Origin of the sequence: Paenibacillus sp. S28 (assembly GCF_016624415.1) — a bacterium.
Taxonomy (GTDB): Bacteria; Bacillota; Bacilli; order Paenibacillales; family Paenibacillaceae; genus Paenibacillus_AQ; species Paenibacillus_AQ favisporus.
The window spans coordinates 173,014-230,684 of sequence record NZ_JACVTM010000007.1 but is presented as its reverse complement, the minus strand read 5'-3'; the positions used below and the strand labels follow the sequence as shown (position 1 = coordinate 230,684).

General features: G+C 47.3%; 50 protein-coding genes (1 of these 50 running past the window's edge). 39 read left to right on the top strand and 11 right to left on the bottom strand.

Annotated features, from left to right (window positions below; genetic code table 11):
• From IAE55_RS18775 to IAE55_RS18765, 3 genes are all read left to right on the top strand, one after another.
• Positions 1–422, top strand: the end of a protein-coding gene (locus tag IAE55_RS18775) for an extracellular solute-binding protein (protein WP_325168662.1). It extends 1,291 nt beyond the left edge of the window; only the last 422 of its 1,713 coding nucleotides appear in the window; its start codon lies beyond the left edge, outside the window; its stop codon occupies positions 420–422.
• Positions 423–539: 117 nt separating this feature from the next.
• Positions 540–1,523: a Gfo/Idh/MocA family protein gene (locus tag IAE55_RS18770; protein ID WP_200633525.1), complete on the top strand. Its 984-nt coding sequence runs from the start codon at positions 540–542 to the stop codon at positions 1,521–1,523.
• Between the two features lie 19 nt (positions 1,524–1,542).
• A complete protein-coding gene (locus IAE55_RS18765; protein ID WP_200633524.1) occupies positions 1,543–2,625 on the top strand; it encodes a Gfo/Idh/MocA family protein in 1,083 nt (360 codons plus the stop codon).
• A gap of 103 nt (positions 2,626–2,728) precedes the next feature.
• Here IAE55_RS18765 and IAE55_RS18760 read toward each other — a convergent pair whose 3' ends face one another.
• Positions 2,729–3,769: an NAD(P)-dependent alcohol dehydrogenase gene (locus IAE55_RS18760; RefSeq protein WP_200633523.1), complete on the bottom strand. Its 1,041-nt coding sequence runs from the start codon at positions 3,767–3,769 to the stop codon at positions 2,729–2,731.
• Between the two features lie 147 nt (positions 3,770–3,916).
• Here IAE55_RS18760 and IAE55_RS18755 point away from each other — a divergent pair, with 147 nt between their 5' ends.
• The gene (locus IAE55_RS18755; RefSeq protein WP_200633522.1) at positions 3,917–4,339 is read left to right on the top strand and encodes a MerR family transcriptional regulator; all 423 of its coding nucleotides are present in this window, start codon (positions 3,917–3,919) and stop codon (positions 4,337–4,339) included.
• Between the two features lie 63 nt (positions 4,340–4,402).
• Here the strand turns inward: IAE55_RS18755 and IAE55_RS18750 are convergent, their stop codons facing one another.
• Complete coding sequence (locus IAE55_RS18750) at positions 4,403–4,948, bottom strand: TetR/AcrR family transcriptional regulator (RefSeq protein WP_116230216.1); 546 nt, start codon at positions 4,946–4,948, stop codon at positions 4,403–4,405.
• Between the two features lie 209 nt (positions 4,949–5,157).
• Here IAE55_RS18750 and IAE55_RS18745 point away from each other — a divergent pair, with 209 nt between their 5' ends.
• The 7 genes from IAE55_RS18745 to IAE55_RS33865 all read left to right on the top strand — a co-directional run bounded on the left by IAE55_RS18745 (position 5,158) and on the right by IAE55_RS33865 (position 10,793).
• On the top strand, positions 5,158–5,538 hold the full coding sequence (locus IAE55_RS18745; RefSeq protein WP_200633521.1) for a DUF2255 family protein: 381 nt from the start codon (positions 5,158–5,160) through the stop codon (positions 5,536–5,538).
• Between the two features lie 43 nt (positions 5,539–5,581).
• Entirely contained in the window at positions 5,582–6,337 is a 756-nt protein-coding gene (locus IAE55_RS18740) for a carboxymuconolactone decarboxylase family protein (RefSeq protein WP_234489671.1), read from the top strand.
• A gap of 17 nt (positions 6,338–6,354) precedes the next feature.
• Entirely contained in the window at positions 6,355–7,218 is an 864-nt protein-coding gene (locus tag IAE55_RS18735) for an aldo/keto reductase (RefSeq protein WP_200633520.1), read from the top strand.
• Positions 7,219–7,266: 48 nt separating this feature from the next.
• Positions 7,267–7,674 carry a cupin domain-containing protein gene (locus IAE55_RS18730; RefSeq protein ID WP_200633519.1) on the top strand — a complete coding sequence of 136 codons (408 nt, stop codon included), beginning with the start codon at positions 7,267–7,269 and terminating at the stop codon, positions 7,672–7,674.
• 228 nt (positions 7,675–7,902) lie between these two features.
• On the top strand, positions 7,903–8,661 hold the full coding sequence (locus IAE55_RS18725; protein ID WP_145163681.1) for a cyclase family protein: 759 nt from the start codon (positions 7,903–7,905) through the stop codon (positions 8,659–8,661).
• Between the two features lie 246 nt (positions 8,662–8,907).
• Positions 8,908–10,116 (top strand): hypothetical protein, encoded by a 1,209-nt coding sequence (locus IAE55_RS18720; RefSeq protein WP_200633518.1) that lies wholly within the window; start codon positions 8,908–8,910, stop codon positions 10,114–10,116.
• Positions 10,117–10,169: 53 nt separating this feature from the next.
• The gene (locus tag IAE55_RS33865; RefSeq protein WP_234489670.1) at positions 10,170–10,793 is read left to right on the top strand and encodes a hypothetical protein; all 624 of its coding nucleotides are present in this window, start codon (positions 10,170–10,172) and stop codon (positions 10,791–10,793) included.
• 35 nt (positions 10,794–10,828) lie between these two features.
• On the opposite strand, the gene IAE55_RS18710 is transcribed toward IAE55_RS33865, so the two are convergent.
• Positions 10,829–11,188 (bottom strand): DUF6220 domain-containing protein, encoded by a 360-nt coding sequence (locus IAE55_RS18710; RefSeq protein ID WP_200633517.1) that lies wholly within the window; start codon positions 11,186–11,188, stop codon positions 10,829–10,831.
• Positions 11,189–11,421: 233 nt separating this feature from the next.
• Between IAE55_RS18710 and IAE55_RS18705 the strand changes: the two genes are divergently transcribed.
• Positions 11,422–12,513, top strand: a complete 1,092-nt coding sequence (locus IAE55_RS18705; protein WP_200633516.1) for a hypothetical protein — start codon at positions 11,422–11,424, stop codon at positions 12,511–12,513.
• A 180-nt stretch (positions 12,514–12,693) separates the two neighbouring features.
• Here the strand turns inward: IAE55_RS18705 and IAE55_RS18700 are convergent, their stop codons facing one another.
• Positions 12,694–14,952, bottom strand: a complete 2,259-nt coding sequence (locus tag IAE55_RS18700; protein ID WP_200633515.1) for a beta-L-arabinofuranosidase domain-containing protein — start codon at positions 14,950–14,952, stop codon at positions 12,694–12,696.
• Between the two features lie 250 nt (positions 14,953–15,202).
• Between IAE55_RS18700 and IAE55_RS18695 the strand changes: the two genes are divergently transcribed.
• Positions 15,203–16,054: an AraC family transcriptional regulator gene (locus IAE55_RS18695; protein ID WP_200633514.1), complete on the top strand. Its 852-nt coding sequence runs from the start codon at positions 15,203–15,205 to the stop codon at positions 16,052–16,054.
• A 172-nt stretch (positions 16,055–16,226) separates the two neighbouring features.
• Here the strand turns inward: IAE55_RS18695 and IAE55_RS18690 are convergent, their stop codons facing one another.
• Together IAE55_RS18690 and IAE55_RS18685 are read right to left on the bottom strand one after the other, a co-directional pair.
• The gene (locus IAE55_RS18690) at positions 16,227–16,994 is read right to left on the bottom strand and encodes a MerR family transcriptional regulator (protein WP_200633513.1); all 768 of its coding nucleotides are present in this window, start codon (positions 16,992–16,994) and stop codon (positions 16,227–16,229) included.
• Positions 16,969–17,895 (bottom strand): DUF2268 domain-containing protein, encoded by a 927-nt coding sequence (locus IAE55_RS18685; protein WP_200633512.1) that lies wholly within the window; start codon positions 17,893–17,895, stop codon positions 16,969–16,971. Before IAE55_RS18685 ends, IAE55_RS18690 begins: the two co-directional genes overlap by 26 nt.
• 194 nt (positions 17,896–18,089) lie before the next feature.
• Between IAE55_RS18685 and IAE55_RS18680 the strand changes: the two genes are divergently transcribed.
• The 6 genes from IAE55_RS18680 to IAE55_RS18655 all read left to right on the top strand — a co-directional run bounded on the left by IAE55_RS18680 (position 18,090) and on the right by IAE55_RS18655 (position 24,158).
• Positions 18,090–19,124, top strand: a complete 1,035-nt coding sequence (locus IAE55_RS18680) for an aminoglycoside phosphotransferase family protein (protein ID WP_442793337.1) — start codon at positions 18,090–18,092, stop codon at positions 19,122–19,124.
• Between the two features lie 253 nt (positions 19,125–19,377).
• On the top strand, positions 19,378–19,827 hold the full coding sequence (locus IAE55_RS18675; RefSeq protein ID WP_200633511.1) for a nuclear transport factor 2 family protein: 450 nt from the start codon (positions 19,378–19,380) through the stop codon (positions 19,825–19,827).
• Positions 19,828–20,571: 744 nt separating this feature from the next.
• Complete coding sequence (locus tag IAE55_RS18670; protein WP_116230231.1) at positions 20,572–21,015, top strand: MarR family winged helix-turn-helix transcriptional regulator; 444 nt, start codon at positions 20,572–20,574, stop codon at positions 21,013–21,015.
• A 3-nt stretch (positions 21,016–21,018) separates the two neighbouring features.
• Complete coding sequence (locus tag IAE55_RS18665) at positions 21,019–22,824, top strand: DHA2 family efflux MFS transporter permease subunit (protein ID WP_200633510.1); 1,806 nt, start codon at positions 21,019–21,021, stop codon at positions 22,822–22,824.
• Positions 22,825–22,865: 41 nt separating this feature from the next.
• Positions 22,866–23,429, top strand: a complete 564-nt coding sequence (locus IAE55_RS18660; protein WP_145163699.1) for an NAD(P)H-dependent oxidoreductase — start codon at positions 22,866–22,868, stop codon at positions 23,427–23,429.
• A gap of 249 nt (positions 23,430–23,678) precedes the next feature.
• Complete coding sequence (locus IAE55_RS18655; protein ID WP_234489669.1) at positions 23,679–24,158, top strand: NUDIX hydrolase; 480 nt, start codon at positions 23,679–23,681, stop codon at positions 24,156–24,158.
• A 125-nt stretch (positions 24,159–24,283) separates the two neighbouring features.
• Here the strand turns inward: IAE55_RS18655 and IAE55_RS18650 are convergent, their stop codons facing one another.
• Positions 24,284–24,517 (bottom strand): hypothetical protein, encoded by a 234-nt coding sequence (locus IAE55_RS18650; RefSeq protein WP_200633509.1) that lies wholly within the window; start codon positions 24,515–24,517, stop codon positions 24,284–24,286.
• Positions 24,518–24,868: 351 nt separating this feature from the next.
• Here IAE55_RS18650 and IAE55_RS18645 point away from each other — a divergent pair, with 351 nt between their 5' ends.
• From IAE55_RS18645 to IAE55_RS18575, 15 genes are all read left to right on the top strand, one after another.
• A complete protein-coding gene (locus tag IAE55_RS18645; protein WP_200633508.1) occupies positions 24,869–26,128 on the top strand; it encodes an FAD-binding protein in 1,260 nt (419 codons plus the stop codon).
• Positions 26,129–26,394: 266 nt separating this feature from the next.
• Complete coding sequence (locus IAE55_RS18640) at positions 26,395–26,844, top strand: DUF1569 domain-containing protein (protein ID WP_200633507.1); 450 nt, start codon at positions 26,395–26,397, stop codon at positions 26,842–26,844.
• Between the two features lie 281 nt (positions 26,845–27,125).
• Complete coding sequence (locus tag IAE55_RS18635; RefSeq protein ID WP_105442704.1) at positions 27,126–27,689, top strand: sigma-70 family RNA polymerase sigma factor; 564 nt, start codon at positions 27,126–27,128, stop codon at positions 27,687–27,689.
• Entirely contained in the window at positions 27,679–28,182 is a 504-nt protein-coding gene (locus tag IAE55_RS18630) for a DUF3600 domain-containing protein (RefSeq protein ID WP_200633506.1), read from the top strand. The genes IAE55_RS18635 and IAE55_RS18630 overlap by 11 nt, the downstream gene beginning before the upstream one ends.
• A gap of 488 nt (positions 28,183–28,670) precedes the next feature.
• A complete protein-coding gene (locus tag IAE55_RS18625) occupies positions 28,671–32,822 on the top strand; it encodes a carbohydrate-binding protein (protein ID WP_325168661.1) in 4,152 nt (1,383 codons plus the stop codon).
• 284 nt (positions 32,823–33,106) lie between these two features.
• Positions 33,107–33,826, top strand: a complete 720-nt coding sequence (locus IAE55_RS18620) for an endonuclease/exonuclease/phosphatase family protein (RefSeq protein ID WP_200633505.1) — start codon at positions 33,107–33,109, stop codon at positions 33,824–33,826.
• Positions 33,827–34,248: 422 nt separating this feature from the next.
• Complete coding sequence (locus tag IAE55_RS18615; protein WP_200633504.1) at positions 34,249–35,736, top strand: Lsa family ABC-F type ribosomal protection protein; 1,488 nt, start codon at positions 34,249–34,251, stop codon at positions 35,734–35,736.
• A 346-nt stretch (positions 35,737–36,082) separates the two neighbouring features.
• Positions 36,083–37,024, top strand: coding sequence for an aldo/keto reductase (locus IAE55_RS18610; protein ID WP_200633503.1), 942 nt, complete (start codon positions 36,083–36,085; stop codon positions 37,022–37,024).
• A gap of 333 nt (positions 37,025–37,357) precedes the next feature.
• Complete coding sequence (locus tag IAE55_RS18605; protein WP_325168660.1) at positions 37,358–39,022, top strand: extracellular solute-binding protein; 1,665 nt, start codon at positions 37,358–37,360, stop codon at positions 39,020–39,022.
• 113 nt (positions 39,023–39,135) lie between these two features.
• On the top strand, positions 39,136–40,041 hold the full coding sequence (locus IAE55_RS18600) for an ABC transporter permease (protein ID WP_186382081.1): 906 nt from the start codon (positions 39,136–39,138) through the stop codon (positions 40,039–40,041).
• 45 nt (positions 40,042–40,086) lie between these two features.
• On the top strand, positions 40,087–40,965 hold the full coding sequence (locus IAE55_RS18595) for a carbohydrate ABC transporter permease (RefSeq protein WP_145163714.1): 879 nt from the start codon (positions 40,087–40,089) through the stop codon (positions 40,963–40,965).
• Between the two features lie 39 nt (positions 40,966–41,004).
• Positions 41,005–42,735 carry a sensor histidine kinase gene (locus IAE55_RS18590; protein ID WP_200633502.1) on the top strand — a complete coding sequence of 577 codons (1,731 nt, stop codon included), beginning with the start codon at positions 41,005–41,007 and terminating at the stop codon, positions 42,733–42,735.
• Positions 42,736–42,747: 12 nt separating this feature from the next.
• The gene (locus IAE55_RS18585) at positions 42,748–44,430 is read left to right on the top strand and encodes a response regulator (protein WP_200633501.1); all 1,683 of its coding nucleotides are present in this window, start codon (positions 42,748–42,750) and stop codon (positions 44,428–44,430) included.
• A 94-nt stretch (positions 44,431–44,524) separates the two neighbouring features.
• Entirely contained in the window at positions 44,525–45,799 is a 1,275-nt protein-coding gene (locus tag IAE55_RS18580; protein ID WP_200633500.1) for a Gfo/Idh/MocA family protein, read from the top strand.
• Positions 45,800–46,080: 281 nt separating this feature from the next.
• Positions 46,081–49,602: a discoidin domain-containing protein gene (locus IAE55_RS18575; RefSeq protein WP_200633499.1), complete on the top strand. Its 3,522-nt coding sequence runs from the start codon at positions 46,081–46,083 to the stop codon at positions 49,600–49,602.
• 72 nt (positions 49,603–49,674) lie between these two features.
• Here the strand turns inward: IAE55_RS18575 and IAE55_RS18570 are convergent, their stop codons facing one another.
• On the bottom strand, positions 49,675–50,235 hold the full coding sequence (locus IAE55_RS18570; RefSeq protein WP_200633498.1) for a DUF3221 domain-containing protein: 561 nt from the start codon (positions 50,233–50,235) through the stop codon (positions 49,675–49,677).
• Positions 50,236–50,344: 109 nt separating this feature from the next.
• Here IAE55_RS18570 and IAE55_RS34375 point away from each other — a divergent pair, with 109 nt between their 5' ends.
• Positions 50,345–50,527, top strand: coding sequence for an ArsR family transcriptional regulator (locus IAE55_RS34375; protein WP_200633497.1), 183 nt, complete (start codon positions 50,345–50,347; stop codon positions 50,525–50,527).
• 143 nt (positions 50,528–50,670) lie between these two features.
• Here the strand turns inward: IAE55_RS34375 and IAE55_RS18560 are convergent, their stop codons facing one another.
• Both IAE55_RS18560 and IAE55_RS18555 read right to left on the bottom strand, forming a co-directional pair.
• Positions 50,671–51,486, bottom strand: a complete 816-nt coding sequence (locus IAE55_RS18560; protein ID WP_200633496.1) for an alpha/beta fold hydrolase — start codon at positions 51,484–51,486, stop codon at positions 50,671–50,673.
• Between the two features lie 224 nt (positions 51,487–51,710).
• On the bottom strand, positions 51,711–52,292 hold the full coding sequence (locus IAE55_RS18555) for a DUF6241 domain-containing protein (RefSeq protein ID WP_200633495.1): 582 nt from the start codon (positions 52,290–52,292) through the stop codon (positions 51,711–51,713).
• A 288-nt stretch (positions 52,293–52,580) separates the two neighbouring features.
• Here IAE55_RS18555 and IAE55_RS18550 point away from each other — a divergent pair, with 288 nt between their 5' ends.
• The 3 genes from IAE55_RS18550 to IAE55_RS18540 all read left to right on the top strand — a co-directional run bounded on the left by IAE55_RS18550 (position 52,581) and on the right by IAE55_RS18540 (position 54,130).
• Positions 52,581–53,060: a GyrI-like domain-containing protein gene (locus IAE55_RS18550; protein ID WP_200633602.1), complete on the top strand. Its 480-nt coding sequence runs from the start codon at positions 52,581–52,583 to the stop codon at positions 53,058–53,060.
• A 33-nt stretch (positions 53,061–53,093) separates the two neighbouring features.
• Complete coding sequence (locus IAE55_RS18545; protein ID WP_200633494.1) at positions 53,094–53,516, top strand: DoxX family protein; 423 nt, start codon at positions 53,094–53,096, stop codon at positions 53,514–53,516.
• Between the two features lie 194 nt (positions 53,517–53,710).
• Positions 53,711–54,130: a GyrI-like domain-containing protein gene (locus tag IAE55_RS18540; RefSeq protein WP_200633601.1), complete on the top strand. Its 420-nt coding sequence runs from the start codon at positions 53,711–53,713 to the stop codon at positions 54,128–54,130.
• Positions 54,131–54,322: 192 nt separating this feature from the next.
• On the opposite strand, the gene IAE55_RS18535 is transcribed toward IAE55_RS18540, so the two are convergent.
• Positions 54,323–56,602, bottom strand: coding sequence for a penicillin-binding transpeptidase domain-containing protein (locus IAE55_RS18535; protein ID WP_200633493.1), 2,280 nt, complete (start codon positions 56,600–56,602; stop codon positions 54,323–54,325).
• Positions 56,603–57,022: 420 nt separating this feature from the next.
• Between IAE55_RS18535 and IAE55_RS18530 the strand changes: the two genes are divergently transcribed.
• Positions 57,023–57,580, top strand: coding sequence for a DUF4362 domain-containing protein (locus IAE55_RS18530; protein WP_105442742.1), 558 nt, complete (start codon positions 57,023–57,025; stop codon positions 57,578–57,580).
• The last annotated feature ends 91 nt before the right edge of the window (positions 57,581–57,671 follow it).

The following is a 57,671-nucleotide window of genomic DNA, read 5'->3' as shown; positions in this document are numbered from 1 at the left end:
CGGATGTGAAAAAACAATTCGATGAAAACCCGGATCTGAAGAGAGATGCAGGGCTCAATTTCCTACCAGGAAGGTTCATCGGGGCATTCTCCAATGAAGTCACTTGGCCTACGCCCGAAGATCAAAAAACGCAGTGGCAGAAGTTGGAGGAGAGCTTCTCGGCAAAAATGCCTATCAAAATTATAGACAAAGTAAGCGCCAGCTACCTAGCAAGAGAATGGCCCAAGTATCAGGATTTTATCAGTAAAACCAGCAGCTTGAATTTCGATGACGAATTTAAGAAAGCGCTGTTTGCGTCGTCAGATGAAGAAGCCCTAAATCTTCTTCATAGTGTTCAGGAAAAGTATAAGGCCGCGGGCGTGGATGAAATGGCGGAGTTCGTAGCTCAAAAAGCTGCGGAAAGAGATGATGTAGGGTTCTAGATCGTTCAATCTATATCGTGAACAATTTTGGGGTGGCGTTACTGCCATCCCAATTCACTTTCTAACGAATGCTCAAACGCATACGACGAACATTAACCGATTACGGAGGGGAAAAGCATGTTGAACGTTGCGATGTTAAGCAAGTGGCATGTGCATGCAGCTGATTACGCCAGAAAGCTGCAAAATCATGGAAACGTTAAGATCACGGCCGTCTGGGACGAACAGCCTGAACGCGGAAGCGAATGGGCTGCTGAGTTGGGAGCGGATTTTGAAGCAGATTTGGACACTCTGCTGAAACGGGAAGACGTCGATGGCGTCGTCGTGGACGCTCCTACAAGTATGCACGCAGACGTCATGGTAGCAGCCGCTGAGGCCGGCAAACACATTTTTACCGAAAAAGCCATGGCTCTTACCACCCAGGAATGCGATCGGATCTCTGCAGCGGTACGCAAAGCAGACGTCAAGTTTTGCATTTCATTTCCTGCTCTTACAAGACCACACCAATTGTTCGCTAAACAATTGATCGACGACCATATATTAGGGGACATAACGCTTCTACGCATTCGTAACGGACACGACGGTGCTTTAAACAATTGGCTGCCGGAATACTGGTATGATGAGAAACAAACAGGGGGCGGAGCCATGATGGATTTGGGCTGTCATCCGATGTACATCGTAAGTATGCTGCTCGGTAAGCCCAAAAGAATCACCTCCATGTTTCATTACTTCACCCATCGTGCAGTGGAAGATAATGCGCAGTGCTCGATTGAGTTCGTAAACAACGCTGTCGCACTTGTCGAAACAAGCCTTGTGACGTATAGAACTCCTTCCGCCCTTGAGATTTACGGCACGGAGGGCACCTTGATGGTCTCAGATGATAACGTTAGAGTCATCTCGAAGAAGCTCGATTTGCCTTTCTCCGGATGGATTTCACCGAACCAACTCCCTAAAGAGCAGCCGCTTCCGATCATCCAATGGGCAGATGCATTGCTTCATAACAAGCCGATGCCCTTCGGTCTGGAAGAGGGGACAAAATTGACGGAGCTATTGGAGGCGGCATACACCGCTCATAAGGAAAACCGGACGGTAGAGTTCAAATAGCGTGGGGGAGGGAATTCAGATGAGAACTGTAAAAGTAGGAATCATCGGCTGCGGTATGATCGCGGGCGGGAAGCATATGCCGTGTTTGTCCAAGTTAGATCATGTACAGATGGTGGCCTTCTGCGACTTGAAGCCGGAAAGGGCCGAGGAAGCGGCGCAAAAATACGGCACGCCAGATGCAAAGGTGTTTACAAATTACAAAGATCTGCTTGCGATAGAGGATATTGAGGTCGTTCATGTATTGACACCGAACAGCTCTCACGCGTCGATATCCATTGATGCTCTCGAAAGCGGCAAACATGTCATGTGCGAAAAACCGATGGCAGTCACAGGCGCGGAGGCCAAAGCGATGTACGAAGCCCACTTGCGAACAGGCAAGAAGCTAACCGTCGGGTACCAGAATCGCTCCAACGCCAGAAGCCAGCTGTTAAAAAAGATGATCACCAATGGGGAACTTGGAGATATCTATTTTGCCAAAGCGGTTGCGACCCGGAGGAGAGGAGTACCTACATGGGGCGTGTTCCTGGATAAAGAGAAGCAGGGGGGCGGTCCTATGATTGATATTGGAACCCATTCCCTTGATCTGATCCTGTGGTTGATGGATAACTATGAACCGGTTAGTGTCGTCGGCAGCGTCTTCCATAAACTGAAGTATACCGAAAATGCCGCAAACGAATGGGGATCCTGGGATCCAAACGAATTCGAGGTAGAAGATTCGGCGTTCGGGTATGTGAAATTTAAAAATGGAGCGACGGTCATCATTGAAACCAGCTGGGCCCTTAACATTGCAGAAGGTGGCGGCAACCTGCTGTGCGGAACGAAGGGAGGAGCGGATTTTGCTAAAAATGAACTGCGGATCAATGGCGAGAGGGATGGGAGCCTGTTCCTGAATAAAATCGATGTGAATCCGAATGCAAGAGAACGATTCAGCGGAGAAGAAATGACCGATTTCGAGTATGAAGCCAAGCAATGGATTGACAGTATCGTGAACGATACCGAACCTTTGGTTAAACCGAGGGAAGCGATGGTTGTATCGCAAATATTAGAGGCGGTATATATATCCGCAGAAACGGGGAAAACCGTTTATTTTGATGAGGAATAAGGACGTGGAATGAAGACCATAGAATAAAGCGAAGGTGCCCAAAAGCTTGCTTTTGAGGCACCTTCAGCATGTAATCACTTATGGAACAAATGATGTACGCGGCTTACATCGTGCTAATATCAATGACGAATCTGTATTTCACATCCGAGGCTAATACACGTTTGTAGGCTTCGTCAATTTGGTCGGCCGAGATCACTTCGATCTTAGGAACGATGCTGTGCTGTGCGCAGAAGTCCAGCATTTCCTGTGTCTCGCGGATGCCTCCAATCATGGAGCCCGCAAATGAACGCCGATGTCCGATGAGGGACATGACATTCAGCGACAACGGCTCCCCAGGGGCACCGACGTTTACCAAAGTTCCGTCAAGCGTAAGTAGTGAGAAATAAGCATCCATATTGATGCTGGCACTCACCGTGTTAATAATCAGATCAAAGCGGCCGGCGAGTTTTTCGAAGGTTTCCGGATCGCTAGTGGCGTAGTAGTTGTCTGCACCCAATTGCAGGCCATCTTCTTTTTTACTTAAGGTTTGGGACAAAACCGTGACCTCGGCACCCATCGCATGCGCAATTTGAACAGCCATATGCCCGAGGCCGCCCATACCGACTACAGCTACTTTTTTGCCTGGGCCGGCCTTCCAGTGATTAAGCGGGGAATAGGTTGTAATACCCGCGCAAAGCAACGGTGCCGCGGCATCAAGCTCGATGTTGTCGGGGATTCTAACTACGAAATCCTCAGTGACGACAATGTGGGTTGAATAACCACCTTGAGTTGGCTCGCCGTATTTGTCAACACCAGCGTAGGTCGGAACATTTCCTTTGAGGCAGTATTGTTCTTCCCCTTTACGGCAGTTCTCGCATTCGCCACAGGAATCAACCATACAGCCAACCCCTACACGGTCACCGACTTTGTATTTTGTGACATTAGGGCCAACAGCCGTAACAATTCCCGCAATCTCGTGTCCAGGCACAAGCGGATAGTTGACAGGTCCCCATTCGCCGTGAGCCGTATGGATGTCAGAATGGCATATTCCCGCAAATTTGATTTCAATTAAAATATCCTGCGAATCCAGATCGCGCCGTTTAATTTCAGTTGCTCGAAACGGTTTGTCAGGACCGTCGACAGCTCTTGCTTTAGCAGTAATCATCTCGAAATCCTCCTATCCATGGTTGTTCATATGTTGCAAAATCAATTTTATTCCCTAGAGTTAACTCTAGGTCAAGCACTGATTTTATGATAATATCAAAAAAGGTATAAACGACAGAGCCATATCGCAAAGAAAGGAAGATCCCTGTTGAAGACATTTTCAATCAGTGAAGCTGCCAAGCAATTGAACCTTACGATATATACCTTGCGTTACTACGATAAAGAGGGACTTTTGCCCTTTGTAGAACGGACAGCCAGCGGAACACGCTTGTTTAAAGAATCCGATATCGAGGCCTTAAAAGTAATCGAATGTTTGAAAACCACGGGGATGCCGATTAAGGAAATTAAAAATTTTATTAGTTGGTGTTCAGAAGGGGATACGACTCTGAAACAAAGATATGATATGTTTCTGGAACGGAAAGCTGCTGTAGAGGCGCAGATGGAAGAACTTAAAAAAGCGATGGAAGTCATCGAACATAAATGCTTTTATTACAAGACCGCGCTGGATGCCGGGACGGAAGATGTTCATAAGAAAAACAAAATTGGGAGTAACTTCGCCTCGTCTTATTAATAGAAAACCACCTGTAATCCATATATTTCTATATGAGCTACAGGTGTTTTTGTTATTCAGAGGTTAAAAATTTCGATCCAGCAAGATCCCTGTCTGTTCTGCCATGACACGAGGAGGAACAGGCATTCCATTCCTGAACCACCATTCCACGGCCCCCACAACGGCTGCCCCGAAAAATTGCAGGATAACTTCTTGATTTAAGCCTTGATTTTTCCCTTCGGTTACATCGACTTCAACTTTATACTCTTGAACGACTAAATCAAGGAAACGGCTGCGGAAATGAGCCGCGCTTTTGGTGTTCAGCATGATTGAAAAAAACAAATGATGCTCTGCAAAATATTCGAACCAGACATAATTTCCTTCCTGGAAGCTCATTTCGGATGCAGATCGGCAAAGTTCGCTGAGATTACTGATGTGTTCTTCGATAATTTTATCCAGCAGGTCGTATTTATCCAAATAGTGCAGATATACCGTACCTCGATTCACATTGGCCCTGTCGGAAATATCACGGATGGTAATGTCATCAAAGTTTTTTTCTGCCATCAGTTCAAGAATAGCCTTCTTGATAGCTTCTTGGGATTTGACGACCCTTCGATCCACTTTAGTCATTTTTATAACGTCCTCCATCTTAAGATAATCGGCAATTTTGGATCATTTGTTGAGTAACGCACACATTGTGAGGAAATGACCATTGTAAGCATGGGGTTTCTGTATAAAATTATAAACACGAGTTGATTAAACAATCAATGTTCATTTTAAGCTGCAGTAGTTCATTCTGTGTGCATGCTTAATATCAAGTGTTAAGGAGGACCCCATTCATGAGTACGTGGTCGAAAGAAGAATTGAACAGGATCGCAGAGTCCGATGATCTTCACATCTCACCTTTCCGGGAAGACGGTGTTACCTATGGTACCCCGACCTGGATTTGGTCTGTTGTGGTTGACGGCTCACTCTATGTACGCGCCTATTATGGGCAGAACTCCCGTTGGTATCAGGCAGCAGTACAGCAGAAGGCGGGGCGGATCACGGTGGCGGGTATGACAAAGGAGGTCGCTTTTGAACTAGTTGAAGGGGAGATCGGCGACCTCATCGACCATGCATATCGTGCGAAATACAAGGGAAGTCCTTATCTGAACTCGATGATCAGTACGCGGGCCCGTTCAGCCACAGTGAAGGTTGTGCCGCTTACCGTACATTAATCATAACGGCTTGTTTGAATTTGTCCCATGAACAGGAGGCTGCATGATGAATCGAATTGAGAAGAGCCAAGAAACGTACAAGCAGCTATTCCGCGATGGAGTGCCTGCTGCATATGCCACGGATCCTGATTTTCAGGATATTTTGAGGCGGTTTATTTTCGGGGAGGTCTTTCATCAAGGCAGCCTGGATGACAAAATGAGGGAGCTCATCACCTTGGTGGTGCTAACCACAAACCAAACCTTGCCTCAGCTCAAGGCACATGTCCATGCCGCCCTGAACGTCCGACTTACGCCGATCGAAATCAAGGAAGCCGTGTACCAATGCGCGCCTTACGTCGGTTTTCCCAAAACGCTGAATGCCATGACGGAGGTCAACGACGTTTTCAAAGCAAGAAATATCGCATTGCCGCTGGAGAGCCAACAACAGGTTGAAGAAGAGACTCGGTTTGACAAGGGACTTGCCGTGCAGATGGACATTTTCGGGGATGTCATATCCAAAAACCGGGAAAATGCCCCGATCAATCAAAAGCATATTCAGGATTATCTTTCTGCCTTTTGTTTTGGCGACTTTTATACCAGAGGAGGCCTGGATTTGAAAACGCGGGAGCTGTTGACGCTCAGCATCATCAGCGCACTCGGTGGAGCCGAAAATCAGGTCAAGGCACATGTGCAGGGCAATTTAAATGTCGGCAATGACAAGGAAACGATGATCACGGCCATCACGCATTGCCTTCCTTATATGGGATTCCCTAGAACGTTAAATGCTTTGAGCTGCATCAATGAAATCATTCCGGAATAGTAAAGGAGACAAAACCAATGTTTAACGAAACATTCAAATTATCGAATGGTATTGAAATTCCCAAATTAGGTTTGGGTACCTGGCTCCTTGACGATGAACAGGCGGCACAAGCCGTGCGAGATGCGGTATCTCTAGGATATCGCCATATGGATACGGCTCAGGCCTATATGAATGAGGCTGGAGTAGGTGAAGCAATCCGTACCTGCGGTGTCGCGAGAGAAGAACTTTTCATTACGACAAAGGTTGCTGCAGAAGCAAAGAGCTATGATGCAGTTACGCAGTCCATTCATGAGTCCTTAGCCAAATTGGGACTGGAATACATTGACCTTCTGATTATTCACAGTCCACAACCCTGGACGGAGTTCCGTGAGGAGAAGCGCTACTTCGAGGAAAACAAAGAAGTATGGAAAGCGATGGAGGATGCTTATAGAACAGGCAAAGTAAAGGCCATCGGTCTGTCTAACTTTCTTCAGGATGATATTGAGAATATACTTGCAGGCTGTGAGATCAAGCCTATGATCAATCAGATCTTGGCACATGTGAGCAATACGCCTTTGGAGCTCATTGAATTCTGCCAAAAGAATGACATCCTGGTGGAGGCCTATTCGCCCATTGCGCACGGTGCAATCCTTGATAATACTAAGGTTAAGGCAATAGCAGATAAGTATGGGGTATCCGTTGCCCAGCTTTGCCTGCGTTATGATATCCAGCTTGGTCTTGTCGTACTTCCGAAGACGGCAAATCCTGATCACATGAGAAACAATGCCGAGCTTGATTTTGTTATCAGCGATGCAGATATGGAGACATTGAAGAACGCAGAGCAGATCCAAGATTATGGTGAGCATAGCTTCTTTCCGGTATTTGGCGGGAAATTAAAGTAACAGAGCCAGAAGATACGAAGCATACTAATGTTTAATGGAGGAACCCGAATGGCAAAACATGAAGAAGTAAAAAACGGTGTGATTTTCCCTGTGGGAGAGAAGAATGAAGCATTTGCCAAATATTTTGTCGGACAAAGTTACCTGCAGACGTTGGTTGCCGATCCCAACGTTCATGTTGGCGTTGGCAACGTAACCTTTGAACCGGGTTGCCGGAATAACTGGCATATCCATCGTGATGGGTATCAGATTCTATTGGTAACCGGCGGCGAAGGCTGGTACCAGGAAGAAGGAAAGGCCGCCCAGTTCCTGAAAGCCGGTGATGTTGTTGTTACTCATGATGGTGTAAAACACTGGCATGGTGCAGCAAAAGACAGCTGGTTTGAACATATTGCCATCACTGCAGGTAAGCCGGAATGGTTGGAACCCGTTATGGATGAGCATTACGACAAATTGTAATACATGATGAAGGCTAGGACCACTTGTTCAGGTATAAAAACGGGAACGTTCAATTTGGACGCTCCCGTTTTTATTTTATTGAAGCACTGTGATGAAATAACAGCTGTCTATAACCGTTTCGGTTATCCTAAAATAGGGGTGGCACAGAACGCGACATTGGCCTATCGGCTTTAGGTACAATTTAGTATAATGTGGATGATTCGAGATGAGAGGAGAGAGAAAATCATCATGAAGCTTATTGACTTGAGCGTGCCGATTAGCCCGCGTATCCGCGAGCCGCTGCCGGCGAAGATCGAATATGCGACCCATGAAGATGGTGCGCGGCAAGCGGCCGAGATACTTGGACTGAAGCAGGAGGATTTTCCAGAGAGCAAGGCGTGGGCAACGGAAATGGTGACGCTGAATACGCATTCGGGTACCCATATCGACGCGCCATGGCATTATTGGCCGGTCTCGGAAGGGAAGCAAGCAAGGACGATTGACGAAATGCCGCTTGAATGGTTTTATTCCGACGGTGTAGTGCTCGATTTCAGCGCGAAGCCGCCGGGATATGAGATAACGACAGACGACCTGATCGCTGAGCTGAAACGGATCGAGTATACCCTGAAACCTTTTGATATCGTTCTCATTCGGAGCGATGCGGACAAACGGCTGTATCACGAGCATTATGCATTTCTTCATGCCGGGGTATCGGCTGAAGCTACGCTGTGGCTTCTGGACCAAGAAATCAAGGTAGTCGGCACTGACGGCTGGGGCTGGGATATTCCGCTCAACCTACAGGCTGAAGCGTATAAAAAGCAGCCGCGGGAAGGCGTGCTGTGGGCAGCGCATTACGTAGGCAAAGATAAGGAATATTGCCAAATTGAGAAGCTGGCTAACTTGGACAAAATACCGAAACCGTATGGCTTCAAAGTATGCTGCTTTCCGATTAAGGTCGAAAAGGCAAGCGGCGGCTGGGCCCGGCCGGTCGCCATCGTGGAGGAATGAGACAAGAAAATAAAGAACGTTGTTGTAATGAGATTGGAATGGACAAAGCCACCCCTGACAAAGGAGTGGTTTTCTTTTGTGCAATCGCGCCCTTGATTCGATCTGCCGGCTAGCATTACTGATCCTTCGAGCTGAACCGTACCATAAATAATGGCTGGGGGAATTTGGATCGAAGTGATACAATTTGGAGAGCCAACTCCAAACCGTTTATGCAAGTACTAGGGTTTATGAGAAAGGATGATAGAGATGCCGAATGATAACCAAGCTCGTCTTCCCGTTGGTTCAATGAGACAAGATGGCCGCTATCCCATCGACCTGACAGGTCTTCGCAGCCATACGCTTGTGATGCGACCCGGGGTGGGGAGCCTATCCATTGGCCCGTCGTACTTGGGGAAAAAGGCGGATCTTCACGTCGAGCCCGACGCTCATATCAGTTGGACCGTATTCGATGCCTTTGCTACGCCAGCCGGCTCACCTTGGCCGCGTTTTCTGCACTATACAGGCAGTGACGCAGGCTTCTTGGATTGGGCACAGAAGCGTCCCATTGAAGAAATGACGTGGGCCCCAATCCTGTCGGCAGACACGGTGGCGGATGCCAGCCAGTCCATTTTGCATGGCTTGCACATCGAGTTGGGTCCGTCCGGAGGGTGTCTGAACCTAAAACTTCCGATAACGCCTTGCCGCTTGAATGTGTCCGGAAATCTATCACGCCTCTTGACCACTGGAAACATGCCGTCTTCTCTGACACTAGCGCCGCTCACAAGTAGACGCAAGAATGATCCCCCCTTCTTAATGCCTGACCTAGGTAAGCTGCACCAGGTGACGAGCCTGGCGTTACAGAATACGCCGATGGGACAGCCGGTCTCGCTGGAGTGTCTGAACCGCTTTCCGAACCTAAATTCACTGAGTTTATGGGGCAATTTCTGCGATATAGACGTGTTGGCCCGTCAGGCCCGGTTAACGAATCTGGAGCTGCGTTTCATGCCGGATCTGGAAGATTTGCCCCCGTTAGACACGTGGCCGTTGCTTGATAGAATTATCGCATACAACGTAGACGAGGTTACGGGTAAACGTCTGAAGCAGCAAATGAAAGCCCGCACGAAAACCCGGCCGTGGAGCGGTCATGCTTCAGTGAGCCAATTGCGAAAGCCCGAGTGGTGGTCGATCGAGTTCGGGCGCCCATTCTCGTCCTGGCCTAAACGTCTGGCCAAGGTGGCTAACGAAGCTTACAACGTTGCACAGGCAAGCTTATCGCAGGCCCACAGCTTCGCCGATGCCGAGGCAGCCGTTACCGCCTTCACCGTGCGCTTCAATACCTTCAAAGGTATAGAAACGACTGAGAGAGAGGACCTCGGCAAAGCAGTATGGCAGCTCAGCCAGTCCGATCACCTAATTGGCCAGCCTATCACGGAAGAAATGGCTCAACGCTGGTTCGATGCTGCGCGCAATTACTGAAGCATCAACTCAAGATTTTGCTGTGCAAAGTTTATAAAAGGAGTGATGGCGCCATGTCTTTAAATCAACAGCATTGTCATGAATCGATTAGGTACTTAGCGACTTCCTCCTTTCGCGAAAATGATCCGAAGTTTATCGGCACAATAAATGAAGTAAACTATGAGTTGTTAACAGCAAATGAAGCAGAATTCATCGAGCTGCTGTATTTTAAATTGAAAAATATCGCCCTTCGCAATAGAATTCTGTATGGTTTAATCCGGTGCAAGGAATTGGAGCTGAAGAATTTTTTTCAGAAAGCCTATAAGAAGGAACGATATTTGGACATGAGACTGCTCGCCATCCACGGATTAGCGCATTATGCCACAGAAGAAGAGATCGACAAGGTCATCGATCATTTCCTTAAGATTTTGATGAAGAGACCGGAGACTACACCCTATAACTACCAGGAATATGAGTTTTTAAGATCCACCTTCGGGCTGCCTCTCCTCATTAAAAAATACGGGTATCCCTGTTTTGAAAAAGCACTTCAACAAGTCGAGAAACAGTATGATGCTATGCCGGAAGCATTTAAGGGGCATTTTACTTTTGATGCAAATGGAAAGGCAGTCCAGTTGAGAAGTCCCCACGAAACGAAACAAATGATTGAACGTTTTTTTGCGGCACAGAGCGGTCACTAATCAGCTTATCCGCAGTGTCGTGAAGCGGCTTCAATTTATTTTCGCCTCATTAAAAATGGGTAAGAACCTCGAACCAAGGCAAGAGCCCCCCAAAACAAGGCGAGCGCCAGAACGGGATGCAGCGCGCCTGCAATATGGAGAGCCGTAATATATTGAAGACTGATCAGGACGAACAGACCAAGACTCCCCCAGATCATTGTCCGGTTGAGTTTGGCGACGATGCCGAGGATGAACAGGATGAGCGAGATCGATCCAAACATGGGAACGAACAACCGATGATATTTCCAAAGTTCCGAATCCCCGAACAAAGCCATTCCGGCCAGAAATACTTGCACAATGATACAGATCAAAAATACGAACGCAAGGATGGAATACGCCAATCTGCAATATTTCACTCGGGAAGGCTCCTTTTTTATCGCATCAACGTTCAATGTTCCAGTTCCTTTCAAATCGTGCATCTTATTCTCCAACTCCCTTAACGTTTTGTACATATGACGATGTAAGGGTCTGATTTGTGACATCCGAAACGAATGAATAACTTTTGCTGCAACCTATTTGAAGCCGCTTCCGTCTGATGGATTGTTAGCAGGTAGACGTCATCCATCTCAGGATCGGAAGGAGCTTTTTTATGAACAAGAAACGAACTAAACTAACGGTATTATTCACTTTAGCAGGGGTACTCGGCACAACGGCCGCAGTCGAAGCTGACGCTTTAGTTGAAAAGGTTACAGGTTACCTTCAAAAAGATACAAAGGTTCTTATTAATGGACAAGACAGCATGCTTACGCCTGTTTCTATTGATGGTAAACTGTATATCCCAGTTCGTGATGCTGCGGCCAAGCTTGGATATACATTAAATTACGATGAAGCGAGCAAAGAAATTGAGCTCGGCGAAGCGGTTGACCTGATGCGTGCTTCCGGTGTAATCGTAAACGTACAGGCGAATGACGACGGGAAGTACCGGATCGAGCTGCTCGGCAGCACATGGGTTATATTGACTGTGGACAAATCGACGGTTATTAAAAGTCTGGACGGCAAAATGCTAACCCCAGCCGATTTGAAAGCCGGCACACAAATCGATGCAGAATTCGGACCAGCTATGGCGACAAGCTTTCCGGGCCAAGCGCAGGCCGTGAGTGTTAAAGTTCACGCAGATCGCGTCGTCAAAGAAGATACCATCAAAGCTGTGAAGCATACGGATGACGGCTGGCAGGTTCAATTAGGCGACAATTTGGTATTAAACGCGGGTAAGGAAACGCGTGTCATGACATCTCAAGGGGAGTCCTTGAATTGGGAGGACCTGAAAGCAGGTATGAAAGTTAAAGCCTACTACGGTCCGCTTATGACGAAAAGCATTCCTCCACAAAGCCCGCTATTCCTCCTAGTTGTGCAGGCTCAAGCACCTGTTGCAGGCGGAGTAAAAATGTCGCCGGAGACAGCACAGGAATACCGCAACTTGGCCTGGGCGCAGGTGAGTTCGCAAGTTTCCCATATTACGACAAAGCAAGACGAGGCACCTGTTCAAATTGTCTCCTCTAAAGAGGTTGGTGTATTAGCTACTACGTCCGAGCAGAAGAAATTGCTTGAAGACGTCCAGGCTGCGAACGGAAGCGTGGTGACGGTGACTTACAACACGGACCAAGACGAGCTGCTTGGGCCGCTGACCGCCGTGTTCGATTTCAACACAAAAGCTTTTATCGGATTCAACGCTAGAAGATAAATGATTTCTAAGCTGCCATGATATTCAAGCGCCTTGAATTTCATGGCTTTTTTATTTGCCGGAGGAAGTTGTTAAATGAGATGATCTTCTTCATATGTTGCTGATATGTATGAAAAGCCTCCCGACAGGAAGGCTTTTCAGGTCATTCGGTGTTAAGCATTAGCAGGTAAATTAAGCATGTCACAGCTTCACAGACCGTAGCATGCCATAGATGCCGTTTAAATTCTGGATCGGGGAGAACTTTACCTCAACCGCTGCTTTGCCTGCGGTCATTTCGGCAGGGATTTCAAACATTTTGTCATAAAAAGCCCGTTTTCTTTCCAACGGAATTGATTCGGTAGCAAGCATTTTTCCGTCCACCCAAATCTCGATGCTCCCGGCTCTGGACCCATAGCTGAAAGTAACAGAGAGACCGTTCTTGGCTTCCGGGTCTACCTTTAATTCATAGCTGAACCAACCGCCTGGTTCCGCTCTTCTCCCATTCAGGCCTTCCCAAGTTCCGGCATGGGTCCATTCGCCTTTGACTTGATGCTGCAGCTCATATTGGTCGTTTCCAATCTGGATACCGTCGATCGTGGCTTCCCTGATCAGCTGTTCTTGCAGAGATTTCTCTAAGTGTTCGTGCAGGCTGTTCGAATCGGCTTCAACGAACCTCCAATAGATGCCGTATCTCTCGCTATGCTGCTTGAAGTGTGGGGTAAAGACCAATCGATTGTCTTCATCCGTATTTCGGAGCACAAAGGAAAGCTCGCCGTCTTTTTGGATGAAATGCCGGTCGAAGCCTGCAAACCATTCCTGAACGCTCATGCCTTGCGGGATGATGAAATCTTTTATGAGCATTCGCCGGGTAGGGATACTTACGTTAACCCCTGTTTTCGATTCAACCCAATCATCTTGGCCCAATCCGGCACTGAGAACGACCGGACCATAACGAAATCCCACCACATTTGGTGCATCAGGCAAACTGGAGTAATTGGCTTTCATCGGGATGCGGATATGTAACGAGTCGCCATCTTTCCATAACCGATCAATGATTGCATAACCATCCCTGACTTCCGGTTGAATGTTTGCTCCGTTCAGGGATAGGGTTGGTTCGCCTGCGGTCCAATAAGGGATGCGAATACGAACGGACAAACGTCGCTCCTTCTTGCAGGTATCGGTCAGCTCAAAAGACAATTGAACCGTATCGCTGAATGGAAGGTCAGAGTTTTGCGTGATCTTCACCTGCTGCTCCGCCCAATCCAGTGTACTGCTTATAAATTGATTGACATACAACCGCTCACCTGAGTGAAAATAAAGGCTGTCGTTCAATTTGGTGAAGCTCTCCATGCCAGTGCCGGTACAGCACCAGAAATGCTCAAACGGGGAGCTGTACACCTTGAAATAACCAGTCGCCATCGGCTGAAAATACATCGTCATACCTGTGTCCGGGTTTTGGGAGGAAAGGATAGCGTTGATATATGTTGTCTCGTAAAAATCAGCGTATTTCACATCTTGGGTGAGTTTGAATAATTCCCGCGTCAGCTTTAACATATTGTAGCTATTGCAGGTTTCGCAAGTGATATCGGACCGTCTAGCATCGAGCAGATCAGGCTCTCCGAAATGCTCGGATTCGCTGTTGCCTCCTGTTATGTAGCTGTGGTGGTATACGACCATGTCCCAGAATCTTTCGGCAGCCTCTCGATAAAAAACTTCGCTTTCTCCCAGTGTTAAATATCGGTTCAGGGCTCCTATAAATTTGGGGATCATTGTATTGGCGTGCTTGCCCTTCAATATATCTTTGCCTTCCCAAATGGGCTCGAACAGGCTGATTTCGTCAAATTGATGGGCGGCTTCCGCATGTCGGGGATTCCCGGTCAATTGATATAAGTTGTACAGGCAATCGTTCATCCCACCGTATTCCACAGCCAGCACGGTTGATTGCAGTTCTTTGGACCACCGTAAAGTCCGATCCGCTACCCAATCGCCCAGTTTATTGACGAGGTCATAAGCGGCTTGTATTCGGGTCGATTGATAAACGTCGATGAGTCCGGCGATGATCTTGTGCATCGTGTACCACGGCACCCAAGCCGGTATCCGATTTTCCACGTTATCGAACAGCGTTTCGGGGAATGCCGACAAATACCCGTGGTGCAACTGGCAACCGGCCAATTCGGATACAAGATACTCTAAATTAGCGAGGATCCTGTCGTTCCGGCTCTGGGCATAGGCTTGCGCGCATGCTGACAGATAGTGGCCCATGGTATGGCCGCGAATCTCTGTTTTTTCCCAGCCAGGGTAAGTCTCTGCTGTGGACGGCAGTCCCGCAACTTCACGGAATCCGGCCAGCAGGCGATTTGGATCGTAGCTTAGTAAATAAGCGACCTCTTTGGTAAAGGCATTCACAAGATAATCTCCAGTCAGCACGACCTGATTCAAACCAAAATCGTGTAATCTCATTTCCCCGATCGGTCCTTTCTGTACCAAGTTTCTCCTTCAGCGGAGAGTACATCAAGTGTACCTTTTCCTCACTTTTCGTTAAATAATAGAAGGTCGGTTTTTGTGTCAAAATGTCAGCAGTTTAAGCTTACATCTGCTTCAGCATGATTTTTAGATTTACTTGAAAATATCATGGATAAACCTCACCAAGTTTGGTATCTTATTCATACGTTTAGTGTATAAAGGTTTGATCGCAAGGGAGAGACCGACGATGAATTATTTTCGCTTCCGGGTGGATGGCCCGGTGAAAATGGTGATGACCGGGAAATTTATGTCTCCGTCTCCGGAGTGGCAGCATATGAACCGGATCTTAAGGGAGTATGAGTTGTTTATCCAGACTCGCGGAACGTTGTACATTTCATGCAATACGAAGAAATTTGCCTTGAGAGAAGGGGAATTCCTGCTGATGCCGCCTCGATCGCATCAATACGGCTATCAGGCGTCGGACTGCAGTTTTTACTGGCTGCATTTCTCGGCGCGCGGGGAAACGGAAAGCATCACTGCCGATGAACTTGAGCAAGACTGTGATCCTGAGGTCATCGCGATTCCAGAGTATGGCACCTTGCGCAGCCCCAACAAACTGACCGTCATGCTCAAGCAATTGCAGGATTCCGTCAGGAGCTACCGAGAACCAAACTTGAACAATTACTTGACAACAGGTGTCTTGTGTGAGATTTACAATCAGATGTTTTTCGTTCAGAATCAACCCGCCAAGCCAGAGAAGCAGCAGCTGTACAATGACATTGTGGATTACATCAAGTGGTACAAGGAAGAAAATTTGAAGGTTGAACATCTGGCCAAGCATTTCGGGTATAACGCCAAATACTTGACGGGCTTGTTTTCTTCCATAGCAGGCATTTCCTTGAAGCAGTACATCATGCAGGAAAAGATGGAGGCGGCCAAGTTTCTGCTAACGGATACGAATCGGAAGATTACCGAAATCGCCAACCAATTGGGATTTTCAAACAGCCATTCGTTCATGAAAGCATTCAAGAAAAAAACAGGTCTGACCCCATCGGAATACCGTAATGCTTACGCTACCCGCTTGCTTTATTATAAGTAGAAAAAATCCGATCCAGAGCCCTGATGGCTTACTCTATATCAGCAGCAGAGGCGAATTTTATAAAAGAAACCGCAAGATATGACATTGATGTCATGCATCCTGCGGTTTCCGTAATGGACTTATTTACTTGTCTGTTTCAGCATCCTCCGTGTCAAGTACCGTCTTTCGATCATTAGGACATTCGAGAGTCGCTCAACCGATTGATATGGTACATGATTGCACGGTAAAGAAAATCTTCTAAATCTTCAGTACTATATTGATTAAAGTAGCTTGTGAATCGTGTATCGAATTTATAAGTATTGGCAATGCAAGCCAGTAACTCTGCATCACAAGGCATGAATTGCATTAAAATTTTTTTCCACTCCTCGATTAATTGCTGCACTTCTTCGGAGGAAGGATCCTGATGGATAAAAGTCGCCATTTGTTTGAATATTTCCTCCATGGCTGAAAAACGTTCCTCTTTTTCTTCGGGTGAACATGCTTCCAACGTTTCATTATACGCTTGATACGCCTCTGTCTCACCATAAATGAATCTTGCCTCATTTGCATATTGCTCTCTTAATGGCAGAGCGGAAGTATTGTTGAAGATTTCCAAATGGCTAATATCATTTCCCGACACATATTCTTCGAGAGCCGCCATGATGGTTTCCAGTCTTTGCTTTTTCGATAATAAGGTTTGTCCTTGCTTCTTTAATATTTGTTTCTGTTCTTGCTTAGTCAACTTTAAAATGTCGGCAATTTCTTTCAAGGAAAAATCCAATTCCTTTAAGAACAAAATCGTTTGTAGTTTTTCCAAACTGCTTCGATCGTATAGTCGGTACCCTTTTTCCGTAAGATGTGTCGGTTTAAACAAATGAATTCTATCGTAATAATGCAGGGTCCGAGCTGTAATGCCTGTAATCTGAACAATATCATTAACCGTTAATAATGGTTTCTTCATCCCAAAATCCTTCGACTTCATCTAGTATTTGAGCAGCGGGCGTTATGGTTGCCTCAAAGATCGTTTTTCCTGTTTTCCTTAAATAATATTGGATTAAATAATATCCGCAAGCGTACCCGGCGCTATAAGGCATATTGACCGGTTTAAAGTTTTGAAGTTTGGCGATCTCGTCGCCGTAAAGATACGGGGCGATTTGATCAAACCCTGTTACGTGCAATTGCTCGCTAATCACAGGCTTAATGTGCCTGTTAAGTGTGTCTGCGTTTGTTTTCGTTACCCAAGGGCCGAGCCATTCTTCGCCAAACATGAACGCAGCATAGTTTTCAGCTAATCCTTCACTGACAATGAGCTCGCCTAAATTAACGGTGTGATCCCACTGGATAAATTGATAACGCACATTATGATTGCATTCGTGTGCCAGCGCAACCTTCATGCGAGGAATGGTGTAATCATTTGGCAAGAGCGTACCCCAGATAAACCCCGGAATGCCCCCAAAGCCGCTATATCCTTCGTTTATTGTTAGAGCACGGCTTTCCGGATTTCCTAACTGCAGGGTAAACAAATATTCGGATACAGGGAGGTGAATTCCATGCTCTGCAAATAGATCCAGGCTTTTCTTTACAGCATGCTCACACTCTAACCAAAAGGATTCGGACGAAATCTGCTCGATCTCTGCCGATATCTGAGGGGTAATCTGATCAGGGGATCGATGCATCATGCTATTAAACGTAATAACGTCAAACCCATTCGCTTCTTCAGCTCTAAAAGGGATCTGTTGAATTTGCCATTGTTTCATAAAGGGAGCCATCATTTCGTTTCTGAATAATTCGAGTTTGTCCTCAGGTAAAGCCTGGGCAACTTTTTGATAAATACGATCTGAGCGCAGCGTTTTTATATTCATTTCTCTCACCTCAGGTAATTGATAGTGAGAATTATGCACTATGACCTTACGTCATAGTCAAGTACATCGGATCAAAAATAAACCATTCAGGGGAAGTTTTTTTAAAATTACTTTTTCCCTTCATTTGTACAGCATGACAACCTAAACTTGAAGTACGACAAAGTGTTACCATGTTAAAACGATTGGAGGACTTCATGATGAGCGAAATCAAAGCCGAAACGCTGACGCAGGTTTTAAGCCAAATGCTTGGTACTGAAACTATCTGTACCGATATCCAGACCAAACCTTTACATGGCGGTACAGTAGGTAATGTACAGCTTGTAACGGGCATTGCCCAAACCACAGATGGCAGGGAAATCACCTATAACATCGTTGTAAAAACGCAGAAGAAATGGGAACGTTACAGGGATCCCGATTCATGGCGCAGAGAATATGATTTTTATAAGTCCAATTTCGGCGCCTTGTTTTCTGAATCATTCCGTTGGCCAGAATGTTATCACGTCGAAATGAACGAAGAAGAGAACGAAACACAGATATGGATGGAATATACCGACGGCATATCGGGTTTGGACCTCACCGGCGATATGTATGAACGCGCAGCCGAGGAATTAGGACGGTTCCAGGGCAAGTTATATGCCGAAGAGCCAGCTTTTTTACAAAATATGACCAATCTGAGCAGAGCGGAGTATATGAAGGATATCTATCTTCATTACCGGTTATGGAATCGAGTGTATGATTATATCCGTTCCGACGATTGCGGTATTCCGAAACATCTACGTAAAATGCTCATCGACATAGATGAAAGCGCGGACGAAATTTTCAGCCGTATTGAAAAGCTGCCCATCGTGCTGTGCCATAGGGATTTTTGGGTGACAAACATCATTGATTCAGACGGTAACATTATACTCATCGACTGGGATACCACGGGTTGGGGCTATTTAGGTGAAGATATGGCAAGCCTTATCGCGGATGAAGCCGATATTGAACACATGGTTGAATACTACCATAGATGTATCCCGGCGTATTACAAGGGCTTTTCGGAACAAGTGGATGTTTCGCACATATCGGATAACTGCGTTTATGAGATGATTCTCCTTTTGTTCGGTTATAGGCTGGTAGAGTGGTTTATGAACGCAGGATCGGGAGACAAACTCCAGGAAACAGATAATGAAAGTACGCTGCACATCCGTACTCTGCAAAAAATCTTTGAGATCAAAAACGAACAATAGTCTCGCAACAAAGCGGGAGAATGACCGTCTATATGATCAGATACATAAAGGGGACATAACCTCTATAACCCGCCAAATTCACTGCCGAAGACGGATATGGCGGCGATCGTAACATTTGTTATTTTGTGAAAAGTTAGCTTCTATTTGCTGCACCTTTTTCAATTAGGCGAGGATATCACAGCAACAAATCGAAAGATCCTTTGTTCTATAATCGAGATGAAGCGGAGGTTAATATGAACGGAGGATAATATGAATGGATAATACATGGAGTGATAACAGCACAAAGGCAATGGAAATATTGGATCGAATGTTTTCAGCCGAAATGGAATTTATGCGCTCGGATGGAAATGACTTTAGCTCTATAAGATCTGCCTTTCACCCCGATATCGTTGTTCATGAGCCTGCATCCCTGCCTTATCCGGGCGATTGGTGTGGTTATGAAGAACTTGGAAAACTCTTTAATACGATGCATAATACTTGGAGTTCCATGAACGTTGAAAACATGGTTGCTACATTAGATGGTGACACCCTTTTTATGGGGGGGACTTTAGTGGCAAAGGCTAGACAATCTGAGAAAGAAGTTCAATTACCTTTCGCTCAAATCTTAAAAATTAAGGACGATTTAGTCGTAGAAGCATTTCCTTATTATTTTGATACTTCTTTAATTAACGCAGCACTTGGCCATTCAGAAATTAATAAATAAGCTTTAAGCTAACGGAGGACAACAGACGATACAGCACAACAGCAGCCGGCAAATCTTAGGCTGCTTTTTTTGTTAATAAAAGGGCAGGATGGTTCTGATTGCTGGTGAATGGGAGTTGACATGCTGATTGAACAGCAGTCAAACTAACGGGTGCTTTGGTTTTGCCCAAGAATGCTGCAGGCACGATTAGATTTAGTCCTTTTTATCCATGTCGATGGAGCGATACCCAGGCACATTATAGTGTCAGGTTACATGGGATCATTTTGAAATTTCTCAAGAGTATGCAGTAACCTTTTTGCATAGATTTTCCTGATGAAAATGCTCACATTATAATGATCATTGGTGTTTTATTTTTTGGCAGATTAGAGATATTAATTCCGTTAAGGGAAATATTAGGATGAATGGAGAGGTGGAAGTGCCTGTATAATAATGTTAGACGACAAGAACGTACTCGCTGGGTAGCCGCGTAGCTGCGGTTTTTTTTATAACCATAAAACCATGTAGAGCCTTACTTGAACGTGTCATCCTAAGGGTTCATTACTCCCGTTGATTAAGCCCTTATCATATCGATTGATACCCCATTAAAGTCTGATTTGTCCTATCCCGAAGGTGTAACCTGTACAATGGCGCTCCTTGTTGAACAGAACGTTCGTGACTACATTTACTACTATGAACTTATTGACATATCGATTGAATGGTTAGATAATAGTTCGCATGCGAAATATTTGCGAAGGGAGCTTAACGTTGCAAGAACAACGGATCCTGGAAATATTCCAAAGCTACCGTGAGGTCCATCAGGCGTTCTTCCAGCTGATGACCAAAGCGGCGAGCAAGCATAAACTCACTGCGCTGCAGCTGATCGTGCTGAGGGTGCTGCGGGAGCACCCCGAGATCCGCCTTTCGGACCTTGCCGAAAAGGTGAAACTCGGCAACAGCACGACCAGCGGCATCGTCGATCGGATGGTCAAGGCCGGTCTCGTGGACCGGGAGAGGACTGAAACCGACAGGCGAGCGATGACGCTGACCCTTTCCGAGAAAGGGATGGCGCTCTGGCGCGAGACGGAAGCCACCCGCTTGCACATGATGCGGTCCCTGCTCGAGCTGCCTGAGGAAGACCAGCGGGAGCTTGACCGCATCCAGCAAAAAGTACTGCATCTTTTAAGAAATTATAGAGAGGAAGAAGCTTAAGCCATGACCACTATGGTATCCAATCACTTGCGCAAGGGGCCGATCATGGCCTCCTTGCTCATCGCCGCGTTTGTGGCGCTGTTAAGCCAAACGGTGCTTAACGTCGCGCTACCGAAAATGATGGCGGATCTCAATGTAACGGAAAGCACGATCCAGTGGCTGTCTAACGGTTATATGCTGGTGAACGGCGTACTCGTGCCCGTCAGTGCCTTCCTGATTAACCGGTTTACAACCCGGAAATTGTTTCTGGTGGCCTCATCCATGTTTGCACTGGGCACGGTTGTCTGTGCGTTATCCGGCGATTTCAGCTGGCTGCTGGCCGGCCGTCTCGTGCAGGCTTGCGGTGCCGGCATTCTAATGCCGCTTATGACGGTCGTTACGCTGACCATCTTCCCGGTCGAGGAACGCGGTAAAGCAATGGGCCTGATGGGGGTCGCAATGATTTTCGCGCCGGCCATCGGACCAACACTCTCCGGCTGGATCGTCGAGAATTATGACTGGCACGTGCTGTTCTACATCGTGCTGCCGCTTGCGATCATCGCCGTGATTTTCGGCGCCTTCTCGATGAAGGACGTCATCAAGACGTCCCGTCCGAAGCTCGACGTCCTGAGTGTGATCCTGTCGACACTCGGCTTCGGCGGACTGCTGTACGGCTTCAGTGAAGCCGGTACGAAAGGCTGGGACTCGGAGGAAGTTATCATCTGCCTGGCTGTCGGCGCGGTCGCGCTCATTCTGTTCATTGTGCGCTCGATCATGGTGAAGAATCCGCTGCTCGAAATGCGCGTGTTCAAATATTCCATGTTCTCGCTCACGTCCCTGATTAACGCCATCATCACTATGGCGATGTTTTCCGGCATGATCCTGCTGCCAATCTTCTTACAGAACATCCGCCACTTTTCGCCGCTTGATTCCGGTCTCCTGCTGCTGCCGGGGGCCATTCTGATGGGTATCATGTCCCCGATCACGGGCATGGTGTTCGACAAAATCGGCGCGCGCTGGCTGGCTGTCGCCGGTCTTATCATCACAACCATCACGACGTACGAGTTCAGCCATCTGGAAGCCGATTCATCATACAACCATATGATGCTCATTTATACGGCGCGGATGTTCGGGATGTCCATGCTGATGATGCCGATCCAGACAGCAGGCCTCAATCAGCTGCCGCGCCGCCTGAACGCGCACGGCTCGGCGATGTCCCAGACGCTCCGGAACGTATCAGGCGCGCTCGGAACCGCCTTGCTCGTCACGGTCATGACGAACAGAGCGGCCTCGCACGGGAAAGAGCTCGTCATCGCAGGCCATATCAACCCGAAAGACGCGGCCAAGATGGCCGAGGTTACGCAGCAGGCGACCATTTACGGCATCAACCAGTCCTTCGTCGTGGCCACCTGGCTGACTGTCGCTGCGCTTGTTCTGGCGTTCTTCATCCGCAAGGTGAAGCCGCAAGAGGATACGTTGCAGGTACCGGTTAAAGCGCCCGAGGCGAGTGAGTTGGCGGCTCAACCGGCGCCAGCTGCAGCTGTAGCCCAACCGGTAGACCAACCGGCACTCGCGGAGGTAGCGGCTCACTCGGACATGCAAAATAAGGATAGCGAATTCCGAAATGCCATTCGAGGGTTTTTAACCCCGTCTCAGCCTGAGAAAGACGAAGGGCAATTCACCGATAAAGAATACCGGAAGGCGCTGCTGAAACTGAAGGATGCCACTAACCAGGAAGCGGTAGCGGAACCGAATGAAGAAATGTCCCCCGACCAAGCTTACCGGGAAACGCTCAAGAAATTGAACGGGCTCCTAAAGGAAAACAAATAAAGAAGCGCGTTTGAACAGCGATCAAGAGAGGAGATCAATCGATGAAAATCTATATTGTGTATGATAGTGAAGCGGGGCATACAGAACAGCTGGCCCGTTCCATTGCCAAAGGCGCTCAAAGTGTGGAAGGCACGGAGGTGTTCATCAATCACGTGAGTAAGGCAAACGTCAAAGATCTTGCCGATATGGATGCGATAATTTGGGGATGCCCCGGACACTTCGGCACGATTAGCTCCGGCTTAAAGGAGTGGATCGATAAGCTCGGGTATTTGTGGGCAAACGGGACGTTGGTTGATAAAATCGGCGCAGTATTTTGTACGACGGCAACCATTCATGGCGGGATCGAGGCGACCTTGCTAAACCTGGTTACACCGATGCTGCATCAAGGCATGATGGTTGTCGGCTTGCCGGCTAATATTCCGGAGAATGCACTGTACGGCAGTTATTATGGGGTCGGAGTGACATCCCCTGTCGAGGATACCCGCGATGACCTGATCCAATCGTTATTTACGAAGGGTCTCGGGCTGGGAGAAGCCCTAGGAAAGCGTGTGGCCAAAACAGCAAACACCATTGCGGCAGGCAAGAAATTGCTGAGCAACCCTTAAGTGACCTAATGCAAGTACCGTTGAGGACATCCTCAGCGGACTTATATCAACAAGAGCGCAGTCCCATTGTTATGGACGGCGCTCTTCTTTTTGATTGAACAGGATCGTGCTGTTCGGATAATCTATCCATACTTGTATTCTACGGCTCAGATAAACATTAATCCTCGACAATGAACAATGTTAGGCCGAAAATAAAATGGCAAGCATAAATACAGTTAGCTTGGGGGAATGGTAGGGTGACTGATATCAATGACAATTTTCATCGGCATATGGGGGTCTATGGAAATTTGTACAGCTGATAACTGTATATTAGTTATTCGAAAAGTTTTAGGTCCTTACACAGGGAAATATGATCTACCTGGTGGTCGATTAGAGAAGATGGAGTCTTTAGAGCAAGGGATCATAAGAGAACTCCGAGAAGAAACGGGATACACAGTTCGAAAGCTTAAAAATATTGGGGTTTGTGATTTTTCTGTGATGTGGACCGTACAAGATCATACAATAGAAAATTTACATCATATTGCCATTCTATATGAAGTTGATGTTGATTCAGAAGAGATCACTAATGCCATTGAATCGTTTGAAGGACAAGATTCAGAAGGGGCTATTTGGCTGGACTTTGATGAAGTCAATGGTAACAATTCATCGCCTTTGGTATTGCAGGCAATTAAATGGGTACGTACTGGGACTATTGCAGTTGCTGGTGGTTCATTTGATTATAGAATCTAAGTTTAACACGCAGTACATATTTACCAAAAATTACATTATTAAGGGAACTGGAGGAACCAGCAGCAGTCGCGGGCAGATTTTATCGTCCGCAGCTGTTACGGTTTGTGTTTCTCAGGATCCATTCATCAAATAGCGTCAAAAGCCGGCTTTAGAACCGTTTCGGCCCAATGGCGGAAGCTGGTGGGCGAGGTGTTTTCCGGCGTACGTTGGAGTGCGTTGAAGATCCCGTCTGCACCGGCTATGTCCATGTCCACCATGCTATAACGGACGAGCGCGTCGGCAGCCGGGATACTGAACCGAACGTAGGCGTCATAGACGCTCTCCGCATTCTTGTCTGCTGCCTGCACGAGCCAGAACACGCATCAGCTCCCTCGAACGCACGGTTAAGAATATCGGAAGCAAGTTTATCGACTATTATGAAAGAACTCGCAAAATAGCAGCAGTTTTGCAGTATCGAATTGCGTGTAGCGGAATTCAATGAAGATGTGATCGGATTCTATGATGCAAAAGGATTCAAACTAAGAAGCAGGACGCTGGAATTGCCTATCGTATAATAACGCGACAGAACAAGTACATGGTTCGAGCTTAAACATGACTACTACATTTTAAGGTTAATTAAGCCACTGGGCAGGATTGTGGAACGCTATGCCGAATACCTCAATAATCAAGTTGATTCAGACAAAAATTAGCATGTTAAATAGGAGAGTCGTATGGGAGATCAGTTGAACTGGGCCGGGAACTATCGCTACAGCTCGTTGGAGCTGCTTGAGCCTAAAAATATTGAAGAGGTTAAGGATCTGGTAGTTAACCGCAGAAGCATACGCGTGCTTGGCTCGCGTCACTCTTTTAACGGGATTGCCGACACCGATGGCAGCCATCTCTCGCTTCGAAAGATGAATCGGGTCATCGATCTCGACAGAGAACACAACATCGTAACAGTCGAAGGTGGCATTCGGTATGGCGATCTGTGCCGCTATTTAAATGATCATGGCTGCGCGTTGCATAATTTAGCGTCGCTTCCGCACATTAGCGTGGCTGGCGCCGTGGCGACAGCTACCCACGGCTCGGGCGTCCATAATGCAAGCCTGGCGTCTTCTGTAAGTGCTATTGAGCTATTGAAGTCGGATGGAGAAGTTACGGTACTCACGCGCGGGGTTGACCCCGAGTTTGATGGGGCGGTCGTCGGACTTGGCGGACTGGGAGTCGTCACTAAGCTCACACTGGATTTAGTCCCCTCGTTTCAGGTAAGTCAGACCGTATATGAACGTCTTCCTTTTTCTGCACTGGATAGCGACATCGAAGATATTTTATCTGCCGCATACAGTGTCAGCTTGTTTACGAATTGGGCAGAGCCCATATTCAATCAAGTGTGGGTAAAACGAAAGCTGGGAACAAACGGGGAGGATGAGGCACCATCCCATTTTTTCGGGGCTTTACCCGCTCCGGAAAAACGGCATATGGTTTCTGGTCAATCTGTCGTAAACTGTAGCGAGCAATTAGGCGCTCCGGGACCATGGTACGAACGGTTGCCTCATTTCCGCATGGATTTTACCCCCAGCGCGGGCAACGAACTGCAAAGTGAATATTTCATTCCGAGGCGGCATGCACTTGAAGCGATACATGCGCTAGGTAAACTGCGAGATCGAATTGCGCCTCTGCTCTTCATTTCCGAGATACGCACAATTGCTTCGGACACATTCTGGATGAGCCCATGCTACCATCAAGATAGCGTCGGTTTGCATTTTACATGGAAGCCGGAATGGGAGCGTGTGCGCGAGTTACTTCCGCTTATCGAACATGAACTGGAACCGTTTGGAGTACGCCCGCATTGGGCGAAGCTGTTTACGATGGAGCCGGAAAGATTACAAGCGCGGTATGAGCGATTAGCGGAATTCCGTCAGTTGCTGCTTCGATACGATCCAACCGGGAAGTTTCGGAATTCGTTCCTGGATCATTACATAATACATTGATGTAAAGTTAGTATGAATTACCCTTTTATTGTATAGTGACAAGAATATATTCGCTTCATAGCCGCCTGGTAGCGGCTTTTTTGTTTAACGATATATGTTCCTTAGGTTAAACGCCGATTACAACCCATGCAATATAGGTTTCACCATTAATCAATTCGCTAACTCTATAGCAATCCCGAAGAAATTGAGTATTCGAGTTTAAGGTATGATGATCTTGGTAACTGTCTACCTATAATTTGTCAGACATTAAATTAAAGGAGTCTGTTATGAAAAACCTTTTTAATCAAACCGATGCAGTGGAGATTTTGAACCGAATAGACAAATTGAGTCCAAATTCACGACCTCAATGGGGTAAGATGGATGTTGCCCAAATGCTAGCTCATTGCTCATCATTCCATGACATTGCAATGGGAAACAGCTTTCCCCCAAGAGGTTGGTTAGGCGTGTTCATTGGAACATTTGTGAAACCAATGTTTTTTAATGACAAGCCACCTGCCCGCAACATGTCTACGATTCCTACAATTTTGATAGTAGAAGAAAAAGACTTTCAAACAGAGAAAGAAATACTAAAACAAAAAATTATAACATTCCAGAATAATGGCCCGGAAAAATGTACGTCTCACCCGCATCCGTTTTTTGGAAAATTGACTCCTGAGCAATGGGGAAAAGGTTTATATAAGCATCTAGATCATCACTTAAATCAGTTTGGTGTTTAGTATTAACAGAGGTGGTAGCCGCGCAACTGCGGCTATTTTTGTTGTCACGATTTATATTCTTATCCAAACACGCGGACAAGAACATATATCATTAGCCGAAAAAGACAAATACATAGATGGTTAGCCGTAATTAATATGGGTAGTCAAGTACAGGTGAGCTCTATACTTAGGGTCATCCTGAAGTATTTCCTATAATATCTCCAAAAAAATTTATTCTCGTACTGAACCTTTTTCCCCATGAGAGCGAATTAATGGTTGTAACACGTTCAGGAGGGGCCCCTATGAATGATAATGAGTTACTATCGTGGCTTGAAAAGGCGAAGTTGGGCGACGAGTCCGCCTTTCAGCTAGTCTATCAGGCGACTCACCAAGACGTCTATCGGACGGTTGCTTTTCTCGTCTACAACAAACAGGACATTGAAGATATCGTGAATGAAGTTTACATGAGCATGTGGCGTACGTTTCATACCTACGACCCGAACCGGCCGTTCCGGTTTTGGTTGCACGGGATTACAGTCCGTCTAGTCCAAGACTGGAAAAGAAAGACATGGCGGCGAATTCGCCTCTTTGAACGAAACCGCCGGATGACATGTGAACATTTCGATTGGACGGACAAAGCTGTGCAGCAGTTCGAGATGCAGCATGAACTTTTCAGCCTTGTCCGCCAATTATCGTACAAATTACGTGTGGTCGTCATCCTTCGCTATTTTCACGACTACGCTCTGGAAGAAATTGCAGACATTCTACAGATCCCCGTTGGCACAGTGAAATCCAGGCATCACCTGGCAATGAAAGAACTCCGTAAGCGGATCGAAATGACGGGAGGAGACGCGTATGTCCATTGAGAAGGAATTGCGTGAAGAGCTTCGCCAGGTGGCGGATTCGATGCAGTGCCCACCCGAATTGTATGGTCGTGTCCGAAAGTCCTATCATCAGTATGCAAACGATAAGAGAGGTAGATCTCCCATGAAAAAACGAGTGCTCGCAGGTATTGCCGCAATAGCCATCCTGATTCCGTCCGCGGTATTTGCTTCTTCCTATCTAGCCGATGATCTATTCGGTTCTGTTTCAACTATTGAACAGCACGGCGGCACACAGGAAGATTATCAAGAGATTGAGGAAATGCTGCAAGCAGCAAAAGGCAAGCTCAACGAAGATGAATTTAAGGAGTATCAGGTGCTGATAAAGCAGCTGATCCAATTAAAGCTGAAGATCACCGATGAAAAAGGGGTCAAACATGAGGAGAAGCTGACCCAAGAAGAACAGCAGCGGTTTGAGCAGCTAGCCTCTAAGCTGGCACCATACTTCGAGAAGATAAACGAAAATGCCAAGCCGTAAAAGGAATGAAGTAGGGACCGATCCAATGTGGATGGGTCCTTTTTTTGTCAGAGTGACCGAACTAAGATAGAACCATTCGAGATTATTCTGCGAAATTCCATTCTGAAAAGATATTTATTTTGGTATATATTTCTTGTTCATCGAATTGATGCCTCAATGCTGGATCTGATTTCCTACACCAAATGTATCTGACGGAGGTTTAACAAACCTACGAGTACAAAGTTACCGCTCATGGTGACAGCGGGCTATGAGTCATGCCTATAGTGATCTCATTTATTACATTAATATTGTATGATAAGCTAAAAAAACAGATATTTCTTTGAATATTACAAGATAATTGAAATAAACCGTTGACTTTGCCTGGATAATGCCGATATACTCACGATGTATTACAAATATATTGGATGAATTGAGGTGGTGGGATATCGGTGCAGGTAAAGATCGATACGATCATTTTACTATGAAAGCGTTTTAATAAAATCGGTGAGGTGATAAGTTTGATATTAAAACGAAGTATTGCGGTCGTGATGTGTGTGCTGCTCTTGTTTGCCCCTCAGGCGGCATTCGCCTATAAGAACCCGGCATCGCTGCCGGACGAATGGGGGCAATATGGACTTGGCGACCCTTACGTGCTGAAGTTTAACGGTACATATTATTTGTATGTGAGCACAAGAGATACCGATGTCGGGGTCAAAGTGTGGAGCTCTCCTGACCTTGTCAACTGGAGCTATGGAGGATTGGCCGCAACCGATCCGGTTACGAAGGGAGCCTACGCTCCTGAAGTCGTTTATTGGAACGGATATTTTTATATGTATACCTCTCCTGCCGGCAATGGTCATTACGTGCTGCGCAGTGAAAGCCCGACGGGTCCGTTCACGGTGCAGACGGGCAATTTGGGCCATTCGATTGATGGCAACGTCTTCATTGACGATGATGGCAAGTGGTATTTCTATCATGCGAACGGAGAAGGAATTCTCGCAGCTGAAATGCCTACGCCGACGACGATCGGTAACAGCGTTAATACGGGTGCAAGCATGAACGGTTGGACGGAAGGTTCTACGCTGTTCAAACGCAACGGCAAATACTATATGACGTATACCGGCAACCATGTATTCAGCAAAGGCTATCGAGTCGACTACGCGGTCAGCGCAAACCCGCTCAAGGGATTCGTGCGTGATACGGACAACCCGCTTCTGATCAGTACGGAAGGTCCGACCGTCGGTCTCGGCCATAATACGGTCGTCGTTGGCCCGAACCTGGATGCCCGCTATATTATTTACCACAATCTCGAAGGAAAAGGCATTGTCGGACCTCTTCGCCATATGGGGATGGACCGGATCGTGTTCAACGGTGACAAAATGTCCGTGCTCGGACCGACGGCAACCGAACAGCCGGATCCGGAGATGCCGGATTTTGAGGACCGGTTCAAAGGTTCGGAACTCAGCACGGCGTGGACGAATGCGGACGGTGGCAACTGGAGCATGGATTCGGGACTTCTGCATCAGCAAGCTGCCGGTACAAGCAGGCTGTTGACCACTGCTGAGGCCGGAAGCAGCTATACGGCAGAATTTAACCTGCAGCTGGCTGAGTCAAGCAAAGCCGAAGGCCAGCGGCTCGGGGCCGTTTTCTCCTACAAGGGGGATAACGATTTCGGAACAGCGCTGTTAGATCCGGCGAGCAATTCGCTGAAGACGCAGTTCCGGGTGAACGGCGCCGATCTGGGATGGGAGGAGAGCACGCTTCCGGAAGGGTACGATTATACAAAACTGCATAATATCCGGGTTGAGAAAGCAGGGGACACGTTCAAGATCTACGTTGACGGCATGCTGAAGCAGACGCGTAGCGCGAAGCTTGGCGGCGGCAGTATCGGTTACGTCACGGAGAACGCGAAGGCTAATTTCGGTTATGTTGCTTTCAGCAACGACGTTAACGGAAGCAGCGATTTTGATGCCGCGAAACCGGTTCCGGGTCAAGTTGAAGCCGTTCATTACCTGCCAGGCGGCGAAGAAGTCGGCTATCACGACCAGACGCCGGATACTATCGGCGATTACCGTGGAGATGGCGTGGATACGGCCACAGCAGATGACAGCACCTCACATGTCACTGCTTTCGAGAAAGGCGAATGGCTGCAATACCGGCTGAACATTGCGGAGGCAGGCAAATACGATATTGATCTCTCTTATGCAGATGCAGCTCTGGGCAGCAAAGTACAGCTCACTTTGGATAGTGGACGGCCGCTGGGTGAGTTTGAGCTGGCAGCTGACAGCAACACTGCTGATGCAGGATGGCAAACCGCACAGCTGAATGGGGTAGATTTGCCGGCAGGTGAGCATATTTTGAAGGTCACTGCCGCATCGGGCACGACCTCGCTGGACAAGCTGTCGTTCCACCGGCACGTGGACGTTCCGGTTCTCTATGATAACTTCGATGATGGACAAGACGACAGCTGGCAGCGGTATGAAGGCTTCTGGAGCGTGAAGTCCGACATTGCCGAGGAGGAGCAGGCTTATGACGCCTATCATCCGATTCCGGGTACGATTGGCACAGTCCACTATATCTCTGGTGGAGAGGGTGTAGGTTATCATGAGAATACACTCCAAAACATCGGCGGCGAGTACCGGGGAGATTCGGTCGATATTCGCTCCAATTCGGCCAGCGGCGGTTACAACGTCGGCTGGAACCAGACGGGTGAATGGCTGAAGTTTAATATTGACGTAGCGGAAGCCGGAGCCTATAACGCAGAGTTCAAAGTAGCAACTACGATGGATGGAGGTCAAATCCGGCTCTGGCTGGACGACACGACGGATCTTACCGGCATCGTAGACATTCCGAAGACCGGTGACTGGAATATCTGGAATGTGGTGCGCAAATCCGGTGTTACCCTGCCGGCAGGTAAGCATACGCTAAAAGCGGAGACGGTCCGCGGAGAATTCGATTTTGCAAGCATAGCGTTGACGAGGAGTGATCAGCCGATACCCGTGCCCGGCGTCGTCGAGGCTGAGCATTACAAGCCTGGCGGTGAAGGCGTAGGCTATCATGACTTGACGCCTGAGAACATTGGGGGCAAATACCGCAGCGATAGCGTCGACATTCGATCCGCTGCAACCGGCGATCAGATCGTAGGCTGGAATCAAACCGGCGAATGGCTGAAGTACAACATTCGCGTCGCGGAAGAGGGATTGTACGATCTCGACCTGTGGGCAGCTACGACGTTTAAGGACGCACAAGTCCGGCTGTGGCTGGATGACACGACTGATTTGACTGGTATACTGAACGTTCCTGCTTCCGGTGACTGGAATAAGTGGAAGTCGGTGACGAAATCCGGTATCCAGCTGCCGGCCGGTGATCATGAACTGAAGGTCGAAATCGTCAAGGGCGAGTATGACATGACAAGACTGTCCCTCACCCAGTTCGATAAGCCGCACGTGCTGCCCGGATTTATCCAGGCTGTTGATTATAAGGTAGGCGGCGAAGGTACGGGCTACCATGATCTGACTCCCGCTAACATCGGTACGGAATACCGGAACGATGCGGTCGACATCCGCCGAAATGCGGGCGGCAGCTACAATGTGGGGTGGAACGCTACCGGCGAATGGCTGGCCTACAACGTAGATATTGCCAAGGCCGGCGTGTATAACGTCGATTTCGTGACCGCTACATCGATGGATGGGGCGAAGGTCCGGCTGTGGCTCGACGATACAACCGATCTGACCGGTGAAGTCGATATCCCGAATTCCGTCACCTGGGAGAACTGGGCGACAACAACGAAGCAAGGCATTTATCTCCCGGCGGGCACACATACCTTGAAGGTCGAAACAGTGGTAGGTGAATTTGACTTCCAGGGAATACGAATTCATCAGAATCCGATCGAACCGAAAGCTGCTCATACTGGTGAATATCAAGCAGCGGTCGGCAGCTTCGGGAAAACTTTGATCGGAGATGCCAATTGGTCGGATTATAGCGTGGAGTCTGATATCAAGCTGATAAGCGATACAGGCGACGCAGGCATTCTGTTCCGGGCGAGCAACCCGGCTCACGGCAAGGAGCTGAATCAGAACAATGCGGATTTCGTACAAGGATATGTCGCGTACCTGAACAAACAGGGCGTTCATCTCGGCAAGCTGAATTACGGCTGGACCTATTTGACAGGGGAGCCGCTCGAGGTGAAATCAGGCGAATGGAAACATGTAAAAGTCGTAGTGCAGGGTGCTCACATTCAAGTATTTGTCGATGATATGAGCAAGCCGGTTATCGATTATACGGACCGCAGCGGCAGACCATTTACACACGGTAAGGTCGGCATGCGGACGTACATGAATGAAACGAGTTACGACAATTTCACGGTTCTCCCCGCTCCCATTAACGCTCCTTCCATCGGCAAGCTGCTGGAGGAGTTTGGCTCAACCGGACAGTTAGACGAGAAGATCCGGAAGCAGCTGGATAAGGAGCTTGAGCATGCCGCCGATGCGGTAAGCAAGAAGAAGCCGGACTGGAAGCAGGGGATCATGCATCTGGAGAATTTGCTGAAGCAGCTGAATAAAGAGCAGAAGCAGGATGACGTTTCTGATCAAGCAAAAACAACGCTCAATCGGAGCGTTAACGTACTTATCGAGGTGTGGAGCGCTAATTTGGGCAAGTAGCAGGCCAAGCAATGATCTAATACTGACGTCCCAGTACCGGAGGAGCTTCGGTGCCGGGACGTTTTGCGTTATTTTATCGGAAATTATTAAGGTAATAGTAAGACGACAAGAGCATATATCGTTTGCAGGCTTTTTTGTTTTCGCTTTAGGTGTTCATATACGTTTCCCCTGATATTTACGGAACGTGTTGTTAAGAATAAAATGGAATCATCCACGATTCTGGCCATTGCTATGTTCAAAATACTCAAAACGTTCATTTCAAAACAGAAAGACAGGGGATTCAATTGCAGATCAAGGTTGTCACTTTCAATATTCATCATGGGAAAGGAACGGATGGAAAAATAAACTTGAACAGAATTGCCGAAGCTATAGAAGAAAGTGAGCCTGACCTTATCGCTCTAAATGAAGTCGACAGGTTTTTTTCCAAAAGAAGCCATTACTTGGATCAAGTATCATGGTTAGCCGGACGATTAAAGATGAATGCGGCTTTTGGGGCAGCGATCACCATCAAGAAAAAGAAGGGTAACATGATCAGACAGTATGGAAATGTCCTTTTGTCTCGTTATCCCATTGTATCGGAGAACAATCATCATATGAAATCTGGTATGATCGAAGGCCGATCTTTATTGGAAGCTGATGTACTCATAAATGATAAGCCACTCAAAATGTATGTCACCCATCTCAGTTTGAATCCACGCAGACGTAATAAACAAATTGAATTTATTGCGAGCAAAATTAAGGAGGATCGTTCACCTGTTGTCATTGCGGGGGATTGGAATATGAAACGGGGAGGTAAGGCATGGAGCACCATAGCGGGAATTGTTCAGGATTGTTATATGGCGGCAAAAACGCCTAGCAATACGTTTCCATCGTTACGTCCCGTTATGCAGCTTGATTACATTTTCACCAGCCGGAATATAGAGATTGCTTCCGTTGAAGTCATTAACAAGATCCCAGCAGCCTCAGACCATCTACCGTTAATGGCAACATTGAGCCTGAATTGATGCTGTATCCTTAACCGCGGCAGACTTTTTTATAAAACAGTTTACTTCAGAAGCAACGGGATCTTGACCTCGGTGAACGGATATGCTAAGTTTTGTTCATATTAATGAGACCTTGAAGGGAGGGATAAAGCGATGGCGGAATTAGAGGTTGTGGATGTTCATGTGAACCTGTCATATCCGCGTTTTTTTGGCATGGTTCACCGAATAAACAATCAGTTACCGGAGCTTTATCCCCCATATATACATCTGCCTAGCGATTTTTGAATGGATGTCGCTCGGTTTATTTATTGTATGGTCGGGTTCATGTGAGCGCCGAGAAGCACTGGTTGGACTGGTGTTCTTTCGGCGTTTTTTGTTGGCTTCCGTGTAACGGGCGGGAACGGTTTATTTTCTCCGCCAACACTTAACTGGAGGTCGATTAGATGTCACAGATTTATGTTTCGAACTTGACGTTTGCCTATGAGGGAAGTTATGACAACATTTTTGAGAACGTCCATTTTCAGATCGATACCGATTGGAAATTAGGATTCACGGGCAGGAATGGAAGAGGGAAAACGACATTCCTCCGTCTGATACAGGGGCAGCTCGAATACAGCGGGACCATATCCGCGAACGTCGAATTCGATTATTTCCCGTTCGAGGTACAACATAAGGAATACCTTACTATAGACGTAATCGGTGAGGTCTATCCGGACTATCTTCACTGGAAACTGATTCGAGAGCTGAACTGGTTGAATGTATCGGAGGATCTGCTGTACCGCCCGTTTAATACGTTGTCGAACGGAGAGCAGACGAAGGTGCTGCTGGCAGCCTTATTCATCAAGGACAACCGTTTCTTACTGATTGACGAGCCGACGAATCATCTCGACCTGCATGCGAGAAAGCTGGTCGCCGATTACCTCAACCGAAAGAGCGGGTTTATTTTGGTCTCCCACGACCGGGCCTTTCTGGATCGGTGCGTCGATCATATTTTGTCCATCAACAAAACCAATATCGAAATCCAGAAGGGCAATTTCTCAACCTGGTGGGAGAACAAGCAGAGGCAGGACCAATTCGAGCTGGCTCAGAACGAAAAGCTGAAACGGGACGTTCAACGCTTATCGGATTCCGCCAAGCGGACGAGTGGCTGGTCGCATGAAGTGGAAAGTACCAAAAACGGCACGAGAAACTCCGGCTCCAAAGTGGACAAGGGGTATATCGGTCATAAAGCAGCCAAAATGATGAAACGCTCAAAAGCAATCCAGCAGCGGCAACTCTCTGCCATTGAGGAGAAAAGTAAGCTTCTCAAAAATATCGAGAACGCAGAGAGTCTACAAATTGCTCCGCTTCCATTTTACAAAGAGCGCCTCGCCGAGCTGGATCACATCTCGGTTTCATACGAGTCGAAAACGGTATGCGAAGACGTGACCTTCGAGATTCAACAAGGGGAGCGGATTGCGCTATCTGGAGCAAACGGTTCAGGCAAGTCCAGTATTTTGAAGCTGATCTGCGGCGAGGATATTCCATACAACGGAGGATTCCATAAGGACGCGCAGTTAAAAATATCGTACGTAGCCCAGGATACGTCTCACCTTCGGGGGGATTTGTCCGAATATGCGAAAAGCTGCGGAATTGACGAAAGCCTGTTTAAGTCGATATTGCGAAAGCTCGATTTCTCGAGACTGCAATTTGAAAAGGATATCTCAACCTACAGCGGCGGTCAAAAGAAGAAGGTATTGATCGCTAGAAGTCTCAGTGAAAGAGCCCATTTGTATATTTGGGACGAGCCGCTTAATTTCGTTGATATCATCTCCCGCATGCAAATTGAAGAGCTGCTGCTCGAATATACGCCGACGCTTCTGTTTGTAGAGCATGACAGCGAATTTGTGAGCAACATCGCCACCAAGGTCGTTGAACTATCCGGGCGATGATGGATGGATTTATACCGATCCGTCCTGAGAGGAGTTAGCTGGGGATGTAAGGAGACAAGAACAGAACATATTCTCTTCATAGCCGCGTAACTGCGGCTTTTTTTTGTTAGCCGTAATTGATATGATTATCTACTTCCCCTTATAAAATCATCTTAATTCAGCTAACTGGCAGGATCGCTTAATCGATTCGCGAATATGAAATATAGGTTGTACTCGAGATCCCATGACTTCATGAGAAAGAACGAAAATCACATCCATTTCCGAGGAGTATTGAAGGCAGTCATTCGATTCAAGGCATATCGTTTTTTTCCTGTACATATCGATTCGAGAGAGGAGTAGAAGTCTAATGAAGTACGCAAAACTCGGCAGAACAGACATGGAAGTGTCCCGCATTACGTACGGCGCAATGGAACTGGGAGGGGGCAATGCCTTCTCAGGCGGATTGACTCGCTGGGAGCTGAAGCCCGAAGAGGACAACATCCGGCTTCTCCGTCAAGCTTTTGAGCACGGGGTCAATTCATTCGATACCGCTGAGCTCTATGGGGCCGGACGATCAGAGTTTATTGTAGGAAAAGCCTTGGCCAATGTAAGAAAACAGTGCGTAATCGCAACGAAGGTAAGCGCTCATCATCTTCGGCCCAAAGATATCCGTACGGCCCTGTGGCAAAGCATGTTCCGGCTGAATACGGACTATATCGACTTGTATTACATCCATACGCCCAGTAACGACATCCCAATCGAGGAAACTATGGGAGAGCTGAGCAAGTTGAAAGAAGAAGGCGTAATTCGTGCAATCGGTGTCTCCAATTTCTCTCTGGCTCAACTGAAAGAAGCCATGCAATATGGACGGGTTGACGCGATACAGCCGGAGTATCATATGCTCCAGCGCAGCATTGAAGACGAATTGCTTGACTATTGTTTGCAAAACGACATCAGCATCATGAGCTACAACTCCCTCGCTAAGGGGATTTTGACCGGAATTTTCCACAAAGGCAAAGAAGTTACGGATTTTCGCAAGGAGAGGCCTTTATTCCAATCAGAAAACCTGCGGAAGACGGAGGACCTCATCCGTCTCTTAGAGGAAATCGCCGCAGCCAAAGGTGCCACTCTCTCGCAAATCGCAATTAGCTGGCTGTTAGGCCGGAGGGGCCTGACCTCGGCCATCGTGGGCACACAGAACGAGAAGCATTTCTTTGAGAACTTGCATTCCACTGACATAGAATTGACCGAAGAGGAAGCGACCAAGCTGGACGAATTAAGTAAACAGACACTAAAAAATCTCGACTAAACATCTAACGATTTGTTCATCGTAGCCATCGGGATTTCCTTAGACCCAATATACGGAAAAGAAATTCAGCCTCATTAAAAGCTAAGAGGGGCTTCATCAATTGGCGGATGATAACCAATTCCATAAGCATCTAAATAAATCACCGGCACATATGCCGGTGATTTTTTGTTGATACACTTCTTTAATTGATTTTTGCCTGGTGTCAAGAGGTGTATACGAATGTAAAGACTAGTGTATAGAACAGCGGAGAGCTTCTTTCTATACTAAAATTATGAAAGACCGCAGCACAGCTTGCAGCGAAAACTAAAACGAAATATACCGGAGGGGTAAAATGTGAAGAGCAAAAAAGCACTTGCTATCGTCTCCTTGACGCTTGCATTGGCGATGACAGGCTGCAGCAGCAAAACGTCGCCTGAGGCAAACCATTCATCTGGAAATGCCAAGGAACCGATCGAAGCAACAGGCACAGGAAACGGCAATGATATGATAGAGGTTTCAACGGTTTCGCCAAGCGATCCTTACTTGAAATTTGACGAAGGTGAAAGCTTCGACAAAAACTCAGTTTATGATGCTTATGAAAAAGATATCGGTGTCAAAATTACAAACAAATGGGTTACAGATATAAGCCAATTTAAAGAGAGGGTAAAAATAGCCATCGCATCCAACGATCTTCCGGATTGCTTGCCTGTAAACGCTACACAGCTTAAAGAGCTTACTGAAGCGGATATGATTATGGATTTAACCGAAATTTATGATCAGCATGCTACGGAAGAGACGAAAAAATTTCTGACCATGGACGGCGGCATGCAAATGAAAACAGCGATGATTGACGGGAAAATGATGGGTATTCCGAGCTCATACAACCCATTCAACTATCAATTTTTGTTCGTTCGTACGGACTGGCTGAAGGAGCTGGGCTTGCCTGAACCTAAAACAATGGATGATTTCTTAAAAATTGCCGAAGCGTTCAAAGCGAAGAATCCTGGCGGCACCAAGGAAGCTTTCGGTATTGCGGTCAGCAAGAGCCCATTTAGTATAGAGACAGGCGTGACCGGTCTGAGAGCGTTCTTGAACGGCTATCATGCTTATGAAAATATTTGGATGGAAGACGGAAACGGCGGTTTGATGAACAGTGATATTCAGCCCGAGATGAAGCAGGCTCTTGCAGCGCTGCAAGACATGTTCAAAAAAGGGTTGATCGATCCTGAGTTTTCGGTTAAAGATACGGAAAAAGCTGCTGAGCTCATCTACGACGGCAGCATCGGCATGGTATTTGGCGCTTCCTGGACACCGGCGCAGCTTGCGAAAGGGGCTGTGAAAGACGGCAAGGTTGTTCAAGAATGGGGAGTGTTCCCGATCCCTTCAATTGATAACAAGCCTACATTGAATCAAATTGGTCTTGGCGTTGATGAATACTATGTTATCTCTAAACAAGCCAAGCATCCGGAAGGCGTGATCCGTTTGTTAAACCAATGGATCGTTGCTGACAATCATCCGACAGAAGAGCAGAAAGTATATGGGTATGGTAAAGACCGAGTTGAAAAAGGCAATAACTACTGGCTGCTTAACCCGCTTCGAGTCGGCAAACAGTTTGACAATAACGGCGAAATCTTGCCCAAAGCCATTGAAAACAAAGACGAAAGCATCCTTGAGACAGCAGACCAAAAAACGCGTTATGCACGCGCCATGCAATACGTTAAAGGCGATACAAACATGTGGTGGGAGTATTTAATATCCGGTCCTCATGGAGCCTTTTCTTATGTTCCAGAAATCCAAAAGAACAAGCAATACCTGCAAAACAAATTCTACGGGGCGCCTACTCCGACGATGGCAGACCGTCAAGAAATTTTAACGAAGAAACGTGATGAAATATTCATCAAAATCATGATGAACCAAGTATCCGTAGACGAATTCGATAAATTCGTTGCAGAGTGGAAGAAGCTTGGCGGCGATGAAATCACGAAAGAAGTTAACGAGTGGTATAAATCGCTTAAATAGAATCTGCAGCGCAGGGAGGGATTGAATCGATGCAATCCCTCCCTTTTTCAAGAACAACCATGTTCTTTAGCAAAGCATGAACAGCACGAAAAGTGAATCAGCGAGGTGAAGATATGAATAGTCTGACGCGAATGTGGAAGAAGGAATGGCCGCTTCATTTAATGCTGCTGCCGGGTTTGGCTTTGATTATTATTTTTAGTTACATTCCGATGACAGGAATCATGATGGCTTTTCAAAAATATGTGCCGAATAAAGGGCTGTTCGGCTCCCCGTTTATCGGATGGAGGAACTTCCAATTGTTAATGGATTATCCGGATATCGGCCGTATTTTCTTTAACACGGTATATATTGCTGTAATGAAAATCGTTGCCGGTTTGTTCGTGCCGATCACCATTGCTATTTTGCTTAATGAATTGCGTAGGGAATGGATGAAAAGAACGTTCCAAACCCTGGTCTATCTGCCCCATTTTTTATCCTGGGTGCTGCTGAGCGGTATTTTGATCGATATTTTATCTCCTTCCTCCGGCATATTTAACCAGGTGCTTGGATGGTTCGGTATGAAGCCGATCTTCTTTCTTGGCGATAATAAATGGTTCCCTTATGTCATGGTCGTCTCCGATGTATGGAAGGAATTTGGATTTGGCACCATAGTTTATTTGGCGGCGTTAACCGGAATTAACCCTACGCTTTATGAAGCAGCTGAAATGGATGGCGCGGGCCGCTGGAAACAAACCCTTCACGTGACACTGCCGGGCATGATGCCGATCATCGTTCTTATGCTTACGCTTAATATCGGGAATGTGCTGAACGCCGGATTTGATCAAATCTTTAACCTGTACAGCGCGCCGGTTTATGAAAGTGCCGATATCATCGATACTTTCGTCTACCGCATGGGAATTCAGCAAGCCCAGTTCGGATTTGCCACAGCTGTCGGCTTATTGAAATCCGTCGTATCTTTTATTTTCATTTCCGTATCCTACGTACTCGCATACCGACTAGCGAATTACCGCATTTTCTAAGAGAGTGGAAAAGTCGGTGATTCAGAAAGGAGACAGACCGTGGTCATGAAACCGTCATTCGGAAGAAGGGCTTTTCTAGTTAGCAATCTACTATTTCTTGTGTTTATATCTCTTTTATGCTTAATGCCGATTATTCATATTTTGGCGATTTCCTTTAGCTCAGGATCGGCTGCGGCAGCCGGCAAGGTTGCGCTGTGGCCTGTAGAATTTACAACAGCAGCTTATGATAATGTGTTCGGTAAGCCTGAATATTTAAGAGCTTTTGGCGTTTCTATAGAGCGGGTTGCAGCAGGGACGGCATTAAGCATGCTGTTAACGATTGTTACAGCTTATCCTTTATCCAAGGACCGCAATACGTTTCGTCTAAGAACCGTTTATGCCTGGATCTTCGTTTTTACGATTTTGTTCAACGGCGGACTTATTCCTACCTATTTGACCATAAAAAGCTTGGGACTTATTGATTCTCTCGGAGCGCTGGTGTTTCCTGCAGCGATCAACGTGTTCAACGTCATCCTGCTATTGAACTTTTACCGCAATTTGCCCAAGGAGCTTGAGGATGCTTCGCGGATTGACGGAGCCGGGCATTTTGCAACACTCTGGAAAATCTATGTTCCGCTATCGTTGCCCGCACTGGCGACAACGGGGCTTTTTACGATGGTAGGGCATTGGAATAGCTGGTTTGATGGCATGCTCTATATGAATCATCCAGAAAATTACCCGCTGCAAACCTTTTTGCAAACCGTTATTATTAAGATGGATTTTCGATTTATTAAATCAGAAAATGTGGAACTCATGCTCCAGCTGTCTGACCGAACAAGCAGGGCGGCACAAATCTTCGTTGCGGCTTTCCCGATTCTTATTGTCTATCCATTCTTGCAGCGGTTTTTCATCAAAGGCATTGTAATGGGAAGTGTAAAAGAATAGGCAGGAAGGTCGTAGATCTCGGGCACAGGAGAACAAACGATGAAAAGTATATTCTTGTTACAGGATTCCTCTATATTCAAAAAAATAATGGCCGCCTTTTTGGCGGCCTTGCTGCCGCTTATGGCTATTACCTGGATGATGAATGAGCAAGGGGCCAATCATATCCGCAGTGAAATATCCGATTCGATTTTAAATACGACACGGTTTTATCTGGACTCTCTGGATCAGGAAGCAGACCGGATCAGCCGATATTTGCCTAACTACGTCATGGACAGGGATTTAATGGAAGTGGCGGCGACAGGTGAGCAGATGAACTTCTACGAGCGGTCGTCTAAAATATTGGATATTCAGCACCGCTTGGATTTAATGAAAAATTCCAGTCCGTTTATTCGCGAGTCGAAGGCGTACATTCCGCAGATCGAGCGCACAGTGCTGAGCAACAGCTTTGAAACCAATCTGAATGCGGAAGAATATGAAGCGATGCAGCCAGACAAGAAGCTTTATACGGGGCCTTTTATTTATTGGCAGGACCGGCTGTTTATTACGATGCAGTACCCTGCAGGCAAAAAAGACCCGCTCTATGTCGTAGGCGTAGAGCTCTCAACCGGCAAAATTAAAGAGACCTTAGCGCAAATCGGCAATAGCAGGGGAGGACAGACCGTATTGTTTAATCTGGAGCGCGATTGGGAAATCAATAGCGGCTCCGACCTTGAATTGCATGATCTGATGAAGCGGCTGGCTTTTGAAAAGCAGGCAGCGAACGTGGATGAAGGCTATGATACGATCCATTATAAAAACAAGCGATTTCTAACCGTATTCAAGTATTCCAGCCTCTGGAATTGTTACATGGTAACGAGCATACCGGAAGAGATGATTCTCGGTTCATTGCAGGTATATCAAGCTTTATTTTGGTGGGCCTGCTTGCTTGCCGTTTTTATTGTATTTTTCTTTACCTACTTTTTAATCCGGTTAATATACCGTCCATTGATCAAGCTGGTGCGTTCTTTCCGCCGCATGCAGCAAAACGAGCTGGAGCCGATCCTGATCGACCGCAGGAAGGATGAGTTCGGCTATTTATACCAGGCTTTTAACGATACGGTGAAATCTTTGAAAACACTGATTGAGGAAAATTATGAGCAGCAAATTCGGACTCAGCGTTCGGAGCTGAAAAGATTGCAATCGCAAATTAATCCTCATTTTTTATATAATTGCTTTTTCGTGCTTTGCCGTTTGATTAAATCCGATAGCCAGAAGGAAAAAGCCTACCAGTTTTGTTTATACATCGGGCAATATTTTCAGTTCATTACTCGCCATCATGATGACAACATTCCGCTGGAGATGGAGCTTGAGCATTCCCGAACTTATGTGGAGATGCAGTCGATCTGTTACGGGGATCGAATACAAGTGCTGTTTGACGTCGAAGCCCAGCCGATTGAAGTGCCCCGATTGATTTTACAGCCTATTATTGAGAATGCTTATAAGTACGCTCTCGGCAATATGCTGGGCACAGGCGAGCTATGGGTGCACAGCAAGCTGCGAAATGATGCCTTTTACATTTATGTAGAAGATAACGGCGAGTTCATTACGGACGAGGAGATCGAAGCGCTTGACAAGAGGCTGCTTTATTCAACGAACCAGATTGAGGAGACAACCGGCCTGCTTAATGTTCATCGTAGAATTCAGCTTCGTTATGGAGAAGAGTTTGGGATTACTGTATCACGCTCTGAGCTTGGTGGACTTCAAGCTATTATTAAACTGAGCATGAGCTAAGGAGGAATCGCCATGTACAGGCTTTTAATCGTAGATGATCTGCCGATTATTGTAGATGGTCTTCTGGAGTTGTTCGAGAAGACGGAGCATTTGGAGCTTGAAGTCATGAATGCCTATTCCGGCGATGAGGCATTGGAGGTACTATCTCATCACCGAGTGGATATTGTGATTTCGGATATTAAAATGTCTGGTATAGAGGGAATTGAGCTGCTGCAGGAAATAAAATCTCAGTGGCCGAAGTGCAAAGTAATTTTATTGACAGGGTACAATGATTTTAACTATGCGAAGAGTGCCCTGACGTTTGGCGCTTTTGATTATTTGCTGAAAGTGGAAAGCGACGAGAAGATCATCCATACCGTTGAACGGGCGATAGAGGAGATTGAAAAGGAACAGGATCAGGCGCAAATGATCTTGCGTGCCCAGTCCAAAATGAGAATCGCGATGCCTTCCTTGCAGAAGGAATATATTTGGGGATTATTTCAAGGCAAGACGATGACGGAGCAGCAGCTTCAGGACGCTTTTGCGGAAATGGACATTCCGCTTGACGCATCGCTGCCGGTCTATTTACTGATTGGCCGGATCGATGCCTGGAAGGAAATGTTCACGGCGCCGGACAAGGCTTTGCTCGCTTACGCTCTTCAAAATATCGCCGATGAATATTTATCCGCCGATTTGCGCTGCTACTCCGTCGTATTTGATATGAACAAAATGGTATGGATCTTTCAGCCTAAAGACGGCCTGGAGTTAACGGCAGATACTGGTACGATGGAATGGACCCGGGCATACCGCTATGTGAGCGGCAATTTGGAGACGATACAGGCTACCAGCAAAAAGCTGCTGAGCCTTTCCGTTTCTTTTCTTATTGGCAGTGAAGCTGTCCCATGGAGTCGGCTGTCGGATCGTTTTCATGCGATGAAATACGGTCTTATGCAAGGCCATGGTTTGTTTCATGAAATCATTATGACCGATAAAGATATTCAGAAGTCTGAAGAAAAAGAGAAGGCGATAAGCTATCATGACGGATTTTTCCACGCTCGCGTACAGCTGCTGATGAGCTGTCTTGAAAATAATCACCGCGAGCAGTTCAATAAACTGTTTGTTGAATTGACAGACTGCTGGAAGGATCCGGATATTCCTGAAGGGCGTAAGGTCGAGGTGTACCACTCCCTATCTGCGGTATTTCTGGCGCATTTGCACAAAAATAAAGATATGCGAGAGTATATGAATACCCAGATTAATCTGGATATGCTGTTCCGCCAGGTGGAGACCGCTTCATGGACGGAGCTTATTCCATACTATTGGCAAATTGGGAACTGCTTTTTTGAATGGAATGCGATTAGAGGAACAGAGCTGCCAGCGGAGGTCGTCAATAAGGTGCATCGCTATATAGAGGAACATATTGCGGATGATATATCCCTAACCGCTCTTGGGGATTATGTCAGCTTGAATCCATCCTATCTTTCTAGGCTTTACAAGCAAATAACGGGAATTGGACTGTCTAAATACGTAAATGATTACCGCAATGTCATTGCAAAGGACTTGCTGCTCAATACCTCTATGAAGGTCAATGAAATCGCCGCCAGGCTCGGCTACAATTCAGCGCTTGCCTTTATCCGCTTCTTTAAGAAGCAGAATGATATGACACCGCAGGATTTTCGAACGGCCCGCACCGAAACATTGCAGCAAGGTAAATAAATGTATATGGAATGTAAGCAATGATCTCTTTTGATGCGCAGAGACACCCCTTACAATGAAGTTATATGCATTGTATACGCAAGGGGGAAGAGCATTGAAAACATTAACGGCTGTACTATTAGGCGCAGGCAGTAGAGGAAGATACATCTATGGACCGTATGCGGAAAAATTTCCGAATGAGCTGAAGTTTGTTGCTGTAGCCGAGCCGGATGATGAACGCAGACAACGTTTTGCAGAAATTCATCAAATCGATGAAGAGCATGTTTATGATTCTTGGGAAAAAGCATTCGAGCAGGGAAAAATAGCCGACGTGATGATCATCTGCACGCTTGATCGGATGCATTATATACCGGCAATGAAAGCGATGGAGCTTGGCTACCATGTTATGCTGGAGAAACCGATGTCGCCGAATGTGCGGGAATGCATAGAATTGGAGCAAGCTTCCCTTAAGTTTAAGCGTTTGTTGGTGGTCACGCATGTGCTTCGCTATTCCCCGTTCTGGTCGGGCATCAAGAAATGCATCGAGGATGGGGAGCTGGGGGCAATCGGCACCATTCAGCTGACAGAGAACGTAGGCTATCACCATATGGTTCATAGCTACGTACGCGGCAATTGGCGTAACTCCGAGGAAACAAGCCCGATGATTCTGGCCAAATCCTGCCATGACTTGGACCTCATCTCCTGGCTGATGGATGAACCGTGCACAGCGGTCAGCTCCTTTGGCTCATTGCTTCATTTTAAAGCCGAGAACGCGCCGGAGGGTGCAGCCGACCGCTGCATTGATGGTTGCGAAGCAGAGAGGGAATGTGCCTTTTCAGCGATTAAAATGTATTTGGAGCAGCCTGCCGATCATTGGGCGCGCTATATGACGCACGAATTATCACAGGAAGGCATTATCCGGGCGCTTAGGGAAGGACCGTTCGGCCGCTGCGTCTATCGCTGCGATAACAATGTTGTCGACCATCAGGTCGTCAATATGGAATTTGCCAGCGGTGCCAACGCTAGCTTTATTATGTCGGGATTAACCAAGAGCGCTACTCGCCGTGTGCAGATTATGGGCACGCAGGGTGAGATCATTGGCGATATGGATAAGGGCTCATTTACGCTGTACCGCTATACGACGGGAGAAGAGATTGAAATTAAATGCAGCGTTCAGGGAGACGGTCACGGCGGAGGGGATGAGCGCATGGTGAGCTCCTTCCTCCAAAATGTACATAAGTTTGATCGCAACATGACCCAAGGTCTTACATCGGCTACAGCTTCCTTGCAAAGCCATTTGATGGCCTTCGCTTCCGAGCGATCTCGTCTGCAGCAAGGCAGAAGCATCAAGCTGACAGAGATGTATCAGAAGGAAGAAGCGGGTGTTTGATGGTTGAAATCAGTGAGACGATGTGGGAAAGCCTAATATTCAACATAATCACTCGCTGCGAAGTAATTATGGCGGATATCCGCGGCGTCCGGGCTTGGGAGGTGTGTACCCCGGACGCCGCACAATTTGGCGAGAAAAGATGGAAATGGGGAAAGAGAAATTTTGTTTTTGAAAGCGGTTCCATTATGGTCTTGTACGGATTTCGTGAAAGGGGGGATCCATTCGTTTGACGAGATGACATATGGCTTTTCCATCAAACCAAACCATGCATGGAGGGACAAATGAAGAACACAAAAATGAAAGCCCTTTCAGTACTGCTGACAGCTGCCGTTATGCTGACACCAGCCGTTCAGCCGAGAGCCGCGCTTGCGAAGCCCGAAGCTCAGGACATCATGAATGTTTCCGCTGTCGGGTCAAATGACCTGCCGCCCCAACTGCGAGAAGAAAATGGCGAAAGGCCCCCAAATGTCACCGATGCCGTTTACGGCCAGGAATCCGATACGCCCCCACAGGGGCCCCAGGAGGATGAAGCCGCAAGTCGGATGGCTGCATCCTCCACATTCAGCGGAACCAATTTGGCTCTGGATAAACCGGTTTTCGCTTCCGGCAACGAAGTAGACTATTTGAATCCGGAGCTTGCCGTGGACGGGAAAGGAAACACCAGATGGTCTTCCGCAATAGAAGATGACCAGTGGTTTTACGTTGATCTTGGTGAGCCGCAGGATATCGACCGCGTTGTGATTCGCTGGCAAACCCCTGCCGACACTTACAAAATCCTTGTGTCGGCAGACGGTGAGAACTGGGAGAACGTCAGGGATAATGACGGCATTATACAATGCAAAGGTGGTGTCGAAACGATCGACTTCTCTGTGCGCGAGGCAAGGTACGTAAAATTCCAGGGTGTCAAACGGGCGCCTGTCGAAGGTACGCTGTACGGATACTCTTTTTATGAGTTCGAAGTGTACCAATTACATGATTTGCAAACGATTATCGACAATGTCTCTGCGTCATTGAAGGTCCAGCCTGGACAAACGAAACTCGATTGGTCGGATGTGGACGTGCCCGAGGGTTATCAAATCAGCCTGTATGGAAGCGACCGCCAGCCTGTTATCGACCAGGACGGCCAAATCCGTACACCACTGGTGGATGCCAAAGTCAATCTCATCGTACAAGTGGAAGATGAGAAAGACCCGAACCGGAAGCTGATTTCAGGGAACATTCCCGTTGTGGTGCCGGGACAGTATAAGCAAACTCCGGATCGGAACGCCGAACCAGACGTCATTCCTTCCCTGCAGGAATGGTACGGGGATACTGGCAAGTATAGACTAAAAAACTCTTCGCGCATCGTCGTGAATCCGCAAGACGAATCCACTTTGCGGAATGCGGCCGAGCTGACCCGCCAGGATTTGCTGGATTTGACCGGTTACGATCTCAAGATTGTGACCGGCAAACCGAAAGCCGGTGATTTGTACTTGTCCATCGATCCATCCCTGACACGGCTCGGCGAAGAAGGCAACCGGTTCAAGGTCGGCGATTACGTTTCGATCGCTTCCGTGTCCGCCAAAGGAGCGTTCTACGGCACGAGAACCGCGCTGCAAATAATGAAGCAGCATCCGGACCGGACCATACCGAAAGGTGAAGCCATGGATTATCCGAAATACGCGCAGCGCGGATTGATGATCGATGTCGCGCGCAAGTTTTATACGATCGATTTTCTCCGAAATTACGTGAAATTGTTGTCCTGGTACAAAATGAACACATTCCAAATCCATTTGAACGATGACGTCGGCACACCGTTTGCGGACGGCACGACGGCCGCTTTCCGGCTCGAAAGCACCACCTATCCAGGGCTTGCGAGTCCGAACGGCCATTATACGAAGCAGGAATTCAAGGATCTGCAGCTGCTGGGCATGGAATATGGCATAAACATCATTCCGGAGATCGATACGCCGGGGCATTCCCGAGCATTCACTTCCTACAATCCGGCGCTTGGAAATGACCGGGGGCTCGATATTACCAAACCGGAAACCGTTCAGTTCGTTAAGTCTTTGTGGGATGAATATGTGGACGGGAATGATCCGACATTCATCGGTCCGGACGTCAACATCGGCACAGACGAATACGGCGGGAATTCCGAAGTGTTCCGCGGATATATCGATACACTGATCAAGCATATCAACAGCAAAGGCAAACATCCGCATTTGTGGGGCGAACTTACTCAACATAACGGCACGACGCCGATCAGTACCGACGCTACCATGAACATTTGGCATGAACCTTATGGTTCTCCACAGCAGGCAGTGGATCTTGGCTATGACGTCGTCAACACCCAAAACGTATTCATGTATATCGTCCCTACGCTATACGGTGACTATTTGAATTCCCAATTCATCTACAATGAGTGGGAGCCGGTGAAGTGGGAAACGACGACACTTCCTTACGGCCATCCGCGCGTCAAAGGCGGTATGTTCTGCTTATGGAATGACGTGTCCGAAGCCAACGGCCTGTCGATGGACGATTCGCATGAACGTCTGCTTCCTGGGATTCAAGCGGTCTCGGAAAAAATGTGGACCGGAACGAGGGATGACCGATCCTACGAGAAATTCGAGCAGCGGGCGAAGGCAATCGCCGATGCACCAAACGCCGACATGTCCCATAAAATCACCGTAAGCAACAATGATAACAAAGTCATTTCGTATCTTTTTGAAAACAAATTCAAGGACGAATCCGGCAACCGTTTTGACGGCAAGGGCATGAACGTCAATATAACGGAAGGAAAATACGGCAATGGTGTTCGACTGAATGGCGGGAAGAGCTATATTCAAACGCCGATCGATGCCTTAGGTTTTGGCTGGACGGTTTCGATGTGGATCAAACCCGACACAAACAACCCCGATGACGCTGTATTGATGGAATCTCCTGCTGGAACGCTAAAATTGAAGCAAGGCAGCAGCGGCAAGCTTGGTTTCACAAAGGAGCATTACGACAGTACGTTTAACTATGCAGTTCCGGAAGGCAAGTGGACGCATATCACGCTGAAGGGCGACAAAAAAGGCGTGACACTGTTCGTGAATTTGAACGAATACGTGGAAAGGCTGGAGGAACAATATCCGAAATTAAATACGCTTGTGCTGCCGACGCTCCGGATCGGAAGCGAAACGAATGCGTTTAAGGGTGTGCTGGATAACGTCATGATCTACAACAAACCGATCGAGCTGCTGAGCGGCGAGAATTTGGCGCTCCATCAGGTCACGGAGTCGTCCGAACTCGAATTTCCGTATTACTCTTCCGACAAGGCGGTTGACGGGGATATGTCTCCACTCTCCAGATGGTCGAGCGCTTACGTGGATGACGCTTGGTTTATCGTCGATCTGGGCGCGCCAAAAGACGTCGGCAAGGTCATCATCAAGTGGCAAGGAGCCTACGCCGAAACGTACCAGCTGCTCGTATCCACGGACAAAACGAATTGGACGAATGTGTCCGGCGGTGACGGAGAGATCACCTCTAAGGGCAATCTTCTGGATATCATTACGTTCGATCCGCAGCAGGCGCGTTACGTCAAATTCCAGGGAGTGAAACGCGCCACCGTATTCGGAAACTCCTTCTTTGAATTCGAGGTGTACGGACCCGATCATATTCAGGAGTACAAGCAGCTGATTGCGCAGATGGAAGATCTTCTGAATAAAACGGACGACGGAACGCTGCGTAAACTGCTGCTGCAAGTGCTGAATCGTTATCCGTACGACGCGACGGCCGACCTGGGGCCGCTGCGAGATTTGGTGAACGGCCTGCATTCCAAATGATTTATTGGTAGATCATTTGGAAGTGCATTTGTCAGCAATGAACAAAAAAGCTTGGTCATTTGACCAAGCTTTTTATTTATCTGGTATTTGGAGACCTTTTTCTTCTTTTTGTGTATCTGTTAAAGCTCCATCTTTGAATCGGACTGTCCATAGATGTGATTTATCATCGAACTTTATAGCTGCTGGAACAAATATTTTGATTTCTGCGGCTTCCTTGCTATCGATAGCTTCACGTAGGACCTGCTCTTCAGACAATATAGCCTTGTCTGGTTTTATGCTCGGCAATACAGTTACCTTTTTAGCTCCCGATAGACCAGGATAAGATGTTGCTATTTCTCCTTTAAATAGAATCTTAACTTTTTGACCAACTTGTGCATCATCAGGGAAATTCGAAACCCATACAGCATCGTAAAATTCTCGATTCCCACTTGAACCCAAATCTTCTGGTATAGGATTGACCACAAGAACTCTTTGCGGCTCTCTTTTTATTACATACCATTCAATATTTTCAGATGGGTCATTCCCTTTCTTAACTGTTTCCTTAGGATGGACTGCGGGTTTATTGAAACAGCCTGTCAAAGTAAATAGCATCACAAATATTAGTAGAATGAATCTCAGTTTTATTCGAATCACTCCTTTAGTCTATTCACCGTTTATTTTCCAGAATTAGTTGCAATATCCTTTCTGCCTATTGAAACTGAAATAGAATAAGGCTAGGCTTTCCCAACGTTATCTAAAGTATATGATATCCTTCAACGTAAACTGTCTGTCCCATATCAATTTATCGAGGCCGGCTATCTTGCATCATCTGAAGGTGCTGAAACAGTCTGGTTTTATTCTTCCGGTGGCTATTAATTGCAGGCCGGATCTGGTTAAACCTTATGCTGCATTCACGAAACAAATAGTAGATATGTTTATGGTTTAGCAGATTGTGCGATGGTTGTATACCTCAATCTAACCAAGAGTGAAGACATGTTTGAACTAACGGGAAACGATAGTTCAATAAAAACCCGAAAAAACGACAACCGGCATAAAGGCTGTCGTTTTTTCAATTTGCCTATCGTGTTGCTATTGCGGTACCTGCAGCGGAGCCTGCCGTGCATTCCCGACGAACTCCTGCATGACCTCATTAAACTTGTCGCGTTCGTCGTAGAACGAGCCGTGGCCGCTGTACATGAACGGCACGAGCTGCGAATGAGGGATTAACCGTTGCATCTCCTCCGCCTGGCTGAATGGAATGACCTGGTCGTGAATGCCATGTACGATCAGCGTTGGAACCTGAATGTGTGACAGGTCGGCGGTTAAATCAAAGTCCCGCAGCATGACGATGATCGCGGCCGTCGACCACCCGGCAGCCTGCATGCCCATCTGAATAAACCAGTCCGCGAATGGCTTGCTGATGTACCGGAAGAAAAAAATGTCGGTCACGCCGCGCATCATGTTTGCCCGGTCGTTCAACGACTGCTTCAGCAGCTGCGCTGCCGTCTCTTTGGTGAAGCCGCGCGGCGTCGCCGCGTCGATCAATACGAGTTTGGATACGCCGCCGCCATTGTGCCGCACGACGTATTTGATCGCGATCGCTCCACCGGTCGAATGCCCGGCGAGCACGAAGTCTTTCAATTGCAGCGCATCAACGACGGCGCGAATATCGTCCGCAAGCCGTTCTAAATGATATCCACCGTAGGGTCGGTCCGACTTTCCGAAGCCACGCCAGTCGATGCCGATGCAGCGGTAACCCATGCCCGGCAGCACGTTGAACTGATATTCGAACTGGTCATGATTAAGCGGCCAGCCATGAAGAAACACGATTGTTTTGCTTCCTGCCGGGTTGATATCCTCCACATAGAGTTGTACCCCCGGCTCAACTGTCACATAGTATCCCACTGTCAATGCCTCCGTAAATCAAAATCCTTTCCCGATAGGATACGCGCCCAGCGCCCAAACGTGAATGCCCTGTTGCGGCATAGCCGCATGCCGGAAGGACGGCTGGACTGTGCGGTGATGCTTTTGGTTCAACACACGACTGGATAGATCAATAGCGAGAAGGGGCTGCCTCGCAGGAGACGGCCTTTTTTTATTGGCAAAAAAAAGAAGCCGCTGAGGGCTTCTTATTGTTTATGAAACGTATTCTTGATGAATTCCTGTTCCTCTTTCTCCGTAAGAACGCCTCTCGCTTTCCCGATCGACCCATTTTCGATCATCCAAAAAAAGTTGTGATCCTCATCGACGGTAGAAAAGTCACCGGTCTCCCATTTCTTCGCAATATCGAGCATCCTTGCGTAATTGATCCAACTCGTCCCCTTGACTTGAATGATCTGTTCCAGCAGCTGCACCCGTTCCGGCGTCATTTCGATTGAGACCCACTTTTCCTTGGCCTTTACCTTTTGATGGGTCATATGGTGCATGATATTGACGACGTCACTCTCTGCAACAACAATCTCGGGCTTTAAAGCGTCTTTCAGCACTAGATCAACTTGGTCATTGTCATCCGTGCGAAGGTTCCCAAGGTTGGTTCGGGTTTGCCCAGGTTTCGGAGTCGGTGCAGGAGTTAGATTCTCGGCTTGTTTACGATCCTCCGGGTCAGTCACTAAAGCATCTATGAAGTGTTTGACAAAAAGGCCAGTTCCAACAACGACGGCAATGGCTGCCACGACAACAACCGTGATAACCCATCTCTTCTTAGTGGACATTTAGAGATTCTCCCGTTAAGTTTGTGTACTTCGTACATAAATACACTATAGATATCGGACCATATCCCGTCAATAGTCTGGGAACATAGAAAAGAAGCTGATGATGTAGCGCTTAAAGCCAATGGAGAGCGCTGTAAGAAGGCAGATTTGTTTGGTCAAGCAGGTCAGAATTGTGGGTGTCGTATCGGTCTCTCTAAACAGTATCATATTTTGACATGATTCATCGTTATGATTAACCCATCAAGAAAAACAAATGAATTGATCAAATCAAAAAAAGGAGCTGGGATGATGGCAGCATTTACTCTTGAGGAGAAAGATAGCTTAATCGTTGTAGGGATTGGAACGGAACTGAAGAGCGAGTACACGGACTATGCGGGCATGAACAAGGAAAAGGAAAACTTCTGGCGGACCGTGGAGCAGGATGGAAGGCTTGATGCATTAAAGGCTGTCGCTGCGAATGACTACATCTTCGCCGTAAACGAACTGGTAAACGGCAAGAGGATGTATTATGTCGGCGTCATGACAGAAGCATCGTTATCGGAAGAACACAGAGAGATCCAATTCCCTAAAGGACCATACCTCGTCATTAAAGGCGAAGGGAAGACGGCAGATGATTTAAGTCGTACGCTTACCGGCATTGCCTTTGGTCAAATCTTACCCGAAGCCGAAAACTTCGCCTATGTCGGCGGGCCCAATGCAACGGTCGAGATGGGGCAGCGTGATAACCTTGTATATGGGGAAATGTGGATCCCGGTTGTGAAGAAGTAAATAAAACAAAACAAAACCTTAGGAGGAATGAAAATGAATACGATTACCAGTCATGAAAAAATAACGAAGGTTGAATCCCGTCGGATCGGAAAGACGACCGCTTATTGGACCGTCACCATCATTCTCGCATTCTCTATTGCATTAAGCGGGATCGGGCAATTGATGCGATTGGGTGGCAATGTTGATTTAGTGACTAATATTGGTTACCCGTTATATATTACTTACATTCTCGGGACTTGGAAATTGCTTGGAATCCTTGCGATCGTCATGCCAGGTTTCCCCCGTCTTAAGGAATGGGCTTATAGCGGTATCTTTTTTCTAATGACGGGCGCCACCTTATCTCATGTGTTCGCTCATGATTACGGGGTTGGTGGATTCAATGTAATTCTTCCGCTTTTCTATGCCGCACTTGGCATAGCCTCCTGGGCGCTGCGTCCGAAAAGCCGCAGACTCTAATTAAGGCGTGACATGACGCCACCTCATTCGTGATCCGATAGACTTCCCCTGCCTAATATTAGGTAGGGAAGCCGCGGAGAGGACAATTGTTGCCCTCTAAACAGTATCATGTTTTGATATGATTTATGGTTATGATAAGCCTATCAAGTGATTAAACCAATGAATTGATCCATTCAAAAAAAGGAGCTGGAATGATGGCAACGTATACCTTTGAGGAAAAAGACAGCTTTAGCGTTCTTGGTATTGGAACGGAGCTGAAGAGCGATTACACGGATTATGCCGGCATGAACAAGGAGAAGGAGAACTTTTGGCGGTCCGTGGAACAGGATGGAAGACTTGAAACATTAAAGGCTATTGCTGCGAACGACTATATTTTTGCGGTAAACGAAGCGGTAAATCACAAGATGATATATTATGCTGGCGTCATAACAGATTCGTCGATCCCGGAAGAACACAGAGTGATCCAATTCCCAAAGGGACAATACCTCGTAGTTAAAGGCGAAGGGAAGTCGGCTGATGAGTTGAGTAATACGCTTACTGGGATTGCCTTTGGTCAAGTCCTGCCAGCAGCCGAACATTATGCTTATGTTGGCGGACCCAATGCAACGGTTTAGATGGGGCAGCGAGACGGCTTTGTATATGGGGAAATGTGGATTCCGGTTGTCGAGAAGTAAACGAGATTGGCAAGAAGCATGAGTAGCTTTCTTATACGCTAAAAAACCCCGTTTCTATGTAAAGAAGCGGGGGTAGTTTATTTTTCACTTTTATAAATAATCGCATAAAGGTCGAGTAATCTGTGCCGCCTATCAGTTATCGCCAGCTTCTTTACTGGACTTGCCGGCGGTCAAATCGTCCGCTGACGTATCTTCCGAAATGGAACCACCCTCGGTGGAGGAGGATGAAGCATCCTGCGATGCCTCTTCATCCTTGACTGGCTTCAGCGTCAGCTGGACGGAACGCTTCCCATTCTTGTCCGTGACGAGCTGCTCACTGACGTATCCTTCCCCTTGGACGGTAACCGAGCATTTCAGCAAGGTCAAAATATCCAGCGCATCGCGCAGCGATTCGCCTTTTAGGTCCGGCACCGTCATTTTATCGGTCTCCTCCGTGAGCAGATAGATGCGCTGACCCGGACTCATCGGCGTTCCCGCTGCCGGGAACTGCCGGATGACCGAGGCACCCTTGCCAATGGACTCAAAATCGACACCGGCGTTCAGCAGCTTTTGTTTGGCGTCCTTCACCGCCAGCTTCGTCAGCGTCGGAGCCGCAGGACGTTCCACCGTCGTTTTGCCATCGGACGTTTTTTTGGTGTTTGACTTCGGCACACCCATATACGGCAGTGCTTGAGACACGATTTTTTTAAAGATAGGTGCAGCCACTTTGCCCCCACCGACATCCGGATCATTCGGCTGGTCTACAATGACAATAAGGGCGATTTTCGGATCGTTCACCGGCGCAAAACCGATAAAGGAAACGACGGATTTAGAATAATCCGGTTTTTTGTCCGGGCCGTATTTAACTGCGGTACCTGTTTTACCAGCAACGCGGTAACCTTCGATATATGCGCTTTTTCCTGTACCGATCAACCGGTCTGCCACAACTTGCTCCAGATAGCTGCTCGTTTCCTTGGCGGCTTCCGGGGTAATGACCTGCCGGACGACGTCGGTATTGGTAGATTTGATGACTTTACCATTATCCGGATCTGTGATTTCTTTTAAAATATGAGGTTTTAAAAGCTTTCCACCGTTTGCCACCGCACTGATCGCCGCCAGCTGCTGAATCGGCGTCACGGACACGCCGTGGCCGTAAGAAGCAGTTGCCACTTCGACCGGACCCGGAAGGTTGATCGTCTTGGATATTTCGCCGGGAAGCTCAATGTCTGTCTTCTGGCCGAAACCGAAGTCGTTGATATATTTCAGCAGCCGGTCTTTCCCAAGCATTTCCGAGCCCAGCTTGACAAACGCAACGTTACTGGAGCGCTTCACGCCTTCCAGGTACGTGATCTGCCCCCATCCCGAGCGGACAATGTCATGAAGGGGCGTATGAGTCCCTTTGACGTAGATTTGTCCGGACTTGTAGAGGGCGTTCGGGTTAAATAGTTTCTCCTGTACCGCACCGGCGAGCGTTACGATCTTGAACGTGGAGCCCGGCTCGTACGTAGCCTTCACGGCATAGTTGAAAAAGTCCTTCTGATCCGTCGCGGGATCCCAATACGTATTCGGGTTGAACGTCGGCAGGTTCGCCATCCCGAGAATTTCCATTGTCTTCGGATTGGCCGCAATGACCGTCATGCTGATCGGCTTGTACTGCTCATACGTTTCTTTCATCGCGTCTTCGATATAATACTGGATCGTATCGTCGATCGTCAGCCTTACATTTTTACCATTAACAGCCGGCTTGTACACCATATTTGCTTGGGGAAGCTGGTCTCCTTGCCGGTCGCTTTCGTATTTCATTTCTCCGGGTGTACCTTTGAGGTAATCATCTATGTATGCCTCAAGACCGGCGACAGCCTCATCGTTCCGGTCAGTATAACCCAAAATATGAGCCGCAAGCGTCCCCTTTGGATAATACCGCTTCTGTTCCTTAAGCAAGCCTAGCCCAGTCTCCATCACTTTTTTTTCCTTCTTAAGCTGGGTCTTTAGTTCTTTGTTGAAATCATCGATCCGAGCCTTTTTCGCTTCGTCAATTTTCCACCCTTCATTCCGGACTTCACGGTTTACATGGTATTTCCCTTTTCGGTCTTTGGCTGTTACAAGTGCTTTAAGCTCTAGTTCATCCTTGCCCAAAATGTTGTGCAGTCCTTCGATAATTTCGTTCTCCAATCCGTTCTCGTGGATGACGGCCGGATTGACGATAACGGTATAGGCCGGAATGTCGGAAGCCAGCACATCGCCGTTCCTGTCCGTGATCATGCCGCGGGTTGCTGGAATCGGGACCTTTTTCGTCCACTGGAATACCGCCCGATCATGCCAGTCTTGTCCATTAACAATCTGCAGCGTAAATACCCGAATCAACAGAACAACAAAAAGAAGGGTGATAAATCCACCTAGGAGCAGCGCGCGAAGCTTTATTCTCTTAATCATACTCAGCCCTCACAAGTTCTCTACCCTCAATGTAAATGTTAAATTTCTCTCCGTGTTTCTTACGAATATCTTTTTGTGCCTTCCACATCTGGCTTTTGAAATTGCTTTCAGTACGGTTTAATTTCGCCATAATATCACCCCAGGACAATTTTAATAGAAAAATCCCTAATTGGCTATACTTGGAAATTGAGTTTTATCAACGCGGACGGGGATACAAAGTAAAACTGGCTCCAGGCATGAAGCTATGTAATAGCGTGTATGTGTAAGAACATCAAGGTGTTGGGAAACCTTACTAAATATATGGAGGTCATAGTATACGGAACATTTTAATTCAACAAATAGAAGAATAGTCTAGTGCTCGCTTATGCAATTGAAACATTCATGCTCGCTATAGCGTTGTTAAATGTGAGGTGATGGTTCATGATCAAATGGGTGTTAATATTAGCAGCTGGATTGGTTTTGCTATCGGGCTGCAGTGAGAAGTCGGGCAGATCTATCACCAATACGACCAATCCTTCCACTGCTCCTGCACAAGGGGAGACGATTTCACTGCCACCGAAGCCGAAAGCGTTCCCCGCTGTGTCTGACCCTTATGATGCTGACAAAGCAGCGGCGAATGGTGATATCGTGAACGTTCACGGGAAGATGTACAATCTCGACAAGTGGAAGCTGTTTCTGGGGAATCTCGACATGGGTGTGCCGAATCAGGTGCGAATTACGCAGTACACGGATGAAGGCGACCCAATCTTCTATGAACTGGTCTATGATGGGGCCGAGGCAATTGTGTATACGTATGACAATTCGAGGGACGGGTTTGGCAGCGATGCAGGTCGTCCAAGCACGGTGTGCCGTGGTATTGAACTCGAGAAGAATAAAGAGTACGGGTCTCATTACAAGCTAACCGGGTGCGATAATGAAACCAGCGATACGTTCTGGTTCGCGGATGTAGAGGAGGAAGCTGAGCAGGGCAGCCAATAAACACATAACTAAGCCGGGGGTTCAGAATTAACTGATCAGTAATAGGAGCGTTTTCCTTAGTCGGCAGGAGGTCGGCTGCCTTAACTTGCTG

Bases quoted from the DNA above. Each gene is read 5' to 3' on its own strand.
- IAE55_RS18630 (WP_200633506.1), top strand. From the start codon at position 27,679: ATGTCCATTGAGAAGGAATTGCGTGAAGAGCTTCGCCAGGTGGCGGAT.
- IAE55_RS33865 (WP_234489670.1), top strand. From the start codon at position 10,170: ATGTCTTTAAATCAACAGCATTGTCATGAATCGATTAGGTACTTAGCG.
- IAE55_RS18720 (WP_200633518.1), top strand. From the start codon at position 8,908: ATGCCGAATGATAACCAAGCTCGTCTTCCCGTTGGTTCAATGAGACAA.
- IAE55_RS18705 (WP_200633516.1), top strand. From the start codon at position 11,422: ATGAACAAGAAACGAACTAAACTAACGGTATTATTCACTTTAGCAGGG.
- IAE55_RS18730 (WP_200633519.1), top strand. From the start codon at position 7,267: ATGGCAAAACATGAAGAAGTAAAAAACGGTGTGATTTTCCCTGTGGGA.
- IAE55_RS18740 (WP_234489671.1), top strand. From the start codon at position 5,582: ATGATGAATCGAATTGAGAAGAGCCAAGAAACGTACAAGCAGCTATTC.
- IAE55_RS18600 (WP_186382081.1), top strand. From the start codon at position 39,136: ATGAATAGTCTGACGCGAATGTGGAAGAAGGAATGGCCGCTTCATTTA.
- IAE55_RS18610 (WP_200633503.1), top strand. From the start codon at position 36,083: ATGAAGTACGCAAAACTCGGCAGAACAGACATGGAAGTGTCCCGCATT.
- IAE55_RS18750 (WP_116230216.1), bottom strand. From the start codon at position 4,948: ATGACTAAAGTGGATCGAAGGGTCGTCAAATCCCAAGAAGCTATCAAG.
- IAE55_RS18590 (WP_200633502.1), top strand. From the start codon at position 41,005: ATGAAAAGTATATTCTTGTTACAGGATTCCTCTATATTCAAAAAAATA.
- IAE55_RS18765 (WP_200633524.1), top strand. From the start codon at position 1,543: ATGAGAACTGTAAAAGTAGGAATCATCGGCTGCGGTATGATCGCGGGC.
- IAE55_RS18770 (WP_200633525.1), top strand. From the start codon at position 540: ATGTTGAACGTTGCGATGTTAAGCAAGTGGCATGTGCATGCAGCTGAT.
- IAE55_RS18550 (WP_200633602.1), top strand. From the start codon at position 52,581: ATGGCAGCATTTACTCTTGAGGAGAAAGATAGCTTAATCGTTGTAGGG.
- IAE55_RS18655 (WP_234489669.1), top strand. From the start codon at position 23,679: ATGACAATTTTCATCGGCATATGGGGGTCTATGGAAATTTGTACAGCT.
- IAE55_RS18530 (WP_105442742.1), top strand. From the start codon at position 57,023: ATGATCAAATGGGTGTTAATATTAGCAGCTGGATTGGTTTTGCTATCG.
- IAE55_RS18555 (WP_200633495.1), bottom strand. From the start codon at position 52,292: ATGTCCACTAAGAAGAGATGGGTTATCACGGTTGTTGTCGTGGCAGCC.
- IAE55_RS18585 (WP_200633501.1), top strand. From the start codon at position 42,748: ATGTACAGGCTTTTAATCGTAGATGATCTGCCGATTATTGTAGATGGT.
- IAE55_RS18545 (WP_200633494.1), top strand. From the start codon at position 53,094: ATGAATACGATTACCAGTCATGAAAAAATAACGAAGGTTGAATCCCGT.
- IAE55_RS18745 (WP_200633521.1), top strand. From the start codon at position 5,158: ATGAGTACGTGGTCGAAAGAAGAATTGAACAGGATCGCAGAGTCCGAT.
- IAE55_RS18595 (WP_145163714.1), top strand. From the start codon at position 40,087: ATGAAACCGTCATTCGGAAGAAGGGCTTTTCTAGTTAGCAATCTACTA.
- IAE55_RS18660 (WP_145163699.1), top strand. From the start codon at position 22,866: ATGAAAATCTATATTGTGTATGATAGTGAAGCGGGGCATACAGAACAG.
- IAE55_RS18690 (WP_200633513.1), bottom strand. From the start codon at position 16,994: ATGAAGAAACCATTATTAACGGTTAATGATATTGTTCAGATTACAGGC.
- IAE55_RS18675 (WP_200633511.1), top strand. From the start codon at position 19,378: ATGGATAATACATGGAGTGATAACAGCACAAAGGCAATGGAAATATTG.
- IAE55_RS18700 (WP_200633515.1), bottom strand. From the start codon at position 14,952: ATGAGATTACACGATTTTGGTTTGAATCAGGTCGTGCTGACTGGAGAT.
- IAE55_RS18680 (WP_442793337.1), top strand. From the start codon at position 18,090: ATGATGAGCGAAATCAAAGCCGAAACGCTGACGCAGGTTTTAAGCCAA.
- IAE55_RS18645 (WP_200633508.1), top strand. From the start codon at position 24,869: ATGGGAGATCAGTTGAACTGGGCCGGGAACTATCGCTACAGCTCGTTG.
- IAE55_RS18615 (WP_200633504.1), top strand. From the start codon at position 34,249: ATGTCACAGATTTATGTTTCGAACTTGACGTTTGCCTATGAGGGAAGT.
- IAE55_RS18735 (WP_200633520.1), top strand. From the start codon at position 6,355: ATGTTTAACGAAACATTCAAATTATCGAATGGTATTGAAATTCCCAAA.
- IAE55_RS18535 (WP_200633493.1), bottom strand. From the start codon at position 56,602: ATGATTAAGAGAATAAAGCTTCGCGCGCTGCTCCTAGGTGGATTTATC.
- IAE55_RS18695 (WP_200633514.1), top strand. From the start codon at position 15,203: ATGAATTATTTTCGCTTCCGGGTGGATGGCCCGGTGAAAATGGTGATG.
- IAE55_RS18540 (WP_200633601.1), top strand. From the start codon at position 53,711: ATGGCAACGTATACCTTTGAGGAAAAAGACAGCTTTAGCGTTCTTGGT.
- IAE55_RS34375 (WP_200633497.1), top strand. From the start codon at position 50,345: ATGATATCCTTCAACGTAAACTGTCTGTCCCATATCAATTTATCGAGG.
- IAE55_RS18575 (WP_200633499.1), top strand. From the start codon at position 46,081: ATGAAGAACACAAAAATGAAAGCCCTTTCAGTACTGCTGACAGCTGCC.
- IAE55_RS18640 (WP_200633507.1), top strand. From the start codon at position 26,395: ATGAAAAACCTTTTTAATCAAACCGATGCAGTGGAGATTTTGAACCGA.
- IAE55_RS18760 (WP_200633523.1), bottom strand. From the start codon at position 3,769: ATGATTACTGCTAAAGCAAGAGCTGTCGACGGTCCTGACAAACCGTTT.
- IAE55_RS18725 (WP_145163681.1), top strand. From the start codon at position 7,903: ATGAAGCTTATTGACTTGAGCGTGCCGATTAGCCCGCGTATCCGCGAG.
- IAE55_RS18635 (WP_105442704.1), top strand. From the start codon at position 27,126: ATGAATGATAATGAGTTACTATCGTGGCTTGAAAAGGCGAAGTTGGGC.
- IAE55_RS18665 (WP_200633510.1), top strand. From the start codon at position 21,019: ATGACCACTATGGTATCCAATCACTTGCGCAAGGGGCCGATCATGGCC.
- IAE55_RS18685 (WP_200633512.1), bottom strand. From the start codon at position 17,895: ATGAATATAAAAACGCTGCGCTCAGATCGTATTTATCAAAAAGTTGCC.